Raw genomic sequence first — 41,757 nt, 5'->3', positions numbered from 1 at the left:
AAAGAGAAAATTTGATTTTCTCTTTTTTAAGACATAGTTTTTTAGTTTTCCTCTCTTAAAGATCCGATTGCTTCAATTTCAACTAAAGCATTTTTAGGAAAATTTGAAACAGCAACAGCAGAACGGGCTGGAAAATTTTCTGTAAAATATTTTTGATAAACTTCATTCATTGCCGGAAAATCATTAATATCTTTTAAGAAAATATTAACTTTAATTACATCTGTTAAACTATAACCTGCTGATTGTACAATTGCTTTTAAATTTTCTAAGGGACATTTTGCTTGTTCTGTAATTGTTGTTCCTTCAATCATCATTGTTGTTGGATCTAATGGTAATTGACCTGAAACATATAGAAAGTTTCCTATTTTAAACGCTTGTGAATATGACCCAATTGCTTTTGGTGCTAAATGTGTTGAAATAATTTTTTTACTCATAATTACCCTTTCTGATTTTGTAAAAATCATTGTTAAAATATTGATGATATTTGTTACCATCGCAAATGAAGTACCAATATTAATTCGAAAACAAGTTATTGGTGACTCAACAAAATCATCATTTTTACTAACGATTAATTTATATTTTAATAATAATTTGTTAACTTCCTGCGGTGAAATTTTAGTTTCTTCATAATTAATCCAAACCAAATATGAGGCTTCTAAATGCATTATTTTTAATCCCGGAATTTGTTCTAAGGTTGTTTTTACAAAAATATAATTTTTAACAATATATTTTAACATAGTTGTTTTTCAAATTAATATTTCTGGATTAGTATATGCCGCTAAATAAGCTGGAATTGTAAAAACATTTGGTGATGTAATCGAAGCAGATTCATATTGGTCATCAATTTTCTTTCGTAATTTGTCATTAAATGTAATTAAATATGATGATTTTAATCCGCCAAGATTAAAAGCCTTGTTTGGAGAATTGCAAACAATTACCTCATTATTTGGAATTGAAAATGATAGTAACTAATGAAATTTAACATTTGGTAATGCTAAATCACCGTGTACTTCATCTGATATTATTAAAACACGATATTGTTGACAAATCTCAATTATTTTTTGTAATTCTGTTCTTGTTCAAACACAACCACCAGGATTATGCCGATTACATAAAATAAATATTTTTGGTCGATATTTTTTTATTATGTTTATAAAATTAACAAAATCTATTTGATAACTATTGTCCTCTCATCTTAATTGATTTGCTAATAATTGGCGTTGATTATTTAAAATTGCTCGGCCAAAGGGGCCATAAACTGGCGTTTGAATCAAAACATAATCATTAATATCAGTTAAACATTGAATTAACTGATGAAGAGCATTGACTGTTCCATGTACAAGCTTGATTTTATCTTTTGGAACTGTAAGTTGATGCTGATAATAATACCAAGTACTTACCGCCTCATAAAACTCATTACTAATATAAGTATAACTGTATACTCCTTTTTCTGCACGATTTAAAATAGCATTTGTAATTGGCTGTGGTGTTGGAAAATCTAAATCAGCAATCGATGAATTAATGATATTATCACCCGTTAAATGATAATTATCTGCAATATATGTTTGGTCTCATTTTCGTTCTGAATTTTTGGTTCGATCAATGATAATGTCAAAATTATATTTCATGACAAATTCACCTTTATCTTTTTACTCTAATCTTTGTTTTTTTCTGCTTTTGATTCAAATATTTTTCTTGTTCACTTGATGATAATTTATTATTTTTTTTAATTGCTGTTTTTTAATGCTTGGAACAATTCCCAACGATAGAACATTAATTGTTCAAGTATGAACTTTTTGTTCTAAAATTGGTTTTGTTTTAATATATTTTAATACTAATAATAATGTTGTTGAAATTGCACAACCAATAATTGCAAAAATTAATCATAGTAGAAATGGCAACACCAATTGAAACAGCACCTGTTGTTGATTGGATTCCTGCCATTGTAATAAAATCACCTCCCGTAATGGTTGAACCTAAATTAAAAGCTGTGCATAAACCACCAGAAACAGCACCTCCTATCATAAAAGAAGGAATAACACGGAATGGATCAGATAAGGCAAATGGAATCGGTCCTTTGGTAATCCCTAATGAAGATAAAATTCATGACATTTTGCCAGCTTCTTTTTCATATTGATTTGAAAACCGACGACCAATTCAAGTTACTAAAGTAGTCGTTCACCCAGTTCCAATTCCAGCAGCTCAAAAGCATGCATATGGAACCAACAAACTTGGATTAGTTAATTGCCCGCTTGTAAAAGCTTGTGAGAATGATGCAAATGAGAAAGCTCATGCCACTTTATTAAAAGGACCACCTAAATCAAAAACACACATCATTCCAATAATAATCCCTAATATTGTTGCTAAATTTGAGGTTTGTAAAGTTGTCAACCCACTAAAAATAACATTAATTAATAGGGCAATTGGTTGACCAATAACAAAGAGAATTAAACAAATACTGATTAATGATTCTAAAACAGGATAAACAAATAAAGTCAAGACACCTTGCATTTTTTTACTCACAAGATATTTTTTAAATCCTTTCATCATATAACCAACAACAATTCCAATAATTAAACCACCTAAAAAACCTAATCCATCAATGATTACAGTGCCATCATTTGCAGTCTTTATTACATAAACACAATCTAATCCACCTAAAAAACCTGGGGTTAAACCTGGTTTATGTGCCATTGCATATGCAATATAGTCCGCTAACACCGGAGCTAATAAAATACTTAAACTTTTACCAGCAACATCACTTAAAGTATTTAATCAATTAGCATGTTCCTTAATATAATCAACACCCGCAATTTGAGCAATAATTGTAATTAAAGCTTGAATTGCTGTTCCAGCAACAATTACTGGCACTGCATAGGAAATTCCAGTTAAAACAGCATTTTTTAAACTAACAGCACAAGCTTTAAAATGTAATTTGAATCATCCTTTTTCATTTTTCTCTTTTTTAAATTCCTTAGTTGGAATTTGTTGATTAGATAATGTAATGGTCGCATAATTTGCGTAGCTTTTTGAAAAACCACTTCAACATCATGTAATGGTTCACTAACTGCTACTTTTAAAATAGGAATATCAACAAATCGTTCTTGTTCACCAATTGCAACATCAGCAGCAATAATTAAAACATTAGCATTTGAAATATCTTCTAGTGTTAATTTATCTTCATATCCATTAGCACCTTGTTTTTCAACTTTTACTGCATACCATAATTTTTTCGCTTCATCTTCAATTTTTTTGCAGCCATATAAGTGTGTGCTACTCCAGCTGAACAAGCTGTGATTCCTAAAACATAACCTTGATAACTCTCATTGTTAACTTCCGTCTCATTATCAACTGCCGATAATAATTCCAAAATCTCGGTTTTATTAGTCGATGTTTTTAAAATTTGACGCAGATTTGAATTTAATAATTTTTTAGCAAAATTACTTAAAACTTCTAAGTGAATGTCATTTTTTTATTAGTCGGAATAATTAGTGCAATGGCAACTTGAACCTTTTTATTATCAAAAGTTGACCATTCTAATCCAGTTTGATAGAGAACAAAAATAACGACTGGTTTTTTAATATCTTTAATTAGAGCATGTGGAATTGCAAAACCATCTTCTAAACCAGTTGATGTTTCATGTTCACGAGCTCATAATGCTTTTACTAATTTTTTGGAATTATTAATGCACCCTGCTTGATACGCTACTGTTGCTAATTCATGAAATGCTTCATCTTGATTCTTTGCGGATGAATTTAAAATAATTTGTTCTAATGAAAAAAGATTATTTTTATTTTTAATACTCATGTTAGTCCTCCTAAAATTAAAATATTAAACTGTTTTTGTTCTACTTTTATTAAAACAAAAACAATATTTTTAACAAGAAAAAAACTATATTTTGAAATATAGTTCTAAAAAATGTAATTAATTTTATTAAATTGTTTTCCGAATAATTTTTGCATATAAATAATCTAAAAACTGCATAACAGTTTGTGAACGAATTGAAAAAACATCTCAAATATCATTTTCCCGAGAATTAATAACAAAATAATCAGTTAAATTAGTAATTAATTCAGTTTTTTCCCAATAATACCAAATGAATACGCAATTGATTTAATCTACTGCTAAAGCCTGCAATTGTTTTAATAAATATGTATCCATTAAATTCTCCTTTTTAACATTAATTACGAAATATTAATAATATCTCCATTAATTTCAATAATAAGTGGATATAATTAAATCCGATAATTTTTTGGATCTCAATTAGGATTTTTACTATGAAATCATTTTTCACTTTGAATTATTTTTTTCATTTCATTAACTTGCAAAATCGCATAATTAACAGCCGGACTAAAACGATTAGTTTGTGCTGCTCGTAATAAACTATCATTATCATTAGGTTGATCAAAGCTCTTAATTTTATTAAAGAATCAATTAATATCTGTTTTCTTCTCAACATTTGGATAAAATAGTGTTGTATTATTTTTATAATCATAAAATTGAATTGCATTACCATATAAACTTTTTAAATTTTTATGACTAATAAAATTCCGAAAAAATGTTGGGATTGATAAATCAAATTTTTGAATTTTTATTAGCACTTTGATATTCATTTAAAAACTGTTCTAGTAAACTATAATTTATTGCTTCTTGTGCATATAAATTTTCGGTATTTGCAAAAATTTCTGATTGATATGGACCATAAATAATTGGTTGATAACCTATCATAATAATGCCATCTTCATGACTTAATTCATTAATAAAATATTCATAAACTGTTTCCTTAATAAATTTTGTAATTTGTTCATAATATTGAGTATCTTTACAATTTTCAACATATCATTCATAAGATCTTGCTTTAAACCATTTATATTTAAACGATTTAATGATATTACTGTCACCAATAAATGGTCCACATACTGGATCACTAAATCCAAAAGTATTATATTTTTTTAACACTAATTCTTCTGTAAATTGCCGTTTTTCTGGTTGTAATAAATAATATCCAGAAACATCTGATTTTTTAACTGCTTCGGGATTTTCATAAACTAAATAATCATATGGTGGAATTCCACTAGCACTATAATTATAATTATTATCATACCGATAAACATATTTTTAATTTGCATTTGCTTTTAAATTAAGATTAATTTGACTAAAATTAATAATTGTTTTTAATCCTGTAAATAACATTGCTCCGGTGAATGTTGTTACAACAACTGTTAATAATAATTTTCACTTAGCGTCTAAAGCAAATTTAAGACTAATTTTATATTTAAAGTTTAAGTGTAGTAAATTATGACCTTTTGGAATCCATGTTTTGACTACTTTTGGTTTTAGTAAAACTAGTTTTGGTCGTGATACCTCAATAATAATGAATAAATAATGAATAAAAAAGCATAGAAGCAAACAGCAAAACTAGGTAACAAATATGTTCCAACAATTAATCATCAAGGAGGAACTGAAATATAAGTAGTAAATTCTAAAAAACCTTGATAAGTAATATTTAAGATAAAGGAAAAGATTCAACTTGTTATTAATGCTAATTAACAAATAATAAACATCAGTAACAAAAAGCAAGAAAGGAGTAAAAATGCAATTGTTCCCGTTCCATATCCTTGTGCTTTTAAATTACCAATAATTCCCCAGTTTAAAAATAATAATTTATTAACAATCATATTAATCATAATAAAAGATGAAATTATTAATAATAATGAAATTGCAATTAAAATTGACCAAATGATATCTTCTTTATTATTAATAAGTTCTTTCATATGATGTAATGGCGTATAAGCAGAAGTAAAACGTGAAAAAGTAGCATTATCATAAACATTGGCAATATCACGTCAACTATTTTGTGCTTGCAAAAAACCAGGATTTAGTTCTTTTGCTGCAAAAGCAGCATGGATGCTAATTATACTATTAATAAGTTGTGGTGCATCATTAGTTATTTTTGTTAACAAATTTGTATATTTTTCACCACGAAGTCATAAATATAGTTTATAAATAAAAGATGACGCATTTGTCGCACTATTGACATAAGCATTTGTCGCAAAACCAATAACACGATATTGATAACCATAAATACTAAAAAGGTCATAAAGCTTGATTTTATTATGTGAAGCATAAGAATTATTAATAATAATTGGCGGGTAATCATCGGCTAGCCTTATAATTTAAAAATTCTTGATAACTTCCTTTTACCATAATTGATGTTGTTCAATAATATGGTTGCACACTTTGAATATAAAAGTTTTCTGCTTTAAAAATATCGTAAAGGCGCATTGTTTCGCTCATTAAAGCACGGTCAAGCAACTGAACCAATAATAACGGAATTTAAAAGGCGCGTTTGTAAATCATAAATTCGTTTCTGATTTGTACTAAAATCCTTATAAGCATTAGTAAAAATGAATGTATCTGTTACTAAATGAGGATTATCTGGTGAACTTACAAATGGAATTAAGTTTGCTGGGTCTTGTAAATAACTAAGCAATTCACGATAATCAGCATTACTAAAAAAGTATGCACTATCAGGGACAATATTACTACTAAAGTTTAATATTACTTCACCTTTTGCCTTTAATTGTTCTATAAAATATGAATTTGAACTGTTTGAAGCAAGCCATTTTCCTGGCTGGTTACTTTCTGAATCCAATATAATTTGATAAATATCTTTGCCATTGGGTTTTAACTGAAAATAAGAACTTTCTATCTTATTAGTATCTAGTTTCCCATCATCGTTAATATAATTAATATTATTTAAACCATATGATAAATTTTGATTATTTAAAACAATTTTTAAATTATGATTAAATTGAAGTGAAATATTAGTATTATACAACTTGTTTCCAATCAATGCTAATTGATCCGTACTTAAACTACTTGACATAATCATTCCGCCAAACAAGGTAATAATAATTCCTAACATTAAAAATAGCCCTAAAACTTGTAAACTATTTCTAGTAAAACTAACTTAATCAAAAATTCTTAAATAAATGTCTTATCCGCATCACTTTTCATCTCCATATACTTAAATTAGTTTAATCATATTACATTGTTGTTTATTTTTCGAAATGATATTTTGATTTTGTTGCTAATTTTTGTAATGCATCACGAGCTGCTAATTGCTCAGCTTCTTTATGAGTATAACCGCATCCTTCACCATACCGAATCCCCCCAATTTCTGCAACCACAGTATATAAAACTCGATTTCCTTCTAACGGTGGTGATTCTTTAATCAATTTATATTCTAATGTTCGATCATCACCAGCCTGTAAAAATTCTTGTAATTCAGTTTTATAATCTCGAATTTTGTCAAAAAAACCAGGATTAGAAACCATTCTAATAAGAGTATTATTAATAAAAGTACGAACGACCTCTTCACCTAAATCAAGATATAATGCAGCAATCATTGATTCATAAATATCAGCTAAAATACGATTTTTTTCATATCCTTTTGTTTTAATTTCTCCTTTACCTAATAATAAGAAAGGTGCTCAATTCATTCGACGAACTAATTCTGCTAATGTTCCTTCACGAACAATTTTACTACGTAAATTAGTAATTTCACCTTCATTTTTATCAGGAAAACTTAAAAATAAGTACAAAGAAATTTCTTTTGCTAAAATTGCATCTCCCAAAAATTCCATTCGTTGATAAGTATAACTTAAATTATGCTCATTTGCATAAGAATTATGGGTTAATGCTTCTAAATAATATTGTCGTTCTTTAATAAAAACATGATATTGTTTAAAAAAAGCTTTTAATTCAATAAAAAGTTGTTCCGGCTGTTTATTTATAAACTGCATCGTATAATTAATCCCCCTTTAACAATTTTACTGTCATTTTTTGAACAAAGTCATTGACAACTGCCATACGAGTTAATTCTAAAGCACTAATTCATGATTTTGCATCACTACTGCCATGAGTTTTAACAGCAATTGCTTTTAATCCTAAGACTAATGCTGCTGCATTATTTCGATAATCAAAGGTTTCACGAACTCCCCGAAAAGCTTTTCGCAAAGAAAAAGCTTTTAATTTTCGATAAAAATTCTTTGTTAATTCGTGTTTAATAACACCCATTAAATTCTTTGCCATTCCTTCCAATGTTTTTAGCGCAATATTTCCAGTAAAACCATCTGTTACAACAATGTCAACAACATCACTAGTAATATCACGTGCTTCAATATTTCCTTTAAAAAAAATTTTTTTATTATTTGCTAATAATTTATAAGCTTCTTTATGATAATCTTTTCCTTTTGATGCTTCTTCACCAATATTTAAGATTGCTACGCTTGGTTTTGGATTATGCATAATTTCTTGCGCATAAACACTAGCCATAATTGCAAAATTAACAAGATCTTGGGCATCATTTTCTAAATTAGCACCAACATCCAACATTAAAACAGACTTCCCTTTGTTAACTGTTGGAATAAAAGGCATAAAAGCTGGCCGTGAAACTCCCGAAATTTCCCCCACAATAAAATGACACGCCGCTAAAAACGCCGCTGTTGAACCACCGGATACCAAGGCATCTACTTTTTGATCACGCAGTAATTCAGTTCCACGAACCATTGAACTATTTGGCTTACGACGAGCTTCCATCATACCTTCCATCATTGCAATTACTTCTGTTGTAGCAAAAATTTCATATTTTGTATTATCTAATTTTGCTGCTGCTGTGGCAGACTTCAGTTCCTTCTCATCTCCGATTAAGACAAAAGTAACATCGTCATATTTCTTCATAAAAACTTTCAAAGCGTCAATAATTGGTTTAATGCCTAAATCACTACCCATCATATCAATTGCAATTTTACTCATAATTAAATCTCCTAACTCCTTATTTAATTATAACAAATATTTTAGTTATTTATTTAAGAACCAATACTAAAAATTAAGTTACTTTTTAGGTAATATTTCAATTAATTGTAACTTAATTTTTCCTTTCCTATCAATTTCTATCACTTTAACTTTAACAATATCATTCAATTGAACAATATCTTCTGCTTTTTCAACATATTGTTTAGCTAATTTAGAAATATGAATTAAACCATCAAGATTTTCTTTTAAATGAACAAAGACACCAAATTTTTCAATTTTAACAACTGGTCCAATTATTTTTTCTCCAACAACAACTGGCATTGCAATTGCTTTAATTAACTGATATGCTTTTTCAATCGCCGTTGTTTCTTTATGATAAATTGTCACTTGACCATCATCCTCAATATCAATTTTAACATCATCTGATTTTTCAATAATAGCCGTAATTATCTTCCCACCTGGACCAATAACTTCACGAATCTTATCAACAGGAATCATAAATGTTTTCATTTTTGGTGCTGTTGGTGCTAAATGTGTTCGTGGTGCAGAAATAGTTGCCAAAACATTATCTAAAATTGTTAACCGTGCTTTTTTTGCTGCTTTTAAAGCTTCTTGGAGAATTGCTTTGTTAATTCCAGCAATTTTAATATCCATTTGTAAAGCACAAATTCCCGTTGCCGTTCCGGCTACTTTAAAGTCCATATCACCGAGATGATCTTCCATACCTTGAATATCAGTTAAAATAGTATAGTTATTTTTTTCTTTAATTAAACCCATTGCAATCCCAACTACTGGAGCTGTAATTGGCACCCCAGCAGCCATTAGCGCTAATGTGGCAGCACAAATTGATGCTTGTGAAGTACTACCATTTGATTCTAAAACTTCAGAAACAATGCGAATTGTATATGGAAACACTTTTTCACTAGGAATAATTTGTAATAATACTTTTTCACCTAATGCCCCATGCCCAATTTCTCGCCGTGAAGGAGGACCCATCCGCCCAGTTTCACCAACTGAAAATGCTGGAAAGTTATAATGATGCATAAAACGTTTACCTTCYTCATCGGTAATTCCATCAATAATTTGGTTTTCACCTAATGCCCCTAATGTTACAACTGATAAAACTTGCGTTTCACCCCTAGTAAACAAAGCACTCCCATGAACAACTGGTAAAATATCAATTTCACTACTTAATGGTCGAATTTGATCTAATTTTCGTCCATCTAAACGCGTTTTATCAATTAAAATTTGACGGCGCACTTCTTGGCGAATAATATTATGTAAGGCTGTTTTTAATTCTACTGTCAATTGTTTCTGTTCTTTTTCTGAAAGTGAAACTGGCATAGGATAATTTTTAATTGCTTGTTCAATTAAATGTTCAATTGTTTCATAACGTTTTGTTTTTTCTTTAATTCGAGCAACTGTAATTAAATCTTTCGCATAATTATTATTAACATAAGTAATAATTTCAGGTCGAACCTGAAACAACTCAACTTCCATTTTAGGAACTCCAACTTTAGCAATAATTTCATACTGAAAAGCAATTAATTGCTGAATAACATCATGGCCTGCTAAAATTGCTTGTAACATTAAATTTTCTGAAACTTCTTTTGCCCCCGCTTCAACCATATTAATTGCTTCAGCAGTTCCTGCAACAATTAATTCCATTTGACCATCATTAATTTGTTCTAATGTTGGATTAATAATAATATTATTTTTTTGGTCAACAGTTACTAATACACTCGCTACTGGACCAGCAAATGGAATTTTAGAAATGCTAAGTGCTAATGATGCCGCAAATAAACTAACCATTCGTACATCATTGTCATTATCAACAGCAAGAACATTAATAACAATTTGAACTTCATTCCGAAAATTTTCTGAAAATAATGGTCGTAAAGCACGATCAATTACTCGTGCTGATAAGGTCCCATATTCAGATGGTTTCCCTTCTCGTTTTAAAAATCCCCCCGGGATTTTTCCCACTGAATATAATTTTTCTTGAAAAACAACAGTTAAAGGAAAAAAATCAACTTCACTAAGTTTGTTATTAACTGTTGCTGTTACTAAAACAACCGTGTCACCATAACGGACTAAAACTGAGCCACTTGCTTGTTTTGCTAATTGACCATGTTCAACAATTAGTTCCTGATTATTTATTATTTTTTTAAATACTTGTTTTGCCATCAAAACTCTTAATCCTTTCTGCTATACTTAATCTTCTTAATTTTATCACACATTATTTTGATATTTACGATATGATATAAATATACAAAAAAAATAAGGAGTGTAAGATGAACCAAAAAGCAGTCTATATGAATAATGAAACCTTTGAAACACAAAAAGATCATGCTTTATTATTATATGTCCGCACTAATGTTGAATTTAAAGCGTTACGACAAATTCCAAATTCAATCAATGTTTATATTTTTGATTTGCTCCAAGATCCACCTCGTTATTTATCAGACAAAAACCAATTAATTATTACATTATGCAATGGTGGTAATCGTAGTAGTGAAACAGTCTTAGAACTACGACAATTAGGATATCATAATGCTTATGTTTTAACAACCGGAATTTATGGTTATTATCGTTGAAAAGAACAAAAAACAAAAAAATAAAAAAAGTTTTAATTATGATATTAAGCATAATTAAAACTTTTTTTAATAATTATAAATCTTCATAAAAATCATCAGTAATTTTAAACGAACTATTATTTCTTAACTTTTGTAAAATTGTTTTTTCTTCTGGCGATAATTTTGTTGGAATTGTTACAATCACATTAACAATTAAGTCTCCCCGTTTGGTTGATGTTGGTGACTTGAAAAACCCATGATTTGGAATATTAAAAATACTATTTGTTTTTGTATTTGGTGGTAATTTCAAATGAACATCCTCATCAAAAGTTGGAACTTTAACTTCAGCTCCTAGTAAAGCATCTAAATAAGATACTGGTAAATTTAAATGAAGATTATCATTAACTCGTTTAAAATATTTATTTGGTTTTACTGAAATTTCTAAATAAATATCCCCTCGTGGACCATTATTTAAACCGTAGTTTCCTTTTTCTCGAATTCGTAATTGTTGATTTTCATAAATTGATTTTGGTAAATCAATTTCTACTGTTTCTTTACCTCGATAATTTCCTTGCCCTTTACATTTTGAACATTTATTGGTAATTACTTTTCCTTGCCCTTTACAGTCAGGACATGGTTGTTGTGATTGAATCACACCAAAAAGACTACGTTGTTCTAGGTTAACATAACCATACCCATCACAAGTTGTACAAGTATGAATATCTTTTTTAGGGTCTTTTGCCCCAGTTCCATCACACATTTCACATTTTTTATCAATATTTAAATCTAAGTTTATTTTTTTCCCAAACATTTGTTCTTTTAACGTTAATGTGACACGGGCAGCAATATTTTCCCCTTTAATTGGCTGATTACTAAAACCACGGCGTTTTTTACCACCACCAAAAAAATTTTCAAAAATATCACCAAAACCACCAAAGCCACCAGAGAAAATATCTTCAAAATCTCCAGTACTACTAAAACCATGACTAAAACCACCAAAGCCGTTAGGGTCAGTTCCAGCATGACCAAACTGATCATAATTACGGCGTTTATTTGGAACAGATAAAACTTCATAAGCTTCATTAATTTCCTTAAACTTTGCTTCGGCATCTTTTTCTTTTGAAACATCAGGGTGATATTTTTTTGCTAATTGTCGAAAAGCACGTTTAATTTCATCATCAGTGGCATTACGATTAACGCCCAATACTTCATAATAGTCTCGTTTTCCCATTACCATCTTCCTACTTTCTCTTTTAAAGAAAAGATAACTAAAAGAATTTTAGTCATCATTATTGTCTTATTTATCTTTTTTGTCATCACCATTCGTAACTTCTGGCTCAGATTGTTCACCTTGTTGATCATTCATAAATTTTGAAGCTTCAGCCATTGCTTGTTCTAATACTACCATTTTTGCTTCTAAACCAGCATAGTCTTCTTTTTCTAACAATTCTTTTATTTCTTTGGCAATTTCTTCAGAAGTTTTTAACTGTTCAGGATTCATTTTATCCTTATGTCCTTCTAAAGCTTGTGTAATTGTTGAAAGATATGACTCTGCCTTATTACGCAATTCAATGTTTTTTAATTTTTGTTCATCTTTATCTTTATTTTGTTCTGCTTCATCAATCATTCGTTGAATTTCTTCCTCTGTTAATCCTCCACCATTAGTAATGGTAACTGATTGTTCTTTTCTTGTTTTTAAATCTTTTGCTGTAACTGATACAATTCCGTTTGCATCAATTGAAAATTTAACTTCAATTTGGGGAACTCCTTTTGGTGCTGGATCAATGCCAGATAATTGGAAACGTCCTAATGACTTATTATCCGCTGCCATTTTGCGTTCCCCTTGTAAAACATGAATATCAACGGCTGGTTGATTATCAGCAGCGGTTGAAAACACTTGTGATTTTGATGTTGGAATTGTTGTATTACGAGGAATTAAAACAGTTGAAACTCCTCCTAATGTTTCAATTCCTAATGATAATGGTGTAACATCTAATAATAAAACGTCTTTTACATCACCAGCTAAAACTCCTCCTTGAATTGCTGCACCGATTGCAACAACTTCATCGGGGTTAATTGTGCGGTTTGGTTCTTTTCCCAATTCACGTTTAATAACTTCTTGTACCGCTGGAATTCTAGTACTTCCACCAACTAGTAAAATTTGATCTAAATCACTAGGTTTTAATTTCGCGTCAGCTAATGCTTTCCGAACTGGTTCAATTGTTTGTTGAACAAGACTTTTTGTCATTTCATCAAATTTTGCTCTTGTTAATGTTAAGTTTAAATGTAATGGATTTCCATCACGAGCAGTAATAAATGGTGCTGCAATTTCAATTTGTAACTGTGAAGAAAGATTTTTTTTCGCTTTTTCTGCTTCTTCTTTCAATCGTTGTATTGCCATTTTATCTGTTTTTAAATTAATACCATTATCCTTTTTAAATTCATCAACCATTCATTGAATAATAACTTCATCAAAGTCATCTCCCCCTAAATGATTATCCCCAGCAGTTGCTAAAACCTCAAATGTTCCATCTGCTAAATCTAAGATTGAAACATCAAAAGTTCCTCCTCCTAAGTCAAATACTAAAACTTTTTGTTCTTTATCAACTTTATCAATTCCATAAGCTAATGCTGCCGCAGTTGGTTCATTAATAATTCTTTCAACTTCTAATCCAGCAATTTTTCCAGCATCTTTTGTTGATTGTCGCTGTGCATCATTAAAATAGGCTGGAACAGTAATAACTGCTTTTGAAATTTTTTGCCCTAATTTTTTTTCAGCATAGTTTTTTAAATAACGTAAAATTTCAGCAGAAATTTGTTCCGGAGTATAATCTTTATTGTTAACAGTAACTTTTTCTGATGTTCCCATTTTACGTTTAATTGAACTAATTGTATTTGGGTTTGTTACTGCTTGTCGTTTTGCTGCATCTCCCACAATAATTTCTTCATTTTTAAATGAAACAACTGATGGTGTTGTTCGTTGACCTTCGGGATTTTCTAAAACTTTAAAATCTTTTCCTTCCATCACAGCAACACATGAATTTGTTGTTCCTAAATCAATACCAATAATTTTTGCCATATTATCATACCTTCCTCTCTTAAATTAGTTATTTTGCCACTTGAACTGATGCATGACGTAAAACACGATCATGAATCATATATCCTTTTTGTAAAATTTTAACAATACATCCTGATGAAACATCAGTTGTTTCAATAATTTCAATTGCCAAATGGAAATTAGAATTGAAGTGTTCTCCTACTTTTGTTTCCATTGCGGTAATACCTTCTTCTTCAAAAACCGTTTTAAACATACGATAAATCATTTCAAAACCTGTTAAAAAGTTTTTCACTTCTGGTGTTACATTAGTAACTTGCAAAGCACGTTCAAAGTTATCTAATGTTGGAAATAATTTTTCTGCCATTCCTGCTGCCCGATAACGTTTAATATCAGCAACTTCTTCATGAATTCTTTTCTTTAAATTTTCACCATCAGCTAAAGCTAATAATTTTTCTTCTCGCAATCGTAAATTGTCTTTTAACAATAAATCAATTTCATGTTCTAAATCTTCAATAATCGCCAAATTATTTGCTTCAGCTGTCGGCGGTGTTGCTGTTTTTGATGATTCTAACAGTGAATCAACAGGTTGATTATTTGCTAATTCTTTCCGTAATTGTTGAATTTTTTCTTTTAATTGGTTTGGCGAAGATTTATCATTTTTTTCATTACTCATTAATCTCACCCTCTCTATCTTCTTTTTGATATGCTTCTCTAATCCGATAGGCTAATCATTCTAGAACTTCATAAAGCTTATCATATTCTAACCGCTTTGGTCCTACCAAAGCAATTCCTCCTTCTTGCATATCATCAACCTTATAAGTTGTTGTCAATAAAGCCATATCATCATTGTTAAAACCTGTTTCATTCCCAATTTGAATTGAAACAAGATTTTCGTTTGGGTTATTCTGTTGTTTTTTAAAATAATCAAACGGTGAAATTGTTTCAATTAAGCGAATAACTTGTTTAATTCGTTCTGGGTTATTATACTCCGGATTTTGGAGCATATATTGAATCCCATGTGTTGAATAACTTGGTTTAACAATACTTGTTAAGGCGTTAACAAATTGTTTTAAAATATATTCATAATGTTTTACTTGTTGTTCTAAAATTGGACGAATTACCTCAAATTTTGTTGGAATATCAGTTATTTTAGTATTTTCTAACCGTGTGTTAAATAATTCAACAGAAATTTTTAAATCATTCATTGAACTATTTTTATCAATTGTAAACATTTTATTCTCAACATGCCCATTTGTTAAAACAAAGACAACAACTGCTTGTGTTTCAGAAATTGGCAATAACTCAATTTTTTTTAATAATTTTTCTTGAAAGTTTGGACCAACAACAACTGTTGTTAAATTTGTCATTTCACTTAAAATTTGGCCTGTTTGATCAAGAATATCATTAATTGACATATTACGATTAACAAATAAGGCTTCAATCCGGTTTTTAATATCATCAATATTTTTCTCAACCATCAAATTATCAACATAATAACGATAACCTTTTGTTGATGGAATTCTTCCTGATGAAGCATGTTCTTTTTCTAAAAAACCTTCTTTTTCTAAAATTGCACATTCATTACGAATTGTTGCAGAAGAAGAATCTATTAAGGACGAAGCTATAATAGCTTTACTTCCAACAGGTTGTGCTGTTTTTGTGTATTCTTCTACGATTACTTTTAAAATGTTTTCTTGTCGTTGGGTTAACACTGCCAGCACCTCCATTCTACAATTCTTATAAATATTTGGCAATTAACACTAAATAGTGCTAACACTTAATATTATAAATTTATCATTTAAAGAATGCAAGTGCTAATTTAATTTTGTGCTATTCTTAATAACCATTTCGTTTTTAACAACATCAATTGTATAAGATTTACCCTCTTGAACTTCTTCTGAAATAATGGCATGAGCAATTAAAGATTCAAGATTTTGTTGAATATATCGTTTAATTGGCCGTGCTCCAAATTCACGATCATATCCTTCGTTTAAAATTTTTTCTAATACTTTTTCAGAATAACTAATACGAATGTTTTTACTATTTTCAATTCGTTGTGTTAATTCAGATAATTCTTTTTCAATAATTTCTTTAATAACATCTTTTGACAAAGCATTAAAGGTTACAACATTATCAATGCGATTTAAAAACTCTGGTTTAAATTTTCTAGCTAATTCTTTTTGAATTAATAAACCAACTCCTTCATTATTTTCATTTAATAAATATTCTGATCCAATATTAGAAGTCATAATAATAATTGTATTTTTAAAATCAACGGTTTTACCTAATGAATCAGTTAAACGACCATCTTCTAAAATTTGTAATAAAATATTCAAAATATCAGGATGTGCTTTTTCAATTTCGTCAAATAAAACAATTGAATATGGACTTCGGCGAACAGCCTCTGTTAATTGTCCCCCCTGTTCATGACCAACATAGCCTGGCGGCGCCCCAATTAATTTACTTACTGAATGTTTTTCCATATATTCAGACATATCTAATCGTACCATTTGTTTTTCTGAATTGAAAAGAACATATGCTAAGCTACGGGCAACTTCTGTTTTTCCAACTCCAGTTGGCCCTAAAAATAAGAAACTACCAATTGGTTTATTTGGATCTTTAATTCCACTTCGACTACGAATAATTGCATCGGCAACTACTTGAATTGCCTCATTTTGCCCTCGAACACGGCGACGTAAAATCTTACTTAAATTCAATAATTTTGCTTTTTCTGTTTCTACTAAACGTTCAACTGGAATACCAGTTCATTTTCCAACAATTGCTGCAATCTCACGTTCAGTTACATCTTCTTTCAAAAGGTGTGAACCTGAAGCTTGTTTTTCTTGTTCATTTAATTGTTTTTCTAGTTTTGGTAATAAAGCATATTGAATTTCACCAGCACGATTAAAATCACCACTTAATTGAGCTTGATCTAATTCTTTTTTTAACTGTTCAACTTGTGACTTTAGGTTTTTTAATTTAGTAATACTTTCTTTTTCCGAATTTCATTGAATATCTAATTTTTGTTGTTTTGTTTTTAATGGTTTTAATTCATTTTCAATATCAACTAACCGTTCATTAGATGCCTTATCAGTTTCTTTTTGTAAAGCTGCTTTTTCAATTTCTAACTGAACAATCCGACGATTCAAATTATCTAATTCTGTTGGAACTGACGCAATTTCTGTTTTAATTGTTGCTGAAGCTTCGTCAATTAAGTCAATTGCTTTATCTGGTAAAAATCGATCAGTAATATATCGTGATGATAAATTAACTGATGCAACTAAAGCATTATCATGAATTTTAACGCCATGAAAGGTTTCAAATCGTTCTTTTAAACCGCGTAAAATTGAAATACTTTCATCAATGGTTGATTCACTAACAACTACTTTTTGGAAGCGACGCTCTAAGGCAGCATCTTTTTCAATATATAAACGATGTTCATCTAAAGTTGTTGCACCGATACAATGCAACTCACCACGTGCTAACATTGGTTTTAACAAGTTACTAGCATCCATACTGCCTTGTGTCTTCCCAGCTCCCACAATTAAATGTAATTCATCAATAAATAAAATAATATCACCATTTGATTCTTTAGTCTTATTTAAGACAGCTTTTAAACGTTCTTCAAATTCACCTTGAAATTTAGCACCAGCAATTAAGGCTCCCATATCTAATTCATAAATTGTTTTATTTTTCAAATTACTAGGAATATCACCTTTAAAAATTCGCTGTGCTAGCCCTTCAACAATCGCTGTTTTCCCAACCCCGGGTTCACCAATTAAGACAGGATTATTTTTTGTTCTTCGTGACAAAATTCGAATTACTCGATTAATTTCATCTTCACGTCCAATAATTGGATCTAATTTTCCAGCAAGAGCTTCTTTATTAAGATTTTTGGCAAATTTTTCAAGAACTTTTGGATCTTTACCTGGTTCATATTGTTGTGTTAAATCCATACTTTTGCCTCCTTTAATTTTTAGCACTCTCTGTTATTGTTTGCTAATTTTACAATTATATATTATCATACTAATTAGCAAAGTCAATTAAATACTGCTAAATTTTAAAAATAATATAAATATAAAAATATTAGATATAATAAGAGATATAGGGGTTAGAAACATAATTATTTTTTAGAAAGGAGTCCCATGAAATTACAACACCTAAATAAAAAACGTTTAATTCTAATTGATTTAGATGGTACAACATTAATGAATGATGGCAAAACAATCCATCCAAAAACACAAGATGTTATCAAAGAAACTGTTAAAGCTGGGCATAAAGTATGTATTACAACTGGTCGTCCTCATCGAGCAAGTATTCGCTTTTATCGTGAATTAGGGCTAGACACCTTATTAACAAACTTTGATGGTGGCCATATTCATGACCCATTGAAACGAGAGTTTAAGCGTTTAGTTTTTTCAATTTCTTATGATGTTATTATGAGTATTATCAACCATCCTGATGTTAAAAATATTGTTGCAAATGTCTTAATTGAACATTATGATAAAGCAATTTGTTGAAAAAAAGATGAAGCAATTGAAAATTACTTTCATCTTGATGATGTTGCTGATGATGAATATTTTATTGCCAATCCTTACACTGTTTGAAAAGGTCCAGCTAGTAATATGGCCTTATATTTAAACAATGCTAATGAAAAAGACCAAATTTTACGAATTTTTGAAAACTTTAAAAACTCTGTCAAAGTTAACATCGGTCATTATAGCAGCGGTCAAACTCAAACAATGATTAATATCACAAATAAACTTGTTTCAAAAGGATTTGCAGCTAATATCTTAGCACAATATTATAATGTTGATATTCGTGATGTTATTGCCTTTGGTGATGAAATGAACGATTTAGAACTATTACAAAATGTTGGTTATGGAATCGCAATGAAAAATGGCAATGATAATTTAAAAACTAACGCTCGAGGAATTACGCACTTGACTAATGATGAAGGCGGCGTTGGTGATTATTTACAAAAATTATTAAATGGAGAAAATGTTTAAAAACATTTCTTTTTTTTTATTTTTAAAACAATTAAAAAATATTTTCATTTTTTTAATGCTAAAATACAATTACTAAATTAAAAAATGATTTAGGCTGTTATATTAATTAAATTAAAATTGGAAGTATTGAATACTATAAAAATAATAAATATTTTCATAATAAAATTTTATAATAACACCTATATCATTTTTGTTTCTATGGAAATAATTCATTATCTTTACTTTTTTAAAAATAATTTTAATTAATATAGCAAAAGAAGGAAGCAGAAAAATTATATGAAAAAATTATTAAGTGCCTTAACAATGTCAACAGCTATTTTTAATGGAATAGGTGCAATTACTGCTGTTATGTTTAATAATGAAGTTTCGACAAACTTTATTAATAATGAAAATAAATATGCTAAATTAATAAAAATTAATAAAGAAACAGTCCAATTTATTGGTTTTGATGATAAAGGTAATAGTTTTATGGGTACTAAAAATGAACTTTATCATTTAAAATATAAGAAAACAAAAAAACAAAAAATTAATGGAATTAATGAATTAACTAAAACAATTACTTTTTATAAAAATATTACTTACATTGGAACTAAAAAATGTGCTTATATCTTAAACAATGGTGAAACAACCGCCACTAAAATAAGTGGTCTTGATCTTGTAAGCGTTCATTTATTAGAAATTGCTGAAAATCATAATGTATATTTTGCCACAAATTATGGTCTCTATGTTTTAAAACATGGTGAAACAACCGCCACTAAAATAAATAACGTTAATGAAAATGTTTGAACAATTAAAATCATTAACAATGATGTTTATTTTGGAACTGATTTTGGTGATTATGTATTAAAAGATGGCGCAACAAATCCAAAGCAGATAAATGAAGTACGAGGAAAAATCTCATTAATAGCAACTGCAAATAATGAACTTTATCTTGCCGGCAAAAATGATATGATTTATCATTTAAAAAATAAAGAAATAAATACTATAGAATTAAATACAATTACAGAAAAAGGTATAATAAAAATTTATTTTGATAAAATTAATGATAATATTTATATTCAACAATATTTTAATGATATTTATTTATTAATAGATAAAAACAAAATAATGAAAGAAAAAATTTTTGAAAAATGATATAAATTTTTAGCACCCGATATTTTAAAAGTTAAATTAAGTTTTTATCAAGTTGAAGAAATAGTAAATAAATTTGAAAAGAAACAGAAACCAGACTTTATGGCATGATTAAATACAACTATTAAAAATATCCCGGAAGCAGATCATTCTGGTGCAGGAGGTTCAATTACAAACGATAATATTAAAATTATTTCTAATTTAATATATGAACACTATTCTGATTTTCATACAAAATATCAACAAATGAAAGAAAATAATGAATTAGTTTTATCAACAACAACTAACTGTTATTGAGACGAAAGTGACCTATATATTATTAGAAACCTTTAGTCATGAACTAAATTATTTTGTAACCTTTGTAAATAAAAATCAACTTTTGCTAAACATCTAAAATAACATCAACATAAAAAATAAAAATTTAGTTAGGATTGAGTTATTCTATATTCAATAGGACTCAATCCTTTTAATTTCCTTTGTAGTTTAATTTCATTATAAAATTTAATATATTTAGAATCATTTGATATACATATTCTTTGTTTCTAAAAAGACATTTTAATGTTTCAAAAATTTAACTTTAAAAATTCCAAATCAAAACTTTGTATAATCATTATCGGGTGAAAAACTTCTTTGTGACATTGAAATTGTTATTCCTATTTTTCCACAAGTTTATCCAATGAAATCCTTAGTCAATTTGTAGAATTTATGTTTTACGTTTTCTAGAACCTTTAAATACTTTGTACAATAATACAATTGTATAAATATTAAATAACTCATAAATTTTTTATACTTATTCTTTATGTTTAGGGATAAGTACTTTAACAATTTTTTAAATTGTTTTGCATATTTATATAATTCTTTTTTTCTTAACTCTAATAGTTTATTGGTAACAAAACGCTTCCTCCTATTTACATTTTTGTCTTGTGTTTCGTGACCTTATTCTAACTTTCTTTACTTTTTAATTATATGTTTTAATTCATAAATAAATGGGATCTTGTCAAACATTATATTCTCTTAAAAGTAATTTTACTAGTTTTCCACTTTTGTATAAATTAATAAAATTTAGCTTAAATTCTTTGTTGCTTTGTTTTTCTATATAAAAAGAACATCTTTTTAATAAAGTTTTAACATAATTTTTTATTTTTTATGTTGACGTTATTTTAGATGTTCAACAAAAGTTGATTTTTAATTTAAACAATAATAATTTTTAAAATAAGTAGTATAAAATTCATTTAAAATCTCTCAATTAAGTCCTTTTTGTTCATCTGGTGTTAACATTCACTGAGCAAATCCTTCAGCAAATAATTCATCATTATTAATAGTTCGTCCATAACCAGATTGAATAAATGCTCAAGCTGCTAATTGTTGCTGAAACGGAGCATTATTGCTAATTCCAACTTGGTGCCCCAAATATTGAACTAATAAATCACCCGGATTAGTAATAAATGTACGAATGTTTAATCTATCACTACTAGATTCACAAATACATTGGCCAGTATCAGCATTAATATTATGATTAAAATAAATTCGATCAGGGGGTCAAACTAATGCATAATTTGCGATGGCATGTCCTATTTCATGAATAATTGTTGAAATATTATCTGATGTTGAATGAAAACCAATTTCATATTGTTTTTTGTTTACATGTTCTTGTAATGTTCGACCACTAATAATCATACATTGGGCTAAATAATGACCATTCTTTTTCAGTTTTGTTACTGCTAAAGGCTTATTATCATTACTTTCATTACTTTTAATAATATCATTATTAAATTTAATACTATATCATAATTTTTGAAAAATTGAAAAACTATAAATATTAACCAATAAATTAGCAAAAGTAATTAAACTATTAATAAATAATTTTTGTTTATCAGCAGCAGCAACCATCTCTGCAAATTGATAAGAATAAAACTTATTATTTGTTACTCCATGCACAATATCAGCAATTGTTTGAAAATAGTTAAATTTTCTCTTTTCATTAAAATTATTAATTGCCATTTGGCTTGCTCGATAAGTCATATTATTTTCACAACAATGAATAAATGCAAAATCTTCATCAGTTAACAATATCTTTTTTTAAATTTATGATTAAAAGATTGGAATGTTCCTTCCATTAATTGGTTATTATTTGAATTAGATAAATTTATTTTTTTCTTTACTATGATTACGATATAATAAGCAATCACTATGTTTAGCATAGTCAATGTGATTATTGCCTTTTAAAACACAACAGAATAAACCTACAATAGAACATATGATTATTAAAATAGTTACTAAAATAATAATTATTGTAATATTTTGATTTTTTTCATAACCTTTCTCCTTAAATAAAATTAATTTTGATAGGTATAAAAATATTTTTTCATAATTTAAAGTTAATAAAATATTACATCGCACTAGAGCATTATAACAAAATATTATTTAAATTAAAAATTAAATTCATTTAATTCTAAAGAGAAAAACATCCGTGGGGTACGGATGTTAAAATATTAATACTAACAAGATGATTATGGCTATTAGGATCTCTCTAATAACCAACTTGATAATATCATTACCTTATTAGAAACTATTTTTTAGTTTAATAAAATTTTATTAATTATTATCATCTTCAGTTAAATCTTTTATTTTCTTTTTATCAATTTTAATTCAATTAGACGCTTGTTTTTCCTGATTTAATTGTAGTCAAATTTTATAATTTGGATCTTTCGGGTTATTAGCCGCTTGTCGTAATTTTAACTTTTGTTCAAGGGTTAAATGTCTAAAATCAAAAGTTTTTTCTTTACTTAAAGATTGGGGAGAATCAATTGATGCCTTAACTTTTTTAGCTGTAGCTAGAATCTCAGCCATTGTTTTTTCTGCCATTTTTTACCTCCATTTTGGAACTATTTATCTATTTTTATATTATTATAACATTTTTTAAGTCTTGATTACCATTGTAAATTTTAGCATAGATTTTTAAAAATATACTATTTTTAAAAATCTATCAAATTATTTTTATAATTATAAATTTAATTTACAAATAATTTGATAAAAACAAAAATTACTTTTGATTTTATTATTTTTAGAAAGGAGGGTCCATTTTAAATCTATGAAAAGATTATTTAGTATTTTAGGTGCAATTGGAATATTTAACACATCAGCAGCAAGTTTAACGGCTTGTAAAAAACCAGAGCAAACTCAAAATACTGCAAAAGATGAAAAAGAAGATAAAACAAATACAAATGACAAAAATTAAATCCTTCACTAAGGAAAAATGTTACAATCCTTTAAAATAAAAAACTTTTTAATAAAAAACGAAAAAAACACTAATAATTACAAATAATAATTGATTTAAAAATTCTTTCAATTTTTTGCACAAAGAAAGAATATAATAAATTTATAACAAAAAAACAATAATTTATATTATTGTTTTTTATTAGTTTATAAAAACAATAATATTTTGTATTAAAACCTATCAAATGTTTCAGGATAAATATTATCATACATATTAAGACTCTGCAAGATTTGAATTGTTTTTTTAGTTAATCTAATCTTTTCACTCTGCTTGTTTTCTTGAATATGACGCAATAGTTCTGCTTTAACAATTGGTTGAATACTAAAGTATTGGATTCAAGCTAAAATTAATTGAGCAACAGTACAATTATATTTTTTAGCTTCTGTAACCAAAGTTTGATTTTCCAATGTATTAGCAATCGGAGAATATGCTTGCACCAAAATGTTTTTATTTTGACAATATTGCACACGATCTCATCGTTGATTAAAAAGATTAAATTCAATTTGGTTTAAATTTGGATAGACACCCGTTTCTTCAAACAATATTTCAATCATATCCTTATCAAAATTACTTACACCAACAACATTAATTAACCCTTTTGCCTTGCATTGCAATAATTCAACATAGGCTTTAATGGTTTTATAAAAATTTAAATTTGGACGATGAATTAAAACAATATCTAAATAAGTAACATTTAATCGTTTTAAAGATTCTAGAACAGCATTAGTAGTATTCCCTACTTCAACATCATCACATCAAATTTTTGTTTCAATAATAATATCTTCTCGTCTTTGATTATTAGAATTTAAATATTTTTTAATTGCTAGCCCAACAATTTCTTCGTTTTGATAAACCTTAGCAGTATCAATAATTTTATAACCATTTTGTAAAGCATTAATAATCGCTTCTTCTTTTTTTAAAAATAAAGTTCCAAATGCAATTTTCTCTAAGCGAAATGGCATTGCTCTAACCTCCTCTAAATTATTTACTATATTATTTTAATAACTCTTCAACATTTTATTGGATATTTTGATATAATTTGATGATAAATATTATTATAGTCAATAAAAGAATGGACCACATATTCTTTGTTAACGATTTGTAATGGTTTTAAAACTGTTCCACCTGTTAAACTAGCGGCAAAAAACATTGCTTGTTTATCAGCAACTAAATCTTGTTCAGAAAAAATTGTGTTATAACTAATTTTTTTCTGTTCTAAACCTTGTTGTTCAATTTTCATTCGTAATGCTGTTTCTTTTTCATTTGGTCAAATTTGCTCATAACGAATTAAACGCGCAAACATTTTATAATTAGTTGCAATTGCTAATGCACTCATTAGAACTCCTTCTGGGGCACCCCCAATTCCATACAAAAAATCAGCCTTTTTTAAAACAACATCAATTGCTCCTAATACATCTCCTTCATTAATTAATTCAACTTTAATGCCTAATTGCCGCATTGTTTTTTTATTTTCTGATGACGGGGTTTATTTAAAATAATACATGACAAATTTTGTTTAATCTTTAATAAAGCTAATAAAATTGCTTCAATTGGTTGATTAAAATCAACTGTTACAGCTAAGTTTTGTGATAAAAACAATTTTTCCATATACATTTCTGGAATTTGTAACATTGTATTATTTTTAGCAATAGCAATAGATGAAATTGAACCCGGTTCATTTTTACTAGCCGGTATTGTCCCTTCAATTGGGTCAACTGCAATATCAATTGTAATTTCTTGTTGATGTGAAAAAGTTTGCACTTGATATAACATTGGTGCTGCATCAAGTTCACCTTCACCAATTGCAATTTTTGCCTTAACATCATTACTTGTTAATATTTTATTAATAAAATCAACTGCTTTTTGGTCTAACATATTTTTATCATTTTTACCAACCAATTCATATGAAACAATCACAGCTAACTGGACCGCACGTAAAAATAAAAGACTATTTGTTTCCATTGTTCATTCCTTTGCTTGCTAATAATATTTAATCATATAATTTCCAAAATAAAAATGTAAAATAACTTACATTTTTATTTTTTATTAACCTTATTTTGTACTTTGTTTCGGAATCTTGCCAAATAATTCATGAAAGGCCCGCTTTCATCCAACTTTACTAGCATGAACTAAAAACTCATTGCTAGAAATAATAAAAGTACAAAAGACAATTGGAATAACATAAACCCAATAATATCATGTTGGTTCTGAAATCTTATTTGGAACATGTGCGGCAATAAAAATATATTGGAAAATTGGTGTTCAAAAAAACATTAATAATTGGGTTGAAGTTGTATAGGTTGGCCCAGACATTACTAAACATGCATAATATAACATTCGAGAACTACCCATAATAATTCCTCCAGCAAGTATAATTAATGCATAATCATAATATTGAAAATTAGCAAAAATTTTATAACCATCTCAAAAACTTTGATGGGAAAAAAATACAGCAACTGGTGTTCCTAATAATAACATTAATATCGCTGAAGAACTTGTTTTAATTGAAACTGTTTCATGATTTGTAAATTTAATTTTTGAAGAACTCATTAAATGTGACATTCCTAATGCTTCCATTGCGTAAAAACCAGCTGTCACTAGCGCTAAACACATTCCTCCAATGGATGACCAAGCTAATCCTTCTTCAATTGCAAAATGAATTGACATTCCTAAAATTAAACATGTAGAAATTGCTAAAGCAGTCCATGTGTATTTACTTTGACGAGCACGAAAGAAAATAGTAATTCCAACTGCCGCTAAAATAACATTTAAATTTAACAATAATCCTGGAACAGTTCCATCTGTCCCACCTTGGTGATTAATTGTTAATAAAACTGATAATTGAAAAAATACCATTGCAACTGGGCCACCTAAATAACCATATAAAACAATTAATCAAGTTTCTTTGTGACGAAGTAATTTTAAAAAATTAATAAAATTTTTTGGTTTATAAAAAATAAACATCAGAAAAGTTGCCATTATTTCTTGAACTGTCACATAAAAAGTGACATTAATTGGCGCCGCTAAATTACCATATGGTCCTTTTTCTGGAATAATATATAGAATTAATGGCACAATAGAGTACCCAACTGCAGAAATTAATCCATACATAATTCCCAAAATAATGCGGCGTTTTGTACGAATAGTATCTAATTCATTTTTTACATTTTTTTCTTTTTGTAGTAGTTGATCTGTGTTAACCTGATCTGCCATATTTATATTTCCCTAATCCATTCTTTTTTACTATAATTTATTTTTCTTTAAAAAATATTAATTATATCTTACACTAAACATAAAAAAAGTTAAACTTTTTTAACCTTTTTTATATAACTTTGTAAATTGTAAATGCAAGTGCAACAAATCTATTAATTTATAAGACCACAAAATAAAATTTATTTAGGATTGAGTCCTGTTGAATACAGAATAACTCAATTCTTTTAATATGCTTTATGGTTTAATTTCTCTACACAGATTCTTTATTTTTAAAAATACGCTTTCTCCTTACTGTTTTTTCTTACTTGCATCAAGATTTATTTTTGCATTTTTTAAGATATCGTTCATTGTTAATGGTTCATGTCTAAAGTTGCATCTGAAATTAGTGCTATTTCATCATTGCTGTCAGTTAAATGGAACAAACCGATTCTTATTATTTGAATTTAACTCATTCCATTCCTTTTATTGGTTGAAATTCAGAATAATTCATTTATTGTATTATAAAATTAGTCTTAGTTCCAATTATTCCTTCTCATTCAACCGTGATTTGTTCAAAGGTACTAGGGGACTTTTTTTAAGTATAATTATGAGTATCACACAAAAGGAAGGTGACAATTAGATGAAATGGTTATTAACACTTTTTAGTGTTTTTGTTTTAGGTTTTGATAGTAGTTTAGGTGTTGTTAGTTGTACAGCGCAAGCAAAACATGAGCCTGATGACAACGATGAGTTAGATCACAATCAAGATCTTGAAATTTTAAATCAAATAAAAAAGGAAGCAAAGCAAACTTTATCAACATGATGGCAAACAAAAACAATGATTGACATTAATTAAGGAATATCCAGAGCAAATATCATCATTTAAAGAACTAGTCACACAAGTAAAAACAAAAAATGATGGCTCATTAACTTTAACGAGCATAGCAATTAGTAAATATCGTTTTTTAAATCAGTTGCTTATTGGTTTTAAAGCAGAGTTTAATAATTTGAATCAACATTTACAAAATCGATATTCAAATTATTATGTTGATACAATGCCATTATTCTTAGGAGAAAATGACATTTCATTTAATTTATATAATATTAATTTTGATAAGATAGCAAAACTATTAGCAGATACTCCCCAAGCAGTATTAGGAATTACACTCCAAGTTAATATTGCTTATGAAGTGCGCTTTAAAGGATTACCAACGGAGGATAACATTCAAGTTTCAATAACTACAACAAATGATTCCGAAGTTCTAAATAATATTCAAGATAAAGTTGAAAACTATTTTGTTAATTTTCTTGATACTATTTTTAAAGCTAAAAACTATCGAATTATATCGAAGCAATTTAATATTAAGACGGATATTGTTTGACCAATAATTAGCAAAGAATTAAACGACAGGAATATTTCGTTTCAACATAATATTCAATTTCCTTTACTACGGACAACAAATTTATCTGATATTTATTCCTTTAAATATTTGGACCTTAACTCGTCTGTTTTAGCGTGGGGCGGTGAGGGTTATGACCCACAGCAATTAACATGGCAAAATTTTCTTTCATTTTATAAAAAAATTTTATTAATTTTGAAAATCTTCAAGTTGAAGATGGTGATTATATTTTAAAAAAACTAACATGGTTTATTCCACAAAATTTTATGATTGAAAATTTATTATTTAAAAATAATTTATCTAAGATAAATTTAAAAGAAAAAATTTATTTCACGATATTAAAAACGCAATTTAACCAACAATTAGAAGAATTTGCGAAAGTAACAATGGATTTTTGACATTATTATCAATTAGAAACATATAATAATGGTAATCTTGTTTTTAAGCTAAACCAATACCTATTTAATCACCTATTGTCATATTTTAAAAATAACATTATTGATTTCATGTATATATTTGAGTTTCTTTTTAATAGTTATCAAAGGTCATTACAAAAATCAACATTTTGAGACGTTTATAAAAGTTATTCTTCCATATTTTACAATGCTAATTGGATTAAAAATCAAAAATATTTGATATTAGAAATAAAAAATATTAAAGAGATAAGTACGAATATTTGAAACTTTGGTTATCATGGTTTAGGATATGCTTTTTGAATTATTAGACCCCAATCTAATAAAGAGAATAGTGGTTATGACAATAATGGCAGATGATTTTTATCACGAAAAATAGAATTTAAACTTATTTAAATTTTTAGGAAAAATTTAATTAAATATGTAAATTATAAATAACATTAATCTAAGCAAATCATTATAATCAATTTTCCCTAAATAAAAAATGCATCTTAAAAGAGATGCATTTTTTATCATTATTTTAAATTATTTTTTAAAGCAAATTTAAATCTTTTAATGTTCTAGTACCTAATATATCACTAATTATAGCTAATATTATAAATTTTAAAATAAAATTATCTCTTACTGGTAATAATGGAGTTATGTCATCTTCAATTTCAATATCTTCATGTTGACAAAAATATTCTTGACTACAACTCATTGGTTCATATTCTTGACTTACTCTTGAAATTAGCTCTTTTATAGTTTTAAATGGTTTTTTCATATTTTTATACATTTTTTTCCAAAGACTTTTATTTGCTATTTCTTTACTACTAAAATATTGATTAATTGTATCTCGCAATGAAGTTGAAACACTTTGTCTATTATGAAAGTAGTTATTAATTTCATTTTTTAATCCTGCCTCAATTCTTTCTCTTCTATTAAAATTTTTTTCAATTTCATTTTTTAATAATGCCCATTCACCCTCGGGACTCTCAAGATATTTATCAATCTCACTTATTATTGAAGGAAGGATAGACTCTTCAAATTCATTTGAGTTTTTATCTTGTTGTGCTCCTTTCTCATCTAAATAATTATCAATTTTATTTAAAACTGAAGAAGTTCCACTTGTTGAAGGTTTTGATTCTGTAGCTAATGCCTTATTTACTGCTATTGTTAACAATTTTGGTAATTCTTCATTTAAATTGGATTGTGTCATACCACTCGTTGAAGGAGTAGTCATATCCGGATTTTCTGTTGTTTGTCTTTTTTTCCCAAATTCATCATGTATTTTTGCTATTATTTTAACTTGACTATTTTGTATCTTTCTTCCATTAATTTTTTTTCATTCAACAATATCATTATTACTATCCACGATTTCATTGTAAGATTTAAAATAATCACGTTGTCAATAACCATCTTCATATCCAATATACGAAGTTATTCGAATTGATTCATTATTTTTTAATCTTAACGAACTATTATAATAATAACTAAAATTTTCTCAAATTAAATAAGCAAAAGAATTTAACTCTTTTAAATTAAGTTTATATTTAAAATCATTATATGAAGGAGGAAAGACTGAAAATATGGTTGTTAATTTATTAATAAAATCATATTTATCATTAATAAAAAAAGTGTATTTATTCTTTCTCAAATAATCTTGTTAATTTTAATTTTTGTTCTTGTTGACCATTCAACAACATTGTCTTTTCCAATACATTGATCATTATCATATCTATATTTTTCTTGGAGACCTGTATTCAATTCTTGCTGTAAGGTAAAGTTATCTTCATTATTTTTTAGCTCTGTTGCTTCACCAATAATCTGATTATATTTTCAAGGGTTTTATTGATCACAATAATAATATGTATATCCAGAATACGAATTAATTTTTACAGCTTGATAATTAAACTCTAAATTAAGAAATAAGTTATAATAATAATAATAATAATAAGGAAAATTTTCTCAAATTAAATAAGCAAAAGAATTTATGTCATTATCTGTAATTGAGCTTCATCATGCACTATAATCTTCTTTATGAAAACTAGCAATTCCATTTTTTAATTTAATTATAAAATCTTCTTTTAAATTTAGCATAAATAAAAGAACTATTTCCATTCAAGTATTAGTTGTTATTGTTAACTTTAATAAATCTGGTGCTAAAAATTTATAATATTTTTCAAGAACATTTTTTTGAAAAGAAGGCTGGTCTACAGTTAATAATTTAGGCATTACTTTTGGTACTAACACCGCCAATTCTTTATCTAATTCTAACTGCATAATAGCGCGTGCTGAAGAAGGCACTATTTCAAATTTTTCTATTGTTTTTTCTGGTTTTGTTAATTTTTGATCATCATATTCATTTAAACCAATAATTTGATTTATTTTTGTTTTTTCTAATTGTTTGTTATTAGTTATATGTTCATATGAGTTGTTAGCAACTGCAAGAGACATCCCATTCATTGCAATTGTTGTTGTACTTATTAAACATAATATTTTTTTCATTTATGTTTTCCTTTCATTTTTTTATTATAGATTTAATATTTTCATAGTTAATTCCTTGGTTATAATATCATAGACCAAGAAAAAAACTAAACTTTAAAATACTTTTATAAAGTATCTCAAATGTTTAGTCCTTATTTTGTTTTATTAACACATTGTAATTTAATTGATAAGTTGCTTTTAAATAATATAATTAAGAAATTATAATTTTAAAGTAAAATTTTGTTTGTGTCTTAGTTCACCCCAAGAAGGTTGAATTAGCAGCAGTGGCTTTAGCTGTTAGTTTAACATTAATAGTATTATTAACATATTCAAAATCTAAAAATAATTCACCATATGCTATAGCATATGTCTCTTTATCAGCAGTTGTATATCAAATATTACCAATATTTTTTCTTTTTAACTTTGTCTTGTTTACTAAAGGTATTCCTGATACTATTTTACCCGAAGAATCAAATGAAAATAAATTTATTCAACCATTACTATTTTGTGAGTCAAAACTAGTTCCTTCTGCTCATCCTTCATAACTATTTAATAATCCTTTTATTTGAAATAATGAGTATTTATTTTTAGGCAATAATTTTTTGGTTCAAAATAATACATTTTCATTAGAATTTATTCTTGCAAAACCTTCAACTTTAGTTACAGGTGTTTTTAATTCAATTTTTTCACAAATAATATGTTCTTTACTTATATTATTTTTTCATTTTTTAATATTATTTTTCCTTTCTAAAATTTAATAATCAATTTAATGCTTAAAGTATTGATAATATTTTATAAAAAAATATTAAAAACAAAATAAAATTAATTTTTATCAAATTATTTGTAGGTTAAATAAATAATTTTAAAAATAATTTGACAAAATATTTTTTATTTTTAAGTATGTAAATTGTAAATCCAAGTGCAATAAATCTATTAATTTATACGGCCACAAAATAAAATAATGTTTCCTTTCCAATAAAAAATCAACTCCTTTCTGAGTTGATTTGTTGCACTTCATATTACAATTTACAATATAAAAAATTTTCTTTTAATTAATGTTAATTTAATAATTGAGTAAGATTATCAATCATTTCTGTTAATTTTGTAATTAAGCCATTATAAACATTAGCATCAGTATAATCAATTCCAATATCTTTTAAAATTGCTAATGGTTCTTTACGACCACCTTGTTTTAAAAAGTTTAATAAATATTCTGGATGGCCATTAATGACATCATTATAAAGTTTGAAAGATGCTACAATACATGTTGCATATTTATAAACATAATATGGTGAATGAAAGAAATGTAAAATTCGCGGTCAACTATATGATTTTTGTTGTAACTCATGTTTATCAAAAGCAGTATAACCAAATTCATTAGATTTTTGTTCAAAAAGATTTGCTAACTTATCAGCATCTAAGGGCTCATTATTTTCAACCATTTTATGTGCAGCTCATTCAAAATCAGCAAAATGAATTTGATGAAAGAAAGTTGCCATAATTTCATCAATTCGATTTTGTAATAAATAAATTTTTTCTTTTTTACTCTCAGCATGTTTATATAAATAATCAAATAATAAGTGCTCATTAACTGTTGAAGCAACCTCTGCTAAAATAATTGGATAACTATTTAATGGATATTTATTGTTTAAATCTGCTAATAATGTGTGAACAGAATGACCAGCTTCATGTGCTAATGTGTTAACTGAACCAATTGTATCATCTCAATTCATTAAAATAATTGGTTCAACTCCTGAACCACCAGATGAATAAGCACCACTACGTTTATTAGTATCTTCAAAGTAATCAATACGGTGATCACTTCAAGCCAATTCTAATTGTGTTAAATATTCATTCCCTAATGGTTGTAAAGATTCACGTATCATTTTTTTTGCATCTTCAACAGTATATTTCTTATCTAATGATGCAATGTTTGTAACTAATTTCAAACTGCGATCAGTTGAATAAAACTTTTTAAATTTAAAATGTTTTTTTAATAACTCATTATATTGAACAAATAAATGACTATTTTCACGACCATATTTAATTAAACTTGCATAAATTTCTTCAGATACATCGTCATTATTTAATGATGCTTGTAAAGTATTTTTATAACCACGTAAACTAACAGACTCAACACTATGTTGAATAATTCCCTCATAAATTCGTGCAAAAGAATGTTTTTTATCAACTAAATGTTCAGAAAACAATTGTGCTGTTTTAATTCGAAATTCTTGCTCCCCCAATGGATCAGATTTTTCCATAATTTCACTATATACACTATTTGTTAATTCTGTTTTTGTTCCTTGATAATCAATAAAAGTTGGCTTTTTATCAGCATATGCTAATAAATCGTATAATTCATAAGCTACGCCTCGTGACCGTGTTACTAAAGCTAAAATTTCTTCATCACGTTCTGATAAAACATACTTTGCATTTTTAAAAAACTTACGATAACTATATTCATATGCACTTAAGGCAGAATCTTCTTTAATTCATGTCATAATTGTTTTTTCACCAATTGCTTTTAATTCTGGAGCAACAAAAGCTAATTGACTTGAAATTTGACTTAAAGTGTTTGAATAAATTCCCGCTAATTCTTGATATGATAAATCAGTTGTGTCAATATCACCCATATTCAGATATTGTCCCATTTTATTTGCAATTAAATCAATTTCTTCATCTAAAAAAATATATTTTTTAAAAACAGTTATTTGATTTAATTTTCCTTTAAAAGTAATAATTTCTTCTAATTTTTTTACAATTTTGGCTAAATCTTTTTTTCATGCCGCATGATTAGGATATAAATGACTAAAATCTCATTTATATTGTGCTGGTGCTTCATTTCGTTTCATTATTTTCTCCTCTTTCTTCTAAATTTATCTTTTTATATTATAACGGAAAACAAAATATTTTTATTGTTATTCTAGATAATGTTATAATATTTTGTATATAATTATCTATATAGAAAGAAGGAATTTTATAATGGTATTATTAAATGATAAAAAACAAGATTTAACACTAAAAGCAGTTTTTAAAGGCGACGAAATTAATCCATTAGTTGTCCAAGAAAACGGTGCAACAACTTTAATTTCAGAGCAAAAAACAATCTATGCTTATTTTGAAAAAGCATTAACTTTTAAAAATGCTGAAGATTTTATAAAAAATTTTATGCAAACAATTAAATATAGTTTAAACATTGATGTTAACACTTTCAAAAAAGGTGCTGAAGCAAATAGTCATATTTTTAAAGCTCTAGTTGAAGGAACATTATATGCTTTAAATGATAATTATAATTTAAAAACAGATAAAAAAGAAAAACCAGTTTATACAATTAATTTAATTCATGAGTGTGAAAAAGTGCCTGCTATTTTTAAAGAAATTCAAATTAAAATGGAATTTGTTAATTTTGCTCGTATGTTACAAGATACACCACCAAATTTAATGTATCCAGAAATTTTTGCTGAAAAAATTACAGCAATGGCAAAAGGAATCCCAAATTTAAAAGTAACAGTTTTAGATAAAAAAGAAATTGAAAAAGAAAAAATGGGTTTACTTTTAGCTGTTAATGCTGGAAGCTATTTAGAACCACGAGTTGTTGTCTTAGAATATTTAGGCAATAGTAATAAAAAAGAAAAAGTTGGTTTAATAGGAAAAGGAATTACCTTCGATAGTGGTGGATATAATTTGAAGCCATCAAACGCATTAACTGGAATGAAATTCGATATGTCAGGAGCAGCTATTGTTTGTTCAACAGTATTAGCTTTAGCAAAAGCTCAAGTTAAAACAAATATTGCTGCCGTGGCTTGTTTAACAGAAAATCGAATTGGAGGAAAAGCAACTTTAACTGAATCAGTTATTACTTCAATGAACGGAAAAACTGTTCAAATTGATAATACTGATGCTGAAGGAAGATTAGTTCTAGCTGATGGTATTACTTATGCTATTCGTAAATTAAATGTGGATAAATTAATTGAAGCTTCAACATTAACTGGTGCCATTCTAGTAGCATTAGGAAAATGATTAACTGGTGTTTTTACTAATAATGATGCTTGATATGATCAATTTGCACAAGCAGCTACTAATGCCCATGAAGGAATTTGAAGAATGCCAATTTTAGAAGAACATACTGCTGTAATGCGTAAAACACCAATTGCTGATCTAACAAATGCTGAAAGTTCACGCTTTGCTGGTAGTTCAACTGCTGCTGCATTTTTATGTGAATTTGTAGAAGAAAAACCATATATTCATTTAGATATCGCTGGAACAGCCGATACTAAAGATGGGCGTGGAACTGGAGTAATGATTAAAACATTATTTGAATTGTTTAAAAAATAATTTTAAACATCTTGCTTTTGCAAGATGTTTTTTTATTTTGTATTAAAAATAGATTTACTAAAAGTAAATCTATAGTCATCGCTTAAAAATTTTAATATATAAATTTTTGACTCCTTGACTCATTAAACAATATACAATCACTAATGCCGTAAAGAAAGCAAAGTACATTGCAGGTAATGGTACTAAACTTAGTTTTGGTCCTAATAATGTAAATGGCAAGGTAATTCCAATCAAAATAACGACAATGCTGGATACCAATAATTGTCATGATGGCATTGATTGAAAGAACGGAATTTTTCTTGTTCGATACATTTGTACAATTAAAGTTTGTGTCACTAATCCTTCAACAAATCAACCTGTTTGAAATAAAGTAATTTGTTCAGCAGTAATATGCTGCGGATTGGCAAGAACCCCAAAATAATACCCCATAACAACAAAAGTTAAAACATCAAAAATTGAGGAGACAGGTCCATTAACAAAAACAAACGGTAAAATATCCTTTGTTGTTCAAGTTTGTGGTTTTGATAAAAAGTCCACATCAACCTTATCAAATGCTACTGCCAATTGGGATACATCATATAATAAATTTTGAAATAAAATTTGAATTGGCATCATTGGATGAAATGGTAATCATACTGAAGCAATTAAAATACTCAAAACATTTCCAAAGTTCGAAGCAATTGTAATCTTAATATATTTTAAAATATTTCCAAAAGTTTGTCGTCCTTGAATAATTCCCTTTTCCATAACTAGTAAGGACTTTTCTAATAAAATAATATCTGATGCTTCTTTTGCAATATCAGTTGCATTATCAACAGATATTGCAACATCACTTTGGCGCAGAACAGGTGCATCATTAATTCCATCACCCATAAAACCAACAACATGTTGGTTTTGTTTTAAAGCTGTAATAATTTTTGCTTTTTGTAATGGGTTTAATTTAACAAAAATATTATTTTGCTCAACAACATCACGGAGTTCAAATTCACTTAATTTTTCAATATAATCGCCAGTTATAACACCACGAATTTTTAAATGAACTCGATCACAAATTGCTCTTGTTACTTGCTCATTATCCCCCGTTAAAATTTTTAACTGTACCCCGTTTTTTCGCAATAATTGAATCATTTTTTCTGCAGAAGGTTTTGGTTTATCAAGAAAAGAAACAAAACCATAAAAAATTAAATTTTTCTCATCTTTTGTTGAATAATAAGTATCGGCATCATGGCCATGGTTATATGCTAATCCAATAACTCTTAGTCCTTCACTGTTCATTCGCTCTGCTGTTGCAAAAATCATTCGTAAATGTTCTTCTGTTATTTTTTCAACTTTTCCTTTATATTCAATTCTTGTACAATTTTTAATAATTTCTTCAATTGCCCCTTTGCAAATTAAAGTATGATGCTTGTCTTTCCCTGAAACAACAACTGTTAATTTCCGTCGATTAAAATCAAACGGAATTTCATCAATTTTTTGATAATCATCCTTAAAACTAGATAAATGATGATTATCAATATAATGAATGATTGCTTTATCTAAAGGATTTTTTAATCCTGTTTGAAAATAACTATTTAAATATAAATATGTTAATAAACGATCATCTTTTTTATTATCTAACAACTGATAATCAACCAATTCGATCTTATCATTTGTTAATGTTCCTGTTTTATCCGTACATAAAATATCAATTGCTCCTAAATTTTGAATTGCTTCTAATTTTTTAACAACAACTTTGGCTTTACTCATTCGACTTGCACCACGTGCAAGATTAGAAGTCACAATCATTGACAGCATTTCAGGCGTTAAACCAACTGCAACTGAAATAGCAAATAATAAGGCAGATAACCAATCATTTTTTGTAATTCCATTAATAACAAAAACAATTGGTACCATTACAAACATAAACGACAATAGTAGTCAGGTTGTTCTTTTAATTCCACGATTAAAACTATTTTCTGGTGGTTTAGCTTGTAATGTTTTTGAAATTGTCGCATAATATGTTTCTGGTCCTACACCAATAACAACTGCAATTGCACTCCCTGAAACAACACTTGTCCCCGTATAACAAATATTTTCTAATTCTAATAAACTTGCTTTATGGCGATTATAACTAGCATGTTTTTCAACAGGTAATGATTCACCAGTTAAACTTGATTGATTAATAAAAAGTTCATTACTTCATAATATACGAACATCAGCAGGAACCATATCTCCACTTGATAAATAAATTAAATCACCTGGCACTAATTCATGAATTTCTAATTCTTTTGCTTCTCGAATTAAACTAGTATTATTTTTAACTGACACTTCAGAAACTTTTTCATCATCTTCTAATCGAATTACTGTAATTGTGTTACTAACTAAATCTGTTAGTTTTTTCGTGACGAAAAAACTACGTATATCTTGAACATATGCAATTGTAGTACTAATAATAATCATAATAGCAATAATAATAACTCCAATAACTTCAAAACTATCACCACCTAAAGCAAAATAACTAATTATATTATAGGTCGCAATTAAAGCCAAAACAATGTTAAAAGGATTTAACAATACTTTTAAAAAATGTTTAAATCAATGAAATTTCATTTTTTCTTGCGAATTATCGCCATATTTTTTACCCATTTCTTCTGCTTCATCATAAGTTAGACCAAAATTCTTAAGTTCAAAATGTTCCAAAATTTCGCTTTGAGAAAACTGGGAAATTTGTTTAATCTCATCAGTTTTTAAAAAACCAATTTCTTTTTTTCGTCCCTTAAACTCTTTATTATTTCCCTTAAATTTAGTTATTATTTTTGCCATCCCAAGACCCCTTTCTTAAAAAATATTTTTACCTAAATTATAAATTTAGGACTTTTAACACATATATTAGCATTTTATAAATCAAATAAGACTTAAAGTAATAAAATTCCTAAATCAATAATATTTTTTATCCTTTTTAAATAATTTCACCTAAACCTCTCATAATTTTATCCTTATGTTAATTATAGCGAAAATAATTTAAATAAAACATAATTAATTAATAAATAAAAATACATTAAAATTTTTAGTACTCTTATTTTTAATAAACTAATTATAAAAATTTGCATTAAACTTGCTAAATTATCATCCGAACTTACATAACCTATTATTTTTCCTTAAAAAGTTAGTTTTTTTATTAAATAAATATTCTTTCTTTTTTAATATAACTTTAAATTAAAACTACTTTATATAATAGTAAAATCTAAAATTAATAAACTATCCTCATCATTTAATAAAATTATGTTTTATCCTTCTCTTTTGTTTCTGAACTTTCTACTAAATTTTTTTTAAAATCTTTCTTAGAGTCTTGCTCATTAAATTGCATTGGCATAGTTAATTTTTTATTAATTGTATCATTATCTTTCATTCATATTCCAAATCATGGCAAAACTAAAATTAACAGTAATAATACAATTGCTAAAATAGGGTCAGTTTTTTCTGGCATTACAATAGCATTTAAAAAATATGAATAAATGTTATAACCAATAATAGCAATAATACAAATAACACTAATAATTGCAGCTGGAAGAAAATATCAATTTTTAATTGTTGTAATCCGTTGATGATAGCGATTTCATATTCGCAAGCCAATAATTGTCCCATACATCAGAAATGCCATCACAACACCAGCATTGCTAATAAAATCATAAAAATTATAAGTTTCTTTTGCAAAAATAGTTGGAATTCCCATAATTAATCCTCACACTAGTGTAATCATAACTGATGCTAAAAAAATTGCAAAATTAATACTATATTTTTTCATAATTTTATTTCATAACTTTGCACCAATAATAAAATTATCTTCAATTGAGGAATGGCTTAGTTTAACTAAAGAAAAACTATATCCATTTAAAGTTCCAAAAGCACTAATTAAAATAAAGAAGAAAATAATTCGTTCAAAAATTTTATTAACAACAGGATTATTAAAAATTTTTCCAGCCGCAGCAGCAACACTTCCTCGAGCATCTAAATTTAAAGTTCCAATTGAAACAAGTAAATAAAGAATTGTTACTGATGCTAATCCTAATACTAAAGCTAATGGAATATTTCGTTCTGGTTTTTTAACATCCTTTTGAATATATGTTGTTGATAAAAAACCATCAAATGAAAACAAAATCCCTGGTAAAGTCATTAAAATCATTTCAAATCCAGTTTTATTAAGAACTAATTTATATTTATCAAGATCACCTAAACCACTTTTGCTTAATACATTAGGGTCATTGTTAAAAAAGAACATTCCAATTAACCCAACTAAAATTAATGGAATTAATTTTAAAACAACGGTTACCATTTGAATATATTTCCCTGTTTTTTCTAAATAAGTACAAATATAAATTAACAGGACAGTATAAATAACTGAAAAACTAGTTAAAATTAATTGATAATTCGCATAACCACCAACTTTTTCACTAAATGCAATTTCTGCCATTAAACCACCACCAAAGGCTCAGATTGAAGCTTTTGTTGTATAATACGCAACAGTGAAAGTTGTTAACGGAATATAAATATGGTTCATAGCGTTCCTCACTACGCGGCCAAACCATTTTCCCCCGAACATTTTTGCATACAAAGCAATACCTGAATTTGAATCTTGTTTTGCTGAAGAAATTTCCATAAATGATAATCCAAACGAAAGAGCCATTAGACCACCAATTATCCAAGCAATTAAACCTAGAATTCCATTCCCATTAGTTAAACCATACACCCCTTCGTTTTTAAAAAAGATTCCTGTTCCAATAACTGTCCCAACAACCATACAAAAGCACATAAAAAATCCATATTTTTGTACTGTTTTTTTCTGCATAACTTCACCTCATCATTCTTATTAATTTTTATTGTTTTTTTAAAACTATGAAAATTTAAATAATACTTAGTATATTATTTCATAATCAAAATTTTAACATAAATCTAATTATTATTTTAACATTAAAATAATAATTATTAAAATTAAAAGGAATGTTTATTTTTCACAACCATTCCTTTTACCTCTTTTTAAAATTATTTTATAATCAACTTTTTGTTACTTTAATATAAGCAACTTTTGATAATTGAGCAGTGATACAATACGCTCCAATAATTCCCAAGAAAATTGGAATATATACTAATGGTGGCGCTGTCATTGGAAAGACATTGTTCAATGCATATGGAATTAAGAATCCTAATAGTACAACAATTCCTGTCGCAACATTAATTGGTCAAGTTGGTTTTGATTGAATAAATGGAATTTGTTTTGTTCTAAACATTAACATTACAACTGTTTGAGTAATTAATCCTTCAATAAATCAACCCGATTGAAAAATTGCAACATGATAAGCAGCATCTGCTGAAGTTGGATCAACATTATATGCATTAAAAACACCAAAGCCATACCCTAAAATAATAAAGGTTATTACATCAAAAACACTGCTAATTGGGCCGTTAACAAAAGTAAATGATAACATGCCTTTTGTACGTCAACGCTGTGATTGCAATAAGAAATCTTTATCAACGCGATCAAATACGACTGCAAATTGTAATGCCATTGTTATTTTAATATACTTTAAAATATTTCCAAATGTTAAACGCCCTTGTTCAATTCCTTGTTCAATTACATCTAATGATTTTTCTAATAAAATAATATCTGATGCTTCCTTAGCAACATCAGTTGCATTATTAACTGAAATTGCAATATCACTTTGTCGTAATACTGGTACATCATTAATACCATCACCCATAAAACAAACAACATGATTATTAGCTTTTAACAAACTAATAATTCGTGATTTTTCGGTTGGATTTAATTTGACAAAAACATTATTAATTTCAACTGCACGTTTTAATTCATAATCAGTTAATTTATCTAACTCTTCACCAGAAATAATTCCTTTAATTTTCATTCCTACGCGTTCACAAATTGAACGCGTTACAGCAGCATTATCTCCTGTTAAAATTTTTGGTAGTATATATTATTTTGAGGTTTTTAATAAAATTAAGTAATTAGAAACAAATTATGTCTCGCTTATGAATAAATGATAATAAAATTTATAAAAAATTCAACTTTTTTAAAAATTATATTT

At 27.3% G+C, this 41,757-nt stretch carries 37 protein-coding genes and 2 pseudogenes; 8 read left to right on the top strand and 31 right to left on the bottom strand.

The window, feature by feature from the left end:
* Nucleotides 1-41: 41 nt before the first annotated feature.
* The 13 genes from C6B38_RS12485 to C6B38_RS08650 all read right to left on the bottom strand — a co-directional run bounded on the left by C6B38_RS12485 (nt 42) and on the right by C6B38_RS08650 (nt 11,007).
* On the bottom strand, nt 42-434 hold the full coding sequence (locus tag C6B38_RS12485; protein WP_105299324.1) for a RidA family protein: 393 nt from the start codon (nt 432-434) through the stop codon (nt 42-44).
* A 534-nt stretch (nt 435-968) separates the two neighbouring features.
* On the bottom strand, nt 969-1,628 hold the full coding sequence (locus tag C6B38_RS11700; RefSeq protein WP_233485725.1) for an aminotransferase class I/II-fold pyridoxal phosphate-dependent enzyme: 660 nt from the start codon (nt 1,626-1,628) through the stop codon (nt 969-971).
* Nucleotides 1,629-1,818: 190 nt separating this feature from the next.
* Nucleotides 1,819-2,883: a fructose-specific PTS transporter subunit EIIC gene (locus tag C6B38_RS11695; protein WP_255401144.1), complete on the bottom strand. Its 1,065-nt coding sequence runs from the start codon at nt 2,881-2,883 to the stop codon at nt 1,819-1,821.
* 20 nt (nt 2,884-2,903) lie between these two features.
* The gene (locus C6B38_RS11690) at nt 2,904-3,290 is read right to left on the bottom strand and encodes a PTS fructose transporter subunit IIB (RefSeq protein WP_233485723.1); all 387 of its coding nucleotides are present in this window, start codon (nt 3,288-3,290) and stop codon (nt 2,904-2,906) included.
* Between the two features lie 163 nt (nt 3,291-3,453).
* On the bottom strand, nt 3,454-3,807 hold the full coding sequence (locus tag C6B38_RS11685) for a PTS sugar transporter subunit IIA (protein ID WP_233485722.1): 354 nt from the start codon (nt 3,805-3,807) through the stop codon (nt 3,454-3,456).
* A gap of 428 nt (nt 3,808-4,235) precedes the next feature.
* Entirely contained in the window at nt 4,236-4,601 is a 366-nt protein-coding gene (locus C6B38_RS11680; protein WP_233485721.1) for a hypothetical protein, read from the bottom strand.
* Nucleotides 4,540-4,959: a hypothetical protein gene (locus tag C6B38_RS11675; RefSeq protein WP_233485720.1), complete on the bottom strand. Its 420-nt coding sequence runs from the start codon at nt 4,957-4,959 to the stop codon at nt 4,540-4,542. Before C6B38_RS11675 ends, C6B38_RS11680 begins: the two co-directional genes overlap by 62 nt.
* 159 nt (nt 4,960-5,118) lie before the next feature.
* A complete protein-coding gene (locus tag C6B38_RS11670) occupies nt 5,119-5,409 on the bottom strand; it encodes a hypothetical protein (RefSeq protein WP_233485719.1) in 291 nt (96 codons plus the stop codon).
* Nucleotides 5,410-5,546: 137 nt separating this feature from the next.
* Entirely contained in the window at nt 5,547-5,963 is a 417-nt protein-coding gene (locus C6B38_RS11665; protein WP_233485718.1) for a hypothetical protein, read from the bottom strand.
* 299 nt (nt 5,964-6,262) lie between these two features.
* Nucleotides 6,263-6,928, bottom strand: a complete 666-nt coding sequence (locus C6B38_RS11660) for a hypothetical protein (protein WP_233485717.1) — start codon at nt 6,926-6,928, stop codon at nt 6,263-6,265.
* Nucleotides 6,929-7,061: 133 nt separating this feature from the next.
* Entirely contained in the window at nt 7,062-7,808 is a 747-nt protein-coding gene (rnc, locus tag C6B38_RS08660) for a ribonuclease III (protein WP_105299323.1), read from the bottom strand.
* Nucleotides 7,809-7,815: 7 nt separating this feature from the next.
* Nucleotides 7,816-8,820 carry a phosphate acyltransferase PlsX gene (gene plsX / locus C6B38_RS08655; protein ID WP_105299322.1) on the bottom strand — a complete coding sequence of 335 codons (1,005 nt, stop codon included), beginning with the start codon at nt 8,818-8,820 and terminating at the stop codon, nt 7,816-7,818.
* A 78-nt stretch (nt 8,821-8,898) separates the two neighbouring features.
* Entirely contained in the window at nt 8,899-11,007 is a 2,109-nt protein-coding gene (locus C6B38_RS08650) for a polyribonucleotide nucleotidyltransferase (RefSeq protein ID WP_105299321.1), read from the bottom strand.
* 107 nt (nt 11,008-11,114) lie between these two features.
* On the opposite strand from C6B38_RS08650, the gene C6B38_RS08645 reads away from it, so the two are divergent.
* Complete coding sequence (locus C6B38_RS08645) at nt 11,115-11,441, top strand: rhodanese-like domain-containing protein (protein ID WP_105299320.1); 327 nt, start codon at nt 11,115-11,117, stop codon at nt 11,439-11,441.
* Nucleotides 11,442-11,490: 49 nt separating this feature from the next.
* Here C6B38_RS08645 and dnaJ read toward each other — a convergent pair whose 3' ends face one another.
* From dnaJ to C6B38_RS08620, 5 genes are all read right to left on the bottom strand, one after another.
* Nucleotides 11,491-12,627: a molecular chaperone DnaJ gene (dnaJ, locus tag C6B38_RS08640; RefSeq protein ID WP_105299319.1), complete on the bottom strand. Its 1,137-nt coding sequence runs from the start codon at nt 12,625-12,627 to the stop codon at nt 11,491-11,493.
* Nucleotides 12,628-12,693: 66 nt separating this feature from the next.
* The gene (gene dnaK / locus C6B38_RS08635) at nt 12,694-14,475 is read right to left on the bottom strand and encodes a molecular chaperone DnaK (RefSeq protein WP_105299318.1); all 1,782 of its coding nucleotides are present in this window, start codon (nt 14,473-14,475) and stop codon (nt 12,694-12,696) included.
* Nucleotides 14,476-14,503: 28 nt separating this feature from the next.
* Nucleotides 14,504-15,127: a nucleotide exchange factor GrpE gene (locus C6B38_RS08630; RefSeq protein WP_105299317.1), complete on the bottom strand. Its 624-nt coding sequence runs from the start codon at nt 15,125-15,127 to the stop codon at nt 14,504-14,506.
* On the bottom strand, nt 15,120-16,181 hold the full coding sequence (hrcA, locus tag C6B38_RS08625) for a heat-inducible transcriptional repressor HrcA (RefSeq protein WP_233485716.1): 1,062 nt from the start codon (nt 16,179-16,181) through the stop codon (nt 15,120-15,122). The genes C6B38_RS08630 and hrcA overlap by 8 nt, the downstream gene beginning before the upstream one ends.
* Before the next feature lie 87 nt (nt 16,182-16,268).
* Nucleotides 16,269-18,410 carry an ATP-dependent Clp protease ATP-binding subunit gene (locus C6B38_RS08620; protein ID WP_105299315.1) on the bottom strand — a complete coding sequence of 714 codons (2,142 nt, stop codon included), beginning with the start codon at nt 18,408-18,410 and terminating at the stop codon, nt 16,269-16,271.
* Between the two features lie 189 nt (nt 18,411-18,599).
* Between C6B38_RS08620 and C6B38_RS08615 the strand changes: the two genes are divergently transcribed.
* Both C6B38_RS08615 and C6B38_RS08610 read left to right on the top strand, forming a co-directional pair.
* Entirely contained in the window at nt 18,600-19,463 is an 864-nt protein-coding gene (locus C6B38_RS08615; RefSeq protein ID WP_105299314.1) for a Cof-type HAD-IIB family hydrolase, read from the top strand.
* Between the two features lie 276 nt (nt 19,464-19,739).
* Nucleotides 19,740-20,927 (top strand): hypothetical protein, encoded by a 1,188-nt coding sequence (locus C6B38_RS08610; protein WP_105299313.1) that lies wholly within the window; start codon nt 19,740-19,742, stop codon nt 20,925-20,927.
* Nucleotides 20,928-21,019: 92 nt separating this feature from the next.
* Here C6B38_RS08610 and C6B38_RS12480 read toward each other — a convergent pair whose 3' ends face one another.
* The 3 genes from C6B38_RS12480 to C6B38_RS08600 form a co-directional block, all read right to left on the bottom strand.
* Nucleotides 21,020-21,100, bottom strand: a complete 81-nt coding sequence (locus C6B38_RS12480; protein ID WP_443028761.1) for an IS3 family transposase — start codon at nt 21,098-21,100, stop codon at nt 21,020-21,022.
* Between the two features lie 679 nt (nt 21,101-21,779).
* On the bottom strand, nt 21,780-22,664 hold the full coding sequence (locus C6B38_RS08605) for a hypothetical protein (protein WP_233485715.1): 885 nt from the start codon (nt 22,662-22,664) through the stop codon (nt 21,780-21,782).
* A 525-nt stretch (nt 22,665-23,189) separates the two neighbouring features.
* Nucleotides 23,190-23,459 carry a hypothetical protein gene (locus tag C6B38_RS08600; protein WP_004027825.1) on the bottom strand — a complete coding sequence of 90 codons (270 nt, stop codon included), beginning with the start codon at nt 23,457-23,459 and terminating at the stop codon, nt 23,190-23,192.
* A gap of 226 nt (nt 23,460-23,685) precedes the next feature.
* Between C6B38_RS08600 and C6B38_RS10430 the strand changes: the two genes are divergently transcribed.
* A complete protein-coding gene (locus C6B38_RS10430; protein ID WP_162475944.1) occupies nt 23,686-23,832 on the top strand; it encodes a lipoprotein in 147 nt (48 codons plus the stop codon).
* A 209-nt stretch (nt 23,833-24,041) separates the two neighbouring features.
* Here the strand turns inward: C6B38_RS10430 and C6B38_RS08595 are convergent, their stop codons facing one another.
* The 3 genes and pseudogenes from C6B38_RS08595 to C6B38_RS08585 all read right to left on the bottom strand — a co-directional run bounded on the left by C6B38_RS08595 (nt 24,042) and on the right by C6B38_RS08585 (nt 27,084).
* Nucleotides 24,042-24,833: an aldo/keto reductase family protein gene (locus C6B38_RS08595; RefSeq protein WP_105299312.1), complete on the bottom strand. Its 792-nt coding sequence runs from the start codon at nt 24,831-24,833 to the stop codon at nt 24,042-24,044.
* A 26-nt stretch (nt 24,834-24,859) separates the two neighbouring features.
* Nucleotides 24,860-25,833 (bottom strand): annotated as a pseudogene (locus C6B38_RS08590) (fructose-bisphosphatase class II).
* A 90-nt stretch (nt 25,834-25,923) separates the two neighbouring features.
* The gene (locus C6B38_RS08585; protein WP_105299311.1) at nt 25,924-27,084 is read right to left on the bottom strand and encodes a hypothetical protein; all 1,161 of its coding nucleotides are present in this window, start codon (nt 27,082-27,084) and stop codon (nt 25,924-25,926) included.
* Between the two features lie 619 nt (nt 27,085-27,703).
* Between C6B38_RS08585 and C6B38_RS11655 the strand changes: the two genes are divergently transcribed.
* From C6B38_RS11655 to C6B38_RS08575, 3 genes are read left to right on the top strand one after another with little or no spacing between them, the layout of a single operon-like run.
* Entirely contained in the window at nt 27,704-27,919 is a 216-nt protein-coding gene (locus tag C6B38_RS11655; protein ID WP_233485714.1) for a hypothetical protein, read from the top strand.
* Entirely contained in the window at nt 27,906-28,697 is a 792-nt protein-coding gene (locus C6B38_RS08580) for a hypothetical protein (RefSeq protein WP_233485713.1), read from the top strand. The genes C6B38_RS11655 and C6B38_RS08580 overlap by 14 nt, the downstream gene beginning before the upstream one ends.
* Before the next feature lie 32 nt (nt 28,698-28,729).
* Nucleotides 28,730-29,272, top strand: a complete 543-nt coding sequence (locus tag C6B38_RS08575; protein WP_105299310.1) for a hypothetical protein — start codon at nt 28,730-28,732, stop codon at nt 29,270-29,272.
* Between the two features lie 136 nt (nt 29,273-29,408).
* On the opposite strand, the gene C6B38_RS11650 is transcribed toward C6B38_RS08575, so the two are convergent.
* From C6B38_RS11650 to pepF, 4 genes are all read right to left on the bottom strand, one after another.
* Complete coding sequence (locus C6B38_RS11650) at nt 29,409-30,512, bottom strand: hypothetical protein (protein ID WP_233485712.1); 1,104 nt, start codon at nt 30,510-30,512, stop codon at nt 29,409-29,411.
* Nucleotides 30,513-30,703: 191 nt separating this feature from the next.
* Nucleotides 30,704-31,363, bottom strand: a complete 660-nt coding sequence (locus C6B38_RS11645) for a hypothetical protein (protein WP_233485711.1) — start codon at nt 31,361-31,363, stop codon at nt 30,704-30,706.
* A gap of 190 nt (nt 31,364-31,553) precedes the next feature.
* Nucleotides 31,554-31,937: a hypothetical protein gene (locus C6B38_RS08565; protein ID WP_233485710.1), complete on the bottom strand. Its 384-nt coding sequence runs from the start codon at nt 31,935-31,937 to the stop codon at nt 31,554-31,556.
* A 463-nt stretch (nt 31,938-32,400) separates the two neighbouring features.
* Nucleotides 32,401-34,197: an oligoendopeptidase F gene (gene pepF, locus C6B38_RS08560; RefSeq protein ID WP_105299309.1), complete on the bottom strand. Its 1,797-nt coding sequence runs from the start codon at nt 34,195-34,197 to the stop codon at nt 32,401-32,403.
* 130 nt (nt 34,198-34,327) lie between these two features.
* Here pepF and C6B38_RS08555 point away from each other — a divergent pair, with 130 nt between their 5' ends.
* Nucleotides 34,328-35,680, top strand: a complete 1,353-nt coding sequence (locus tag C6B38_RS08555; protein ID WP_105299308.1) for a M17 family metallopeptidase — start codon at nt 34,328-34,330, stop codon at nt 35,678-35,680.
* Nucleotides 35,681-35,749: 69 nt separating this feature from the next.
* Here C6B38_RS08555 and mgtA read toward each other — a convergent pair whose 3' ends face one another.
* The 3 genes and pseudogenes from mgtA to C6B38_RS08540 form a co-directional block, all read right to left on the bottom strand.
* Entirely contained in the window at nt 35,750-38,482 is a 2,733-nt protein-coding gene (mgtA, locus tag C6B38_RS08550; protein ID WP_105299307.1) for a magnesium-translocating P-type ATPase, read from the bottom strand.
* Between the two features lie 457 nt (nt 38,483-38,939).
* Nucleotides 38,940-40,505, bottom strand: coding sequence for an APC family permease (locus C6B38_RS08545; protein ID WP_105299306.1), 1,566 nt, complete (start codon nt 40,503-40,505; stop codon nt 38,940-38,942).
* Between the two features lie 199 nt (nt 40,506-40,704).
* Nucleotides 40,705-41,634, bottom strand: a pseudogene (locus C6B38_RS08540) (HAD-IC family P-type ATPase); the annotation flags it as partial.
* Between the last annotated feature and the right edge of the window lie 123 nt (nt 41,635-41,757).

The sequence above is a fragment of the Spiroplasma sp. ChiS genome (genome assembly GCF_002968355.1).
Classification (GTDB): Bacteria; Bacillota_I; Bacilli_A; order Mycoplasmatales; family Mycoplasmataceae; genus Spiroplasma; species Spiroplasma citri.
The sequence above is the reverse complement of the archived record's forward strand: the minus strand, read 5'-3'. Positions and strand labels throughout refer to the sequence as shown.